Annotated in this window: 47 protein-coding genes, 1 tRNA gene and 1 pseudogene (2 of these 49 cut by a window edge); 20 read left to right on the top strand and 29 right to left on the bottom strand. The window is 72.3% G+C overall.

The features are described from left to right. A protein-coding gene (locus FJ658_RS08005; protein ID WP_370454772.1) for a CDP-glycerol glycerophosphotransferase family protein crosses the window boundary here: on the bottom strand, positions 1–891 show its 5' portion. Its footprint begins 405 nt before the window's first position; 891 of the gene's 1,296 nt are visible here — the first part of the coding sequence; its start codon is at positions 889–891; its stop codon lies off the left edge, out of view. A gap of 141 nt (positions 892–1,032) precedes the next feature. Here FJ658_RS08005 and FJ658_RS08000 point away from each other — a divergent pair, with 141 nt between their 5' ends. Further along, entirely contained in the window at positions 1,033–3,873 is a 2,841-nt protein-coding gene (locus FJ658_RS08000) for a CDP-glycerol glycerophosphotransferase family protein (protein WP_141144823.1), read from the top strand. Between the two features lie 47 nt (positions 3,874–3,920). Here the strand turns inward: FJ658_RS08000 and FJ658_RS07995 are convergent, their stop codons facing one another. The 3 genes from FJ658_RS07995 to FJ658_RS07985 form a co-directional block, all read right to left on the bottom strand. Then, positions 3,921–4,997, bottom strand: a complete 1,077-nt coding sequence (locus FJ658_RS07995) for a glycosyltransferase family 2 protein (protein WP_141144822.1) — start codon at positions 4,995–4,997, stop codon at positions 3,921–3,923. A gap of 160 nt (positions 4,998–5,157) precedes the next feature. Beyond that, a complete protein-coding gene (locus tag FJ658_RS07990) occupies positions 5,158–6,804 on the bottom strand; it encodes a S1C family serine protease (protein WP_141144821.1) in 1,647 nt (548 codons plus the stop codon). 135 nt (positions 6,805–6,939) lie between these two features. Then, positions 6,940–7,500: a hypothetical protein gene (locus tag FJ658_RS07985; protein WP_141144820.1), complete on the bottom strand. Its 561-nt coding sequence runs from the start codon at positions 7,498–7,500 to the stop codon at positions 6,940–6,942. A 231-nt stretch (positions 7,501–7,731) separates the two neighbouring features. Between FJ658_RS07985 and FJ658_RS07980 the strand changes: the two genes are divergently transcribed. Then, complete coding sequence (locus FJ658_RS07980; protein WP_141144819.1) at positions 7,732–8,364, top strand: hypothetical protein; 633 nt, start codon at positions 7,732–7,734, stop codon at positions 8,362–8,364. 45 nt (positions 8,365–8,409) lie between these two features. Here the strand turns inward: FJ658_RS07980 and FJ658_RS07975 are convergent, their stop codons facing one another. From FJ658_RS07975 to FJ658_RS07965, 3 genes are all read right to left on the bottom strand, one after another. After that, on the bottom strand, positions 8,410–9,261 hold the full coding sequence (locus FJ658_RS07975; RefSeq protein ID WP_255447623.1) for a carbon-nitrogen hydrolase family protein: 852 nt from the start codon (positions 9,259–9,261) through the stop codon (positions 8,410–8,412). Positions 9,262–9,364: 103 nt separating this feature from the next. Further along, on the bottom strand, positions 9,365–10,366 hold the full coding sequence (locus tag FJ658_RS07970) for an amidohydrolase family protein (protein ID WP_141144817.1): 1,002 nt from the start codon (positions 10,364–10,366) through the stop codon (positions 9,365–9,367). After that, positions 10,366–11,367, bottom strand: coding sequence for a 4,5-dihydroxyphthalate decarboxylase (locus FJ658_RS07965; RefSeq protein ID WP_141144816.1), 1,002 nt, complete (start codon positions 11,365–11,367; stop codon positions 10,366–10,368). Before FJ658_RS07965 ends, FJ658_RS07970 begins: the two co-directional genes overlap by 1 nt. A gap of 117 nt (positions 11,368–11,484) precedes the next feature. On the opposite strand from FJ658_RS07965, the gene FJ658_RS07960 reads away from it, so the two are divergent. Continuing rightward, a complete protein-coding gene (locus FJ658_RS07960) occupies positions 11,485–12,120 on the top strand; it encodes a TetR/AcrR family transcriptional regulator (RefSeq protein WP_141144815.1) in 636 nt (211 codons plus the stop codon). A 201-nt stretch (positions 12,121–12,321) separates the two neighbouring features. On the opposite strand, the gene FJ658_RS07955 is transcribed toward FJ658_RS07960, so the two are convergent. The 3 genes from FJ658_RS07955 to FJ658_RS07945 form a co-directional block, all read right to left on the bottom strand. Then, positions 12,322–12,398 (bottom strand) — tRNA-Met (locus FJ658_RS07955). A gap of 62 nt (positions 12,399–12,460) precedes the next feature. After that, the gene (locus FJ658_RS07950) at positions 12,461–15,385 is read right to left on the bottom strand and encodes a UPF0182 family protein (protein ID WP_181408377.1); all 2,925 of its coding nucleotides are present in this window, start codon (positions 15,383–15,385) and stop codon (positions 12,461–12,463) included. A 144-nt stretch (positions 15,386–15,529) separates the two neighbouring features. Then, entirely contained in the window at positions 15,530–16,660 is a 1,131-nt protein-coding gene (locus FJ658_RS07945; RefSeq protein WP_141144814.1) for a PDZ domain-containing protein, read from the bottom strand. Between the two features lie 143 nt (positions 16,661–16,803). Here FJ658_RS07945 and FJ658_RS07940 point away from each other — a divergent pair, with 143 nt between their 5' ends. After that, positions 16,804–18,156, top strand: a complete 1,353-nt coding sequence (locus tag FJ658_RS07940; RefSeq protein ID WP_141144813.1) for a zinc-dependent metalloprotease — start codon at positions 16,804–16,806, stop codon at positions 18,154–18,156. A 112-nt stretch (positions 18,157–18,268) separates the two neighbouring features. After that, positions 18,269–19,135: pseudogene (locus FJ658_RS16830) on the top strand (TOMM precursor leader peptide-binding protein); the annotation flags it as partial. On the opposite strand, the gene FJ658_RS07930 reads toward FJ658_RS16830, so the two are convergent. Both FJ658_RS07930 and nudC read right to left on the bottom strand, forming a co-directional pair. Then, a complete protein-coding gene (locus FJ658_RS07930; protein WP_255447622.1) occupies positions 19,062–20,804 on the bottom strand; it encodes an ATP-dependent helicase in 1,743 nt (580 codons plus the stop codon). The pseudogene FJ658_RS16830 and the gene FJ658_RS07930 overlap by 74 nt on opposite strands. Positions 20,805–20,808: 4 nt before the next feature. Then, a complete protein-coding gene (nudC, locus tag FJ658_RS07925) occupies positions 20,809–21,783 on the bottom strand; it encodes an NAD(+) diphosphatase (RefSeq protein WP_181408376.1) in 975 nt (324 codons plus the stop codon). A gap of 127 nt (positions 21,784–21,910) precedes the next feature. Here nudC and FJ658_RS07920 point away from each other — a divergent pair, with 127 nt between their 5' ends. Next, entirely contained in the window at positions 21,911–22,930 is a 1,020-nt protein-coding gene (locus tag FJ658_RS07920; protein ID WP_141144809.1) for a phosphotransferase, read from the top strand. Positions 22,931–22,959: 29 nt separating this feature from the next. On the opposite strand, the gene FJ658_RS07915 is transcribed toward FJ658_RS07920, so the two are convergent. Beyond that, entirely contained in the window at positions 22,960–24,306 is a 1,347-nt protein-coding gene (locus tag FJ658_RS07915) for an MFS transporter (protein WP_255447621.1), read from the bottom strand. Positions 24,307–24,392: 86 nt separating this feature from the next. Between FJ658_RS07915 and FJ658_RS07910 the strand changes: the two genes are divergently transcribed. Then, on the top strand, positions 24,393–25,256 hold the full coding sequence (locus tag FJ658_RS07910; RefSeq protein ID WP_141144807.1) for a LysR substrate-binding domain-containing protein: 864 nt from the start codon (positions 24,393–24,395) through the stop codon (positions 25,254–25,256). Here FJ658_RS07910 and FJ658_RS07905 read toward each other — a convergent pair. Continuing rightward, the gene (locus tag FJ658_RS07905) at positions 25,216–28,599 is read right to left on the bottom strand and encodes an ATP-dependent DNA helicase (protein WP_141144806.1); all 3,384 of its coding nucleotides are present in this window, start codon (positions 28,597–28,599) and stop codon (positions 25,216–25,218) included. The genes FJ658_RS07910 and FJ658_RS07905 overlap by 41 nt on opposite strands. Positions 28,600–28,687: 88 nt before the next feature. Next, positions 28,688–31,852 carry a PD-(D/E)XK nuclease family protein gene (locus tag FJ658_RS07900; RefSeq protein WP_181408375.1) on the bottom strand — a complete coding sequence of 1,055 codons (3,165 nt, stop codon included), beginning with the start codon at positions 31,850–31,852 and terminating at the stop codon, positions 28,688–28,690. 112 nt (positions 31,853–31,964) lie between these two features. On the opposite strand from FJ658_RS07900, the gene FJ658_RS07895 reads away from it, so the two are divergent. Next, the gene (locus FJ658_RS07895; RefSeq protein WP_141144804.1) at positions 31,965–32,186 is read left to right on the top strand and encodes a DUF3107 domain-containing protein; all 222 of its coding nucleotides are present in this window, start codon (positions 31,965–31,967) and stop codon (positions 32,184–32,186) included. Between the two features lie 24 nt (positions 32,187–32,210). Continuing rightward, the gene (locus FJ658_RS07890) at positions 32,211–32,513 is read left to right on the top strand and encodes a hypothetical protein (protein WP_141144803.1); all 303 of its coding nucleotides are present in this window, start codon (positions 32,211–32,213) and stop codon (positions 32,511–32,513) included. 57 nt (positions 32,514–32,570) lie between these two features. On the opposite strand, the gene FJ658_RS07885 is transcribed toward FJ658_RS07890, so the two are convergent. Beyond that, positions 32,571–33,281 carry a ferritin-like fold-containing protein gene (locus FJ658_RS07885; RefSeq protein ID WP_255447620.1) on the bottom strand — a complete coding sequence of 237 codons (711 nt, stop codon included), beginning with the start codon at positions 33,279–33,281 and terminating at the stop codon, positions 32,571–32,573. 103 nt (positions 33,282–33,384) lie between these two features. Here FJ658_RS07885 and FJ658_RS07880 point away from each other — a divergent pair, with 103 nt between their 5' ends. Next, positions 33,385–34,857 (top strand): DEAD/DEAH box helicase, encoded by a 1,473-nt coding sequence (locus tag FJ658_RS07880; protein WP_141144801.1) that lies wholly within the window; start codon positions 33,385–33,387, stop codon positions 34,855–34,857. A 34-nt stretch (positions 34,858–34,891) separates the two neighbouring features. Beyond that, complete coding sequence (locus tag FJ658_RS07875; protein WP_141144800.1) at positions 34,892–35,386, top strand: DUF805 domain-containing protein; 495 nt, start codon at positions 34,892–34,894, stop codon at positions 35,384–35,386. A 60-nt stretch (positions 35,387–35,446) separates the two neighbouring features. On the opposite strand, the gene FJ658_RS07870 is transcribed toward FJ658_RS07875, so the two are convergent. Next, positions 35,447–36,352, bottom strand: coding sequence for a PHP domain-containing protein (locus tag FJ658_RS07870; RefSeq protein ID WP_141144799.1), 906 nt, complete (start codon positions 36,350–36,352; stop codon positions 35,447–35,449). A 104-nt stretch (positions 36,353–36,456) separates the two neighbouring features. Here FJ658_RS07870 and FJ658_RS07865 point away from each other — a divergent pair, with 104 nt between their 5' ends. Both FJ658_RS07865 and FJ658_RS07860 read left to right on the top strand, forming a co-directional pair. After that, entirely contained in the window at positions 36,457–37,464 is a 1,008-nt protein-coding gene (locus tag FJ658_RS07865; protein ID WP_141144798.1) for an endonuclease/exonuclease/phosphatase family protein, read from the top strand. 20 nt (positions 37,465–37,484) lie between these two features. Then, positions 37,485–39,014, top strand: coding sequence for an aminopeptidase P family protein (locus FJ658_RS07860; protein WP_141144797.1), 1,530 nt, complete (start codon positions 37,485–37,487; stop codon positions 39,012–39,014). A gap of 22 nt (positions 39,015–39,036) precedes the next feature. Here the strand turns inward: FJ658_RS07860 and FJ658_RS07855 are convergent, their stop codons facing one another. Continuing rightward, entirely contained in the window at positions 39,037–39,651 is a 615-nt protein-coding gene (locus tag FJ658_RS07855) for a general stress protein (RefSeq protein ID WP_141144796.1), read from the bottom strand. A gap of 99 nt (positions 39,652–39,750) precedes the next feature. On the opposite strand from FJ658_RS07855, the gene FJ658_RS07850 reads away from it, so the two are divergent. The 4 genes from FJ658_RS07850 (at position 39,751) to FJ658_RS07835 (ending at position 44,052) form a co-directional block, all read left to right on the top strand. After that, entirely contained in the window at positions 39,751–41,073 is a 1,323-nt protein-coding gene (locus FJ658_RS07850) for a magnesium transporter MgtE N-terminal domain-containing protein (protein ID WP_141144795.1), read from the top strand. Beyond that, positions 41,051–41,602 (top strand): DUF1003 domain-containing protein, encoded by a 552-nt coding sequence (locus FJ658_RS07845; RefSeq protein ID WP_141144794.1) that lies wholly within the window; start codon positions 41,051–41,053, stop codon positions 41,600–41,602. Before FJ658_RS07850 ends, FJ658_RS07845 begins: the two co-directional genes overlap by 23 nt. A gap of 65 nt (positions 41,603–41,667) precedes the next feature. Next, entirely contained in the window at positions 41,668–42,741 is a 1,074-nt protein-coding gene (locus FJ658_RS07840) for an Mrp/NBP35 family ATP-binding protein (RefSeq protein ID WP_255447635.1), read from the top strand. A gap of 393 nt (positions 42,742–43,134) precedes the next feature. Continuing rightward, the gene (locus FJ658_RS07835; RefSeq protein WP_141144793.1) at positions 43,135–44,052 is read left to right on the top strand and encodes a LysR family transcriptional regulator; all 918 of its coding nucleotides are present in this window, start codon (positions 43,135–43,137) and stop codon (positions 44,050–44,052) included. A 61-nt stretch (positions 44,053–44,113) separates the two neighbouring features. Here the strand turns inward: FJ658_RS07835 and FJ658_RS07830 are convergent, their stop codons facing one another. The 5 genes from FJ658_RS07830 to FJ658_RS07810 are packed head-to-tail and all read right to left on the bottom strand — an operon-like array spanning position 44,114 to position 49,239. Beyond that, positions 44,114–45,013: a carbohydrate ABC transporter permease gene (locus FJ658_RS07830; protein WP_141144792.1), complete on the bottom strand. Its 900-nt coding sequence runs from the start codon at positions 45,011–45,013 to the stop codon at positions 44,114–44,116. Then, on the bottom strand, positions 45,010–46,023 hold the full coding sequence (locus FJ658_RS07825; protein WP_141144791.1) for a carbohydrate ABC transporter permease: 1,014 nt from the start codon (positions 46,021–46,023) through the stop codon (positions 45,010–45,012). Before FJ658_RS07825 ends, FJ658_RS07830 begins: the two co-directional genes overlap by 4 nt. Continuing rightward, positions 46,020–47,417: an N-acetylglucosamine/diacetylchitobiose ABC transporter substrate-binding protein gene (gene ngcE, locus FJ658_RS07820; RefSeq protein WP_141144790.1), complete on the bottom strand. Its 1,398-nt coding sequence runs from the start codon at positions 47,415–47,417 to the stop codon at positions 46,020–46,022. Before ngcE ends, FJ658_RS07825 begins: the two co-directional genes overlap by 4 nt. A 44-nt stretch (positions 47,418–47,461) precedes the next feature. Further along, positions 47,462–48,217 (bottom strand): sugar isomerase domain-containing protein, encoded by a 756-nt coding sequence (locus FJ658_RS07815; protein ID WP_141144789.1) that lies wholly within the window; start codon positions 48,215–48,217, stop codon positions 47,462–47,464. Then, the gene (locus FJ658_RS07810) at positions 48,214–49,239 is read right to left on the bottom strand and encodes a MurR/RpiR family transcriptional regulator (protein ID WP_141144788.1); all 1,026 of its coding nucleotides are present in this window, start codon (positions 49,237–49,239) and stop codon (positions 48,214–48,216) included. The genes FJ658_RS07815 and FJ658_RS07810 overlap by 4 nt, the downstream gene beginning before the upstream one ends. A 79-nt stretch (positions 49,240–49,318) precedes the next feature. Between FJ658_RS07810 and FJ658_RS07805 the strand changes: the two genes are divergently transcribed. After that, positions 49,319–50,323 carry an N-acetylglucosamine kinase gene (locus FJ658_RS07805; RefSeq protein WP_181408374.1) on the top strand — a complete coding sequence of 335 codons (1,005 nt, stop codon included), beginning with the start codon at positions 49,319–49,321 and terminating at the stop codon, positions 50,321–50,323. Between the two features lie 137 nt (positions 50,324–50,460). Here the strand turns inward: FJ658_RS07805 and FJ658_RS16825 are convergent, their stop codons facing one another. Next, positions 50,461–50,892 carry a Sec-independent protein translocase TatB gene (locus FJ658_RS16825; RefSeq protein WP_255447619.1) on the bottom strand — a complete coding sequence of 144 codons (432 nt, stop codon included), beginning with the start codon at positions 50,890–50,892 and terminating at the stop codon, positions 50,461–50,463. Positions 50,893–50,955: 63 nt separating this feature from the next. Between FJ658_RS16825 and FJ658_RS07795 the strand changes: the two genes are divergently transcribed. Continuing rightward, on the top strand, positions 50,956–51,588 hold the full coding sequence (locus FJ658_RS07795; RefSeq protein ID WP_141144786.1) for an O-methyltransferase: 633 nt from the start codon (positions 50,956–50,958) through the stop codon (positions 51,586–51,588). Positions 51,589–51,680: 92 nt separating this feature from the next. Here the strand turns inward: FJ658_RS07795 and FJ658_RS07790 are convergent, their stop codons facing one another. Continuing rightward, complete coding sequence (locus tag FJ658_RS07790) at positions 51,681–51,851, bottom strand: DUF3117 domain-containing protein (RefSeq protein ID WP_141144785.1); 171 nt, start codon at positions 51,849–51,851, stop codon at positions 51,681–51,683. Positions 51,852–51,943: 92 nt separating this feature from the next. Further along, complete coding sequence (gene dapE, locus FJ658_RS07785) at positions 51,944–53,017, bottom strand: succinyl-diaminopimelate desuccinylase (RefSeq protein ID WP_141144784.1); 1,074 nt, start codon at positions 53,015–53,017, stop codon at positions 51,944–51,946. Positions 53,018–53,102: 85 nt separating this feature from the next. On the opposite strand from dapE, the gene dapD reads away from it, so the two are divergent. Then, complete coding sequence (gene dapD, locus FJ658_RS07780; protein ID WP_141144783.1) at positions 53,103–54,062, top strand: 2,3,4,5-tetrahydropyridine-2,6-dicarboxylate N-succinyltransferase; 960 nt, start codon at positions 53,103–53,105, stop codon at positions 54,060–54,062. A gap of 151 nt (positions 54,063–54,213) precedes the next feature. On the opposite strand, the gene FJ658_RS07775 is transcribed toward dapD, so the two are convergent. The 3 genes in view from FJ658_RS07775 to fdxA are tightly spaced (at most 54 nt apart) and all read right to left on the bottom strand, a layout consistent with a single transcriptional unit that may run on beyond the window. Further along, positions 54,214–55,518 (bottom strand): citrate synthase, encoded by a 1,305-nt coding sequence (locus FJ658_RS07775; RefSeq protein ID WP_141144782.1) that lies wholly within the window; start codon positions 55,516–55,518, stop codon positions 54,214–54,216. A 54-nt stretch (positions 55,519–55,572) separates the two neighbouring features. Then, positions 55,573–56,676: a succinyldiaminopimelate transaminase gene (gene dapC / locus FJ658_RS07770; protein WP_141144781.1), complete on the bottom strand. Its 1,104-nt coding sequence runs from the start codon at positions 56,674–56,676 to the stop codon at positions 55,573–55,575. Between the two features lie 19 nt (positions 56,677–56,695). Next, positions 56,696–56,704: the final stretch of a ferredoxin gene (gene fdxA / locus FJ658_RS07765; protein WP_141144780.1), read on the bottom strand. 309 nt of this gene lie beyond the right edge of the window; only the last 9 of its 318 coding nucleotides appear in the window; its start codon lies beyond the right edge, outside the window — the gene reads right to left on this strand; the stop codon is at positions 56,696–56,698.

The following is a 56,704-nucleotide window of genomic DNA, read 5'->3' as shown; positions in this document are numbered from 1 at the left end:
GTCGGCGGCGGCCAGCTGCCAGCCCATCTCGGGGCCGTCGTCGACGACGTGGTGAGCCGACGCATCCCGCTGGTTGGCGGCGGCGATCGCCGCGATGATCTGCTCGTTCGCGGCGCGGTACGCGGGGTCGAGCACGCCGCTGCGCGGATGCGGACGGTAGATGAGCCGGTGGCTGGGCGAGGCGAGCACGGCCTCGGCCAGAGCGACGCCGTGCGAGGCGATGGAGCCGTAGAGCGCGGCGGGGCGGTCGCCCTCCCAGGTCGGCGCGTAGAGCACCACGATGCGGTCGTCGTGCGGGTACGGGGTCGTGCCGGCGAAGTGGTCGGCCTGCGGACGCCCGATCTCGATCGCGCGCTTGTCGACGTCGAAGTCCCAGAGCTTGCGTGAGAGGCGGTCGATCGCGGCCGGGCCGGCGACGAGCGCGTAGTCGTACGACTTGAACTGGTTCGTCGTCATGTACATCTTGTCCGACTCGCCGTGGTTGATGAACGTGTGCCACATGCGGCCGTAGCGGAACATCTGGAAGTTCTTCGTGTTCTGGTTCACGTAGAGCACGATCTTCAGCTTCTGCTGGTCGACGAACTCCTCGAGCTCGGTGACCTTGCGCAGGTAGAGCACCGGCAGCCCCGACTCCTCGTTGATCGTCAGCGCCGCGCCGGGGCTGCGGGTGATGATCGCGACGGGGTGCTCGGCCGACAGCTCGCGCAGCGGCGCGTACCACTGGCGGATCTGGTAGAGGTTCGTGCGCGTGTCGGCGAAGTAGACGGCGACGTCGATCGAGTCGACGCGGGGGCGGGGGAACTCGGCCTGGCGCTGCGCGATCTCGCGCCGCGTGCGGCGGGAGCGGAGGATGTTGCGCAGAACGCGCCGGGCAGAGCGGATGTCGTTCATCAGCGGCACCCGAACATCCCAGCACAGCCCGCGAGAGCCGGGTCGCGATCCGGGGGATCGTGCCAGAATCGTGAACTAGTCGCTCCAGCGGCGGCGCGACGGGCCGTTCCAGCGGCAGAAGGGAACGGACCCGCACCACCCATGGCGAGCTTCACCTTCGGCGCCGGGAATCTGCGCAAGCTGCTGCGCCTCCCGCTCTACGCGCTCGGCGCCGCCGCATCCCTCGTGGTGCCGCGTCGCCGCGACCTCTGGGTCGTGGGTTGCGGAATCGGGCTCGGCGAGGGCGCCGTGCCGTTCTACGAGCTCGCGCGCGAGCGGGCTGCGACGACCGCCGACGGACGCCCGCGACGCGTCGTCTGGCTGGCCTCCGACGACCGCGAACTCGCCGCCGCGCGGGCCCGGGGCTGGGATGCGCAGCTCAAGCACGGCCGTCACGGCTTCGCCCTCACGCTGCGCGCTCGCGTGGCCATCGTCACGCACGGCTTCGGCGACGTGAACCGCTTCGGCACCCGCGGGGCGACCGTCGTGCAGCTCTGGCACGGCATCCCGCTCAAGCGGCTGCATCTCGACACCCCCGCTGCGCTGAAGCTCTCGCCGCTGCCCGACCACCGGCTCGTGCGCGCGGTCATGGCGCGGGCGTACCGCGTCGCGGGGCGGGGCATCTCGCTGTTCCCGGTCGCCTCGGAGCTCGTGGCGGGGCGCATCTCGAGCGCGTTCGGCGTGCCGCTGTCACGCCTGCCGATCACGGGCGACATCCGCGACGACGTGCTGCTGCGCGGTGACGCCGACGCACGCCGGGCCACCGCCCGTGCGCTGGTCGAAGGTGTCGTCGGCGATCTGGGCGGCGGACCGGTGCTGCTCTACGCCCCCACCTGGCGCGATGGCGCACCCGACCCCGCCGCTCCCGACGGCACCGGCTGGGCCGCGATCGCCGACTGGCTGGAGCGGAACGACGCCACGCTCCTGGTGCGCAGCCATCCGCTCGGCGTCGGCGACTACCTGGCCGGGGCGGCTGCGTCGCCGCGCGTGCGGATGCTCGGCTCGGATGCGCTGGGCGACGTGACGCCGGCGCTCAGCGCCGTCGACGTGCTCGTCACGGATTACTCCTCGATCGCCTACGACCACGCGCTGGCCGGCGGCCACGCCGTGTTCCTGGCCCCCGACCTCGAGCAGTACGGCAAGAAGCGCGGACTCTACGAGCCCTACCGCGACTTCAGCGGCGGAGACCACGCCATCGACTGGACGGGCGTTCTGAGTCGTCTGGATCGTCTGCTGGCCGATCCGGCCGACGCCGAGCGGCACCGTCGCCACCTCGTGCGCGAGCACGTGGACCACCTCGACGGCCACGCGGCCGACCGGGTGCTCGCGACGCTGCTGCGGCGGCTCGGCGAGCACGTGCCGGCGGGTCTGGTCGGCGTGGATGCGCGTCCCGTCGCCCGCCCGCGGGTCTCCGGCCTGGCGCTCGGGCTCGACGCGGCCGGCGCACCCGAGCTGACGGTGACGCTCGTGGTCCCGGCGAGCCCCTCCGGTGCCGCCGATCCCCCGGGGACGTCGGCCGCTCCCCCGCGGGTGCGCCTCGAGGGCGCCCGCGCTCGCGTCGACGGCGTGGTCACGGCGACCGCCGACGGGCTCGTGGCGCGCATCCCCCTCACCCTGTCGCGGTGGGGCGCCGACCACCTCGCGCTGCCGTCGGGCGACTACCGCCTGCAGCTGCTGGTCGACGGCGACGAGCCCTCGACCCGGCTCGACGTCGCGACCGGCGTGCGCGCCGGAGCGCCGTATCGCCTCGAGCACGAGTTGGAGCACCTCGCCGCCGAGCCCGTCGACGGCGGGCTGCGACTGCGCGTCGCGCCGCCCCTCGCGGCCGACGAGCGCGGCCGCGCCGCCCAGCGTCGACTGCAGACGGCGTACTTCCGGTCGATCTTCCGCCCCGAGGATGCGGTGTTCCTCGAGAGCTTCTACGGCCGCACGGTCGCCTGCAATCCCGCCGGCGTCGATCGCGCCCTCGCGCGCCTGCGCCCCCAGACCACCCGCTACTGGAGCGTCGCCGACGCCTCCGTGCCGGTGCCGCCCGGCGCCGTGCGCGTGATCGAGGGCTCCCGCGCCTGGTGGCGCGCCCGCGGCGCCGCGCGCGTGCTGATCGTCAACGACTGGCTGCGCAAGCGCTTCCTGCGGCGCCGGCACCAGACCGTGCTGCAGACCTGGCACGGCACCATGATCAAGCGCCTCGCCCTCGATCGCCCGGGCCGCGGACTGCGCACCCGGCTCGCCGTGCGGCGCGAGAGCGACCGGTGGGACGTCATGCTGGCCCAGAACGACTACTCGGCCGCCGTGTTCCGCCGCGCCTACGCCTTCTCGGGCCCGATCTGGGAGCTCGGCTACCCGCGCAACGACGTGCTGCGCGATGGCGACCCGGCCGCGGTGCGACGACGGATCGGCATCCCGGCGCAGGCGCGCGTCGTGCTCTACGCGCCCACCTGGCGCGACGACCGCACCGAGATCGTCGACTACCTCGATCTCGAGGGCTTCGCCGCTCGTCTGCCCGACGACACCGTGCTGCTCGTGCGCGGTCACTCCCGCACGCTCCCCTACGGTCGCGACCTGCGCGGCGATCGGCTCGTCGACGTGACCACCTACCCCGATGTCGCCGACCTGGTGCTGGCCGCCGACATCCTCGTCACCGACTACTCGTCGGTCATGTTCGACTTCGCCGCCACCGAGCGCCCGATCGTGTTCTTCACGCCCGATCTCGCGCACTACAGCGAAGACCTGCGCGGCTTCTACTTCGACCTGCTCGCCGAGGCGCCCGGACCGGTCGTGTCGACGCGCGACGAGCTGCTGCAGCTGCTGAGCGGGGATGCGCGCGCCGGCGAGTTCGCCGAGCGCCGCGCCGAGTGGCGCGCCCGCTACGCGCCGAACGACGACGGGCATGCGGGTGAGCGGGTCGTGCAGCGTCTCCTCGACGAGGGCCGCCTGGGCTGAGGCCGGCGAACCGGCCGGTTCAGGGCCGGCGGTCCACGAGTCGCCGGTCAGGACTCGGTGCGACTCGTGTCGACGGCGTCGCGCGCGCCGCGCAGCAGCCCCACGACGAAGCCCCACGCCCAGCTCAGGTGCATGACGGCGAGCACGCCGGCGAATCGGATGCGGTCGGCGAGCGAGCCGCTCGTCGTCGCCGCCGCCAGCACCAGCAGGGCGAGGTAGGCGAGCGGACCGAGGTAGGCGAGCGCGAGGATCCAGCCGAGAGCGCCGTGGAGCACGCCGGTCGCGTGCAGCGGCAGCAGCACGACCGAGACGACGAGCGACAGCAGCAGCACCGGAGGGGCGAAGAAGCGCACCGGGTTGCTGCCGCCGAGACGGCGGACCAGCTCGCCGCGCCAGATGCCCGTCGCGAGGAACTGCCGCGCCAGACGCGCGAAGGTGCTGCGCGGCCAGTACGTGACCTCGAGCTTCGGGTCGAGCCAGACCAGGTAGCCCGCGCGACGCAGACGGTGGTTGAACTCCCAGTCCTCGCCGCGGCGCAGCGTCTCGTCGAAGCCGCCCACCGCATCCACCGCCTCGCGGCGCATGATGCCCATGTAGGCCGACTCGGCGGGCCCCTCGGGCACGTCGTCGCCGCCGTGGTACGCGCCGCCGCCGAGACCGAAGCGGCTGTTGTAGGCCCGCGCCACAGCCGCCTGCACGCCGGGCCTGCCCGTCGCCTGCATGACGCCGCCCAGGCTCGCCGCTCCCGTGCGGCGCAGCGTCTCGACGCCGCGGAGCGTGTATCCCTCGGCGAGCTCGGTGTGCGCATCCACCCGCACGATCACGGGATGCGAGCTCGCGGCGATCGCGCGGTTGAGGCCGATCGGGATGTCGCTCTGCGGGTTGTCGACGATGCGGATGCGCGGCTCGGCCGCGGCCAGCCGCTGCACGATCGCGTCGGTGCCGTCGGTCGACGGGCCGAGCGCCAGCACGAGCTCGCTCTCGCCCGGATTCCCCTGAGCGAGGATGCTCGCGACGGCCGACTCGATGTAGCCCGCCTCGTTGAGCACCGGCATGACATAGGAGACCCCCGGCTGCTCCGCGAGGGGAGGCAGGGCGGGGGCGTCAGACGGAGTCGGGTCCATCGTGCTCTCCCGGTCCGGGCGGATCGTCGACCGTGCGCCGACTCGTCGCGAGCCTAGCAGTCGGCCGAGAACCCGATCCGTGTCCGTGTCGGCACCAGACATGGCTCGGGGCCGCACGCCAGGGGATGGCGGGCGGCCCCGAGTCGGAGCTGCGTGCGGGTCAGCTGGAGTAGGTGCCCAGCGTGACCTCGACCGTCGTGGCACGACCGTCGCGCACGTAGGTGAGCTTCGCGGTCGAGCCGCCGGCCTCGGCGCGCACCTGCGCTGTCAGGTCGGTCGCGCTCGTGATCGGGTGGCCGTCGAACTCGGTGACGACGTCGCCCTTCTGCAGGCCCGCCTTCTCGGCGGCGCCGCCCGAGACCGGGGTCTCGGCGATGACGGCGCCGACGGTGCTGCTGCTCTTCAGCGTGGCGTCGGAGACCGAGGCGCCGAGCAGGCCGTGCGTGGCGGTGCCGTTCGCGATGATCTCGTCGGCGACGCGCTTGGCGAGGTTCGCCGGGATCGAGAAGCCGACCCCGATGGAGCCGGACTGGCTGCTCGACGAGGAGCTGCCGCCGGCGCTCGCGATCGCCACGTTGATTCCGATGAGCTTGCCCTCGTCATCGACGAGCGCACCGCCCGAGTTGCCGGGGTTGATGGATGCGTCGGTCTGGATGACCGGGATCGAGATCGAGCTGGTGGCGCCGCTCGACGAGCTGCCGCCCTGCTGGTTGTTCCAGAAGTCGAAGGGGCTGCCGTCGTCGCTGCCGCCGTTGCCGCCCTGGTTCTGGTCGCCCGTGTCGGGCGCGGCCGAGGAGGCGATCTGGATGCTGCGGTCGAGTGCGCTGACGATGCCGTCGGTGACCGTGTTCGACAGGCCGAGCGGGGCTCCGATCGCGATCGCCGCATCGCCGACGTTGAGCTTGTCGGAGTCGCCGAAGGTGATCGGAGTGAGGTCATCGGCCTCGATCTTCACGACCGCGAGGTCGACCGTCGGGTCGGTGCCCACGACCTTGCCCGCGAAGATGCGGCCGTCGCTGAGGGTGACCTCGATCGTCGCGTCGCCCGAGGCGCCGTCGAGCGTGACGACGTGCGTGTTGGTGAGGATGTAGCCCTTGTCGTCGAGGATGACGCCCGAGCCGGTGCCGGCGGCGCTCGTCGACGAGGCGGAGATCGTCACGACCGAGGGGGTCGCCTTCGCCGCGACCGCGGTGGTCTGGTTGACCGATGTCGAGTCGTTGACCGTCACCGTGGTGGGTCGGGCGGAGTCCGCGCTCGTCGTGCCGACCAGCGACGACATGGTCGCGGCCGTCACCCCGGCGCCGCTGGCGCCGCCGAGCACGGCGCCGATCGCCAGAGCGGCGATGATCGGCACCGCGGCGGAGCGCTTGCGTGTCTTCGGAGCCGGCGCGCCGCTGCCGGTGACGCCGGGCTGAGCGGTCGCGTAGGCGTAGTCGGGCGCGGCGGCAGCCGGACCGAATGAGGCGCCCGGAGCGGATGCGCCGGCCTCGGCGGGGGCGGCGAAGGTCGGGGCCGCGTGCGGGGCCGGAGCCGGCTGGGTCGCGCCGACGGGCTGCGTCGCCGAGGCGGGCGAGTGCGACGCCGGGGCGCCGAAGGCGGCGGGGGCCGCGTAGGCGCTGTGGTCGCCGCTCTGCTCGGCGCCGTAGCCGAACGCCGGCTGCGCCGGAGTCGGAGCGGGGGCGGCGGGGGCGGAGCTGTCGGCGTCGACCTGCGGCGCGGTCGCCGCGTCGGTCGAGCCGGCTTCCGACGAGCCGGGCGCGGTCGAGCCGGTGGGCTCCTCGTCAGGGGTGCGGGAGTTCTCGGTCATGTCGGTGGTGCTCCTTTCCAGCGGTGCCAGATTCGCGGCGCTGGATGTGCGATCTCTATGTCGACCCTGGGAGCGTACTTCAGCCTTCCTTCGTGAACGTCGCGAGCCACGACCCGCGCCGCGACGCGCCTCGCCTCAGCACTCCTCCCCCGTCTCGCGCAGCGCGACGACGCGCAGCGGCGACGAGGACCGCGCCCGCTGCAGGTCGACCTCGACGATCCGGGCGCTCGGCTCGCTGAGATCGCGCTGCCGTGGATCGTCGTCGGTCAGCCGCACGAGTCGGGCCCCGCTGCCGTCGATGCAGGCCTGGGCCACGACGCGCCCGATGCGACCGTGTCCCGCCGTGAGGGAGAGCACCTCGACCGCCGTGACCACGGTCGGGCCCACCTGCACCCAGCCCTCGGCCCGCATCCGCTCGGCGTCGGCCTGCTCGCGCTCGAATCGATGGGCGCCGACCAGCCCGCGCAGCGACGCGGGGGCGACCCAGCCGAAGGCGCCGACCTCGTCGGCGCGCTCGCGATAGCGCCGCAGCGCGGTGTGGGCCTCCTGCTGCGCCCGCAGCTCGAGCCGGGCGCGCTCGGCTCCTTGTTCCGGCGCGGGCGCGCCCTCGCTCGCCGCGCCGTCGCCGGCCACGCATCCGGTGAGAAGCAGACCGCCGATCACGGCGAGGGCGAGGAGCGGGAGGCGTGCGGGCATGCCGCCGACGGTAGGTCGGCGGCCGCCCCCGGGAGCGCCGGAGCGGACGAACTGTGCACACCGGAGCCGGCGGCGGTCTGGGGAGGAGAGCGCCCGTCGCCGCGGCCGATATCCGACATCCATCGCAGAACGTCCCCCGCACTGGGGAGGATCGGGGGCGAACAGAACGGTTCACCGCCTGCCTAGACTGTCCCAACCCGAAGCCCCGAACTTCACACAGACAGGCCTGCTATGACGCACCTCGACCTGGATGCGGTCATCGACGTCGTCGTCCGGATGATCATCGACGACGGCTTCGACCGTGTCGACCTGCGCTCCATCGCCCGCCACCTCGACTGCTCCGAGGATGAGCTGACCGCCCTCGTGCCGAGCGTCGAGTGGATCGTCGTGCGCACCCTCGAGCGCGAGACGAACCGGATGCTGCACATCGCCCTCGACAACATCAGCCGCGATCCGCGCGGCGGCATGCTCTCGCGCATCTACTACTACGTGCTCATCTCGGTCTACGAGAACCCGTTCATCCGGCAGCTCTATCTCGCCGATCCGCGCTCGCTCGGCCGGATCGTCAGCGCGATCGACGGTTTCGAGTTCCAGCCGCGCACCGCGATCCCCGAGCAGCTGGTCTTCGACCTGCAGGAGGCCGGGATGGTGCGCCACGACAGCCACCCGCCTACCGTCTCGGCCATCCTCACGGCGCTCTCGGCGGGGCTGGCGCTGAGCGCCGCGACGGTCGATTTCGACCGCGCCGCGCGCGGCATCGAGGAGGCGCTGCGCGAGCTGGTCGACACGAATGCCGCCGACACCACGCGGGGCAAGGAGATCTACCACGCCTACGCGCAGGACCTCGCCTCGACGTTCAGCTGACGACGGCGGCTCTCGCCCGCTCACAGCCGGCGAGCCGACCGCACCTCAGTCGCGCGGCTCGACCCGGAACCGCCGCAGCGCGAGCGCCGGATTCACGGTGCGCACCTCGGCGACGCGCGCGCGGCTGATCCGGGCGACCGCGATCTCGGTCTGCTCCCCCAGTCCGGCGAGCTGCACGCCCATGGGGTCGACGATCATGCTGCTGCCGGCGCCGATCGGCGGGGCGTGGTCGGCCGCGGCGACGTAGACGGTGTTCTCGATCGCGCGCGCCGTCACCAGCGTGCGCCAGTGGAACTCCTTGAGCGGCCCGCGCACCCACTCGCTGGGCAGCAGCACGAGCTCGGCGCCGGCGTCGACGAGTCGTCGCGTCACCTCGGGGAAGCGCAGGTCGTAGCAGGTCTGCAGGCCGACCGGCACACCGTCGACGTCGAATACGGCAGGAGCGCCGATCTCCCCCGGCACGATGCGATCGCTCTCGCGGCTGCCGAAGGCGTCGTAGAGGTGGATCTTGCGGTAGGTCGCGAGCACCGCATCCCCGTCGACCGCGACGAGGGTGTTGGCGAAGCGCTCGGTCTCGCCCGGGATGCGCTCCGCCAGCCCGGCGACGACGACCGCGCCCGTCTCGGCCGCGAGCCGCTGCAGGCCGGTGACGAACGGGCCGTCGAGCTCCTCGGCGTTCGCGATCCAGCTGAGGTCGAGCGCAGGCACGAAGTACGACGAGTACTCGGGCGCGACGATCAGACGGGCGCCCGCCGTGGCCGCGCGTCGGCCGAGCCGCTCGATCGTCGCCAGGTTCTCGGCACCGTCGGCTCCCGGAGCGAACTGCAGCACGGCGACGCCCAGCTCGGCGGCGCCGGCGTCGACGACAGGCGACGGGTCGGAGGGGAACTCGCTCACCCCTCCAGAGTAGAGGCCCGTCGCCGAGCCCATCGGACGGGGCTCGCACGACGAAGGGTCCGGATCGTGACGCATCAGACCCCTGTGACGCGGCGGTCTCGCGTCAACGCCGGATCCTCGCTCTCAGCGCCTCCCAGTTGCCGGAGGCAATGGCATCGGCCTCCGGGTCCGACACCGGCGCACGGTCCAGGAAGTCGCGCGCTCCGGCCGTCGACGCCGCCTCGAACGGGTAGTCGGTGGCGAACAGGATCCTGTCAACGCCGATCACCTCGGTCGCCCATCGCAGATACCGTTCGCTGAGCATCCCGCTCGGGGTCACGGAGAGGTGCGTCCGCACATACTCGTCCAGGGTTCGCGGCAGCCGCGCGAGCGCGGCAAGGGGGGCGGCGCGTTCCAGGTAGAACAGCACCGTCTCGCCCCAGTGCCCAACCACGAGTCTGAGTCCGGGATGACGGTCGAAGACCCCGGAGAGCACGAGTCGCAGCACCTGCACGCCGGCGTCGTAGTGCCAGCCGATGGCATGCGTGGCGAACCCTGACGCCACAGCGTCCGGGAGCCCGTCGTAGTACGCCGAGCGCACCGCCGCCGGCGGCGACTGCGGGTGAAGATGGAGGGGCACGCGGAGCTCTTCGGCGGCGGACCAGATCGGCTCGAGCGCCGGGTCGTCGAGACCACGGTCACCAGTGCGCCCGTAGAGCATCGCGCCGTCGAGGCCGAGTCGGCGCACGGCCCGGACGAGCTCATCGGCAGCGTCGTCCGGTGCGGAGGTCGCGAGCGCGGCGAGTCCCTGGAAATGCACGGGGTCATCGCGCACCGCCGCTGCGAGCCGGTCGTTCGCGACGCGCTGGAGGGCGACGGCCTCGTTGACCGGCAGGTTTTGCAGACCCGGCGTGGTCAGCGACAGCACCTGCACGTCGACCCCGGTCGCGGTCATCGCCGCGCGGCGCTCGTCGCCGACCTCAAGCAGACGCCGGCCCGTCTCGCCGTCCGCAGCGGGCCCGAATGCCAGGTCGCGATCAGCGGGATCGAGCCGCGTCCACGCGTCGAGCAGCTCCGGGATCACCACATGCTCCTCCAGCGCGATCACGCGCGTTCCGGTCAGCATCAGGTGTCCAGCAGCGACGGCACCATGATGACCTCGCTCGTGAGCAGAGCACGCGAGAGCCCCTGCTCGTGGTGGTACCGGAGGAAGGTATCGACGGCCTTCCGGTTCCGCTCCACGCCGTAGGGCCACCAGTCGTCGCCGAAGATCCGGCGGTTCTCCGCGAAGTGCGCGCTGAACCACGGGGTGATGACGCCCATGTGCTGCTTCGACGCCTGATCGAGGTACCACGCCTCCGTCGCGTCCTTCGCGGCGAGGTACGCGTCGTAGAGCGCCCGCGGCAGCTCGGGGTACTCGGCGACGAGCTCCTTCCGGATCGCCACGACGTGCATCATCGGGAAGATCCCGGTGCGAGCGTGGTAGTCGCGCTCCACCTCCGGGTAGTCGGGCCAGAGCCGCCGGATGCCGGTCGGCGAGCCGTCGAGCAGCCGCTGCGGCACGTCGACGGAGAGCAGCGCGTCGATCTCGCCGGACTCCAGCAGGTCGGCGAGCGTTGCGCCGTCCGGCGCGTGCTCGACCTGCACACCCTCCGGCACCGGCTGCGGGATCCAGTCGAATGCCGGAACGGGGTGATCCGTGCCGCCGATCATCCACCGGCACTGATCCGGCGTCACGCCGTACTCGTCGGCCAGCAGGCCCTTCATCCACACGCCAGGGTCGCTTCCCCACAGCGCGAACTCGCCGATCGTCCGCCCGGCGAGATCCTCGGGCCGCCGGATGCCGCTCCGCTCGGACACGAACAGCGCCTCGTGACGGAAGTTGCGGTTCGGGAAGATCGGCAGCGCCAGGTACGGCGACGCCTCCGTGTCCCAGCTCCGCAGGAAGTACGTCAGACCGTATTCCGCCACATCCAGCTCGCCTCGAGCCATCTGCTCGAACACGTCCGAGATCAGCGCCGAGGTCGTGAACACCGGGTCCACCCCGGCGATCGGGATCTCCCCGTCGAATACCGCCCGCGTGTGCTCGTACCGGTAGCCGCCGATCTTCAGCGTCACGTCGCTCATCTCGTCGTCCTCCATCCGGCCATCTCAGTGAATGACCATTCGCGGAATACGATGCGCCTCGATGCGGAGTGTGTCAAGATGAATCATCATTCGCTGATGCGAGATCCAGGAGATGAGATGCCGAGGATCACGGACGAGCGACGGGCGCAGCGCCGGGCCGCGATCGTCGCGGCGGCACGACGCTGCTTCTCCCGCAACGGCTTCCACCAGACCTCGATGCCCGACATCGCCGCCGAGGCCGGCGTCTCCACTGGCGCGCCGTATCGATACTTCACCGGCAAGGACGAGCTCATCCTCGAGATCGCCGGCGACGCGTTCCACCTGATCTTCGCCCCGCTCGAACGCGCGGTCGATCGCGGCGAGCCCCTCACCGTCGCCGATCTGATCCGGGCGTCCGTGACGAGCGCGAGCGACGACGTCGCCGTCGACGCCTCCGGAGCGCCCGTGCCCGTCGGGGAGCTGCTGAACTGCGCGGTGCAGGCGTGGGCCGAGCTGCTCCGCGACGAGCACCTGCGCGCACGCGCGACCGCCGGCTTCGAGACGATGCGCGCCGAGATGGCCGCCGCGCTCCGACGGGGACAGGAGTCCGGGCGCGTCGACCGGCACCTCGACCTCGATCACACGACCCGGGTCGTCATGGCTCTGCTGCACGGGTTCGTGCTGCAGCGCACGGCCTTCGGCCTCTCTGACCCGGAGGGATTCCTCGACGATCTCGACGTCGTCGTCGCCCCACTGGGACTCGCGGGTCGCTGAGGGTCGCGGGTGAGCGGGGAACCCCGTGGTGGAAGCATTCCGGCGAGGAACGCGTCACCGCTCCCGCACGAATCCGCGTCGATTCGAGAACGAGACTTGGAGCCTGGGCACGAACCGATCACGCCTCAACGCGCTGTAGCCAGAGTTGTCGTCATTCGCGAAACGAAAGGGCCCCAGTCGACGACTGGGGCCCTTATCTCTTGGTTGCGGGGACAGGATTTGAACCTGCGACCTCTGGGTTATGAGCCCAGCGAGCTACCGAACTGCTCCACCCCGCGGTGCATGAACGAGCCTAACACGGGTCGCGGGGTGCTCATGACCACGGGGTGAACGATGCGGGCTACTCCCCCGACGCGGCGATCGCCCGCTCGACGGCCGACTGCATCTCCTTGTCGGCCTCGGCGGCGGCGACCAGGTCGCCGTCGGCGTAGGCCTGAGTGCGCTTGTCGAGCGCGGCCTGGTAGTCGGCGAGGGCGGCCTTCACCGCGGCCTCGTCGGCGGTTCCGGTTCCCGTGCCGGTTCCGGTGTCGCCGCCCGAGCCCGTGTCGCCGCCGGTGTCGCCGCCGGTGTCGGTTCCGTCCCCGGTATCGGTGCCGTCACCGGGTTGCACGCCGGTGTCGCCGGCCGAGGCTCCCGAGTCGCCGCCGAACAGCGCATCCAGGGCCTGATCGAGGGTGTCCTCGAACGCCACCTGGTCGCCGAAGCCGACGATCACCTTGCGCAGCAGCGGGTACTTCGTGCCGGTCGTCGACTCGACGTACACCGGCTGCACGTAGAGGAGGCCGCCGCCGACCGGCACCGTCAGCAGGTTGCCGAGCCGCACATCCGTGTTGCCGCGCTTCAGGAGGCTGATCTGCGGTGCGACGTCGTCAGAGGTGTTGAAGGTGTTCTGCACCTGACCGGGGCCGGGCACCGTATCCTGCTTCGGCAGCGTGAGCAGGGTGAGCTTGCCGTAGTCCGGTCCGTAGTCGGCGTTCGCCGTCAGATAGCCCTTGAGCACGCTGCGCGACTCGCTGGATGTCGAGGCCGGGATGAACGTGGAGTACAGCGTGAACGCCGACTTGTCAGTTCCCGGCACCTTCATCGTCAGGTAGTAGGGCGGCTGCTTCTTGTCCTCGTCGGAGGTCGGGTCGTTCGGCGTCGTCCACTGATCGTCGCGCGAGAACCAGGTGTTCGGGTTCGTCACGTGATACGTCTCGAGGATCGAGCGCTGCATCTTGAACATGTCCTCGGGGTAGCGGACGTGCTCGAGCAGCTGCTCGCTCATCTTGCTCTGCGAGGTCAGGGTGCCGGGGAAGATCTTGCCCCAGGTCTGCAGCAGCGGGTCCTTGTCGTCCCAGGCGTAGAGCGTCACCTTGCCGCTGTAGGCGTCGACTGTGGCCTTGACGCTGTTGCGGATGTAGTTGACGTCGTCGAGCGCGTACTCGGGCTGAGGCGTGTTCGTGTCGGCGATGGCCGACGAGAGCTGCTCGGTCTGCGAGTAGGGGTAGTCGGCGGTGGTCGTGTAGCCGTCGACGATCCAGAGCACCCGTCCGTCGACGACCGCCGGGTAGGCGTCGCTGTCGAGCGTCAGGTAGGGCGCGACCTGTTTGACACGCTGCAGCGGGTCGCGGTTGTAGAGGATCTGCGAGTCCTTCGTGACGTAGTTCGAGAGCAGGATCTGCTCCGAGCCGAACTTCATCGCGTAGATCAGCTGCTTGAAGGCGTTGTCGAGCTTCGGGCCGCCGTCGCCCTGGTAGGTGTACTTGCGGGCGGCGCTGTCGTCGTCCTTGTCGCTGGCGGGGTAGTCGATCTCGACCGGCTTGGCGTCCTCCGAGGCGCCCACGATCGAGTACGACGGCGACGACTCGCCGAAGTAGATGCGCGGCTCGTACTCGCCCAGCTGTCCGGTGGTCGGGATGCCCGACTCGATGAACTTCGGCTCGCCGCTGTCCTCGCGCTGGTTGCCGTAGGCGGCGACGACACCGTAGCCGTGCGTGTAGACGACCGTGTCGTTGATCCAGCCGCCGGCGCTCTGATTCTTCTGGTCGAGCTCGCGCACCGCGATCACGGTGTCCTGCGTCTTGCCGTCGATCGTGTAGCGGTCGACGTCGAGCTGCGACTGGAACTGGTAGTACTGCTGCACCTGCTCGAGCTGCGAGAAGGTGGGGCTGATCACGTTCGGGTCGATGAGGCGGATGCTCGCGGTGGTGTCGGCGTCTTCTCGCAGCGCGCCCTGAGTCGCATCCGTCGTCGCCTGGTAGGCGACCGTGTCGATGCCCGAGATGTTGTACGCATCCTGCGTCGCTGTGATGTTGCGCTCGATGTACTCCTGCTCGAGCGCCTGCTCGCTCGGCTCGACCTGGAAGCGCTGGATCAGCGCCGGGTAGACGGTGCCGATGACCAGGCTGGCCACGACGAGCAAGCCGGTGCCGATGATCGGCAGACGCCAGCGGCCGATCACCGCGGTGACGATGCAGAGCATGGTGACGATGGCGAAGGCGATCGCCAGGATGAGCTTGCCCGGGATGACCGCGTTGACGTCGGCGAAGGTCGCACCCGTGAACAGGTTGCTGACGCCGCGCGAATCGGTGAGCGTCGAGAACTGGTCGAAGTAGATGCTGACGCCCTGCAGCAGCAGGAACACCGCGGCGGTCACGGCGATCTGCACGCGCGCAGCCCGCGTGATGCGCACCTCGCGGTTGCCGACGCGGATGCCGCCGTAGAGGTAGTGGGTCGCGAGCATCGCGATGCCGGCGACGATCACGGCCGCCGACGCGTAGCCGAGGATGCCGTGGTAGAAGGGCAGCTCGAAGACGTAGAACGAGTTGTCGAGGCCGAACTGCGGATCCTTCACGCCGAAGGAGGTGCGGTTGAGGTACTCGAGCACGGTCTGCCAGCGCATCGAGGTCGAGACGCCCATGAACAGGCCGAGCACGGCCGGCACGCCGAACATGGCGAGACGGCGCAGCGGCTCGATGACCTGCTGGTAGCGGTCGAGCTGGGCGCTGAGCTTGGCGTAGACGGGGCGCGCGCGGAAGGCGATCTGCACGCTGACGAACACCGGGACCGCCATGCCGAGGAAGCCGACGAGGAACATCACGACCGTGGCGATCCACTGGGTCGTGAGCACGTTCTGGTAGCCGAGCTGGTCGAACCAGAGGAAGTCGCTGTAGAGGCTCGCGAACGCGAAGAACGCGACGACGATCACCGCGAGGATGACGGCGGCGATCGCGATCGTGCCGCGCAGTCGAGAGCGAGCAGGCCGGGGTGCAGTGGCGGTCACGAGAGTGCTCCTGTGGGTGTGCGCCGGTGCCGAGACGCCGCGGCGTGCTCCGATCCTAGGCGCGCACGCCGGGCGGTCTCTGCGAGATCGCCGGGGGCGGACAGGCGCGTCGCCGAGCCGACGCCGCCCGGGCCCGGCTGCGGCTCAGCTGCCGCAGGTCGGCAGCGCCGCGCGTCCCTTCCCGCTCGAGATCGCCTCCACGGCGGTCTCGGCCTGCTGGAGGGTCTTCACCGAGTAGACGGTGAGGCCGTCGGGGATGTGGCCGACCACCTCGTCGCAGTTGGAGGCGGGAGCCAGGAACCACGTCGCCCCGGCTCGCTCGGCGCCGTACATCTTCTGACGGATGCCGCCGATCGCGCCGACCTGGCCGTCGGCGTCGATCGTGCCCGTGCCCGCGATGTGCTCGCCGCCCGTCATCGCGCCCGGGGTCAGCTTGTCGACGATGCCGAGGGCGAACATCATGCCCGCGCTCGGGCCCCCGACCTTGTCGAGCTTCAGCTCGACGTCGATCGGGAACGAGTAGTCGATCTTCGTGTAGACGCCGACCGCGACGGTGTCGCTGCCGTCGGCGGCCTTCGCCGCGGCCGGCACGATCTCGACCGTGCGCTCCACGCCCGAGCGGCGGATCACGAGGGTCACGGCCGTGCCGTCGTCGTGCTTCGCGATGATCTCGCGCAGCGCATCCAGGTCGCCGATCTGCTCGCCGTCGGCCGAGATGACGACGTCGCCGTCCTTGACCTTGCCGGCGGCGGGGCTGCCCTCGCTGGTGCCGACGATCTCGACCGAGCCGGTGACCGGGTAGTCGAGGCTGCGCAGGGCGGCCGCGATGGCCTCCTGCTGCGAGTTCTGCATCTCGACCCGGCTCTGCTCATCGACCTCGTCGTCGCTGACGCCCTCGGGGTAGATCGTCTCGAGCGGCACGACGGCCTCGGCCGGGTCGAACCAGGCGAGGGCGACATCCACCCAGTTCAGCTGCTGCTCGCGCGAGCCCAGGATGTTGACGGTCAGCAGATCGAGGCGGCCGTCGGTGTCGTAGGTCGTCGCGCCGTCGATCGAGATCAGGGGCGTCTGCTTGCCGTCGACCTTCTGGCTGCCGAGGGTGTCGTAGACCGGTCCCGGTCGCTCGATCACGTAGGGCGCCGGGGTCATGCCGACCACGAGCGTGCCGATCACGCCGACGATCAGCAGCACCCAGCCCACGACGACCGAGCGGGGGGCGCGACGCCGCGGCGCGGGCTCGATCGGCGGGGCGGGGGTGTCGGTGAGGAAGGTCATGCGCGCCGTCTCGGGGATCTCGTGGCGGGAAGGAGGAGGACCGACGCGCTCACCTCTGCTGTTCGCCAGGGGCGCACGGGAACCGGCCCGGAAAGCCCCGTTCTCCCGGCTCGGCCGGCGAGGCGGAGGCTAGCGTAGTCGGCATGTCTGAGGAACCCCGCCCGAGCGATCCCGGCGATGAGGAGTTCCGCGAGATGCTGCGGCAGTTCCTCGCGGGAGGCGGCGAGCTCGACCCCGCCAAGCTGGCCTCGGCGGCCGGCCTGCCGTCGGACCCGGAGCTGCTGAACCGCCTGATCGGCCAGCTGCAGCAGGCCCTGCAGAACTCGGCCGACGGCATCGACTGGAACGTCGGCGTCGAGCAGGCGACCCAGCTCGCCACCCGCAGCAGCGTGGTGTCGACGCCCGGCGAGCGCTCGGCTCTCGAGCAGGCCCTGCACGTGGCGGCGCTGTGGCTCGACGAGGCCACCGAGATCACGTCGCTGACGGCCGAGCCGGCTCTGCTCAGCCGCACCGAGTGGGTGAAGCGCACGATGCCGGTCTGGTCGCAGCTCGCGGCCCCGGTCGCCGACTCGATCGCGACGGCCCTCACCCAGGTGCTCGACGACGAGGGCATGGGCGACACCCCGGGCATGGAGGGCGTGGCGCAGAGCGCCGGCCGCATCATGCGGAACGTCGGCGGCACGCTCTTCGCGATGCAGCTCGGCCAGGTCGTCGGGCGCCTCTCGACCGAGGTCGTCTCGGGCGGCGACGTCGGCATCCCGCTGCTCGACGGCGAGACCACGCAGGCCGCCCTGGTGACGCAGAACGTGCATGAGTTCGGCCGCGGCCTCGACATCCCCGACGACCAGGTCGCGCTCTACCTCGCGGTGCGCGAGCTGGCGCACGCCCGGCTGTTCCGGCACGCCAAGTGGCTGCGGCTGCATCTGCTGACCCAGATCGCCGAGTTCTCGCGCGGGGTGCGCATCGACACCGAGCGGCTGCAGGAGCTGGCCGCCGACTTCGACCCGGCGAACCCCGAGGAGCTGCGGGATGCGATGACGAGCGGCGCGCTGATCCCGCCGAAGTCGCCTGAGCAGCAGGCCGCGCTCGGCCGGCTCGAGACGATGCTCGCCCTCATCGAGGGCTGGGTCGACGTGGTGACCCTGCAGGCGACCTCGCGCCTCCCCCGCGCCGACGCGCTGGCCGAGACGATGCGCCGCCGCCGCGCGACCGGAGGCCCGGCCGAGTCGGCGTTCTCGACGCTCGTCGGACTCGAGCTGCGCCCGCGCCGGCTGCGTGAGGCGGCCGCGATGTGGCAGTCCGTGACGGATGCGGTGGGATCGGAAGGGCGCGACGCCCTGTGGGCGCACCCCGACATCCTGCCCGGCAGCCAGGACATCGACGACCCGTCGTTCCTCGTGACCCGGCTCACCGGCGGACTCGGCGAGCAGGACGACGACGTCGACCGCGCCCTGGAGGAGCTGCTCGGCGACGAGGGCGAGCGCCCGACCGAGTAGCGCGTGGCCGTCGCCCGGGCGGCTGGGCCGGGCGTAGCCGGGCCGGGCTGTGCCGGGTCCGCCCTGTGGACGGTTCGGCGCACGCGTGCGCCGCTCGGCGCAGGATGGCGCCATGGTGCTGCTGCTCGACCCCGACATCCCGCTGCTGTGGCGCACGCCGCAGTCGGCGCAGCTCGGTGCGCTGCGGGTCGTGGCGCGTCTCGACGCCGTCGGCCGGGTCGAGGAGCGTCTGATCCAGGCCCTGCGCGGCGGCGCGGATCCGGCGGCGCTGGCGGTCGTCGCCGAGCAGGCTGGAGGCTCGGCCGCGGACGCGGACGAGATGCTGCGGCGGCTCGGCCCGGCGGTGCTCTCGACGGCGCCCGGCGGTGCGGCAGCGCCGGGGCCGGGATCGGCGCCGGGCTCGCGATCGGTGCCGGATCGGGACGGATCGCGCCCTGCCCGGCGACGGGAGCGGGCCGCGCTGTTCGGTGAGCTGCCCTTCGGTGCCGAGCTCGCCTCGGCCCTGCACGAGCGCGACCTGCTCGCCCGGCCCGGGCGTGCCGGCGATGCGCGGCTGGCCGTGGTGCTCGCCGCGTGGATCGTGCCCCCGGCCGTCGCGGGGCACTGGCTGCGGCGGGATGTGCCGCACCTGCCGATCGTGCTCGCCGACGACACGCTCGTGATCGGTCCGCTCGTGCAGCCCGGAGCGTCGGCGTGTCTGCACTGCGTGCACCGTCACCGCGTCGACGACGATCCCGCCTGGCCGGCCCTCGCCGCCCAGCTGCTCGATCGACCGGCACCGCGGATGGACGGGCTGTCGCGGGCCCTCGCTCTCGCCCACGCGGGACGGATCGTGGCATCGACGCTCGTCGACGAGAGCCGGATGCGCGGCGTCGAGCTGCGCGTCGACCTCCGCGACGGCGCGATCAGCGAGCGGACCTGGATGCCGCACCCGGAATGCCGCTGCGCAGCTCGTCCAGGAAGCGGCTGGGCGCACGACGACGCCCCGGGCCCGGAGTGTCGTCGGACCCCGGCGATGCCGACCAGCTCAGCCCGAGCTGTCGCCGCGCCCGCGTGATGCCGACGTAGAGCAGCCGCCGCTCCTCGTCGATCGCGTCGAAGCCGCGCGCGTGCACGATCGGCAGCAGTCCTTCGCTCAGGCCGATCAGGTGCACCGCATCCCATTCGAGGCCCTTCGCGCTGTGCAGCGTGGCGAGCGTCACCGCCGCGATCGCGGGCTCGTGCTGCGCCTGCTGGCGCTCGAACAGCTCGTCGACGAAGCCGCGCAGCGTCGTGCCGTCCGGTGCGGCGTCGGCGAGCTCGACGATCGCGTTGAGGAGCTCCCAGCGCTCGCGTTCGGCCGGACCGGCCTTCGGCGGCTCGAGGGTCCACCCCGCGCTCTGCAGCACATCGCTCACCGACTGGAAGAGCGGCTCGCGCCGGGGCGTCTGCGACACGCTGCGCAGCTCGAGCATCGCGCGCTGCACGGCGGGGTGGTCGAAGAAGCGCGACGAGCCGAGCACCCGGGTCGCGATGCCGCGGGCCGAGAACGCCTGCTCGAGGGCCGCGCTCTGCGCGTTGACCCGGTAGAGCACCGCCACGCGGTCGGCCGGGATGCCCGCCGCGAGCTGCTCCGCCACCTCCGCCGCCACGGCGTCGGCCTCGGCGCGGTCGTTCGCGTGCTCGGTGACGACGGGCGGCTCGCCGCGATCGGCGGGCGTCGCCGGGTGCAGCTCGAGCGCGCCCGGGCGACCGCGCATCAGCCGGTTCGCGAGATCGAGCACCGACCCGGTGGAGCGGTGGTTATTCTCGAGGCGCACGACCGTCGCGTCGTCGTAGCGGCCGCCGAAGCCGAGCAGGTACTCGCTCGTCGCCCCGGCGAAGGAGTAGATGGTCTGGCTTGCGTCGCCGACGACGCAGAGATCGGTGCGCGGACCGAGCCAGAGCTCGAGCAGCCGCTGCTGCAGCGGCGAGACGTCCTGATACTCGTCGACGACGAAGAAGCGATACTGCCCGCGCACCTCGTCGGCGACGGCGGGTTCGGCGTCGAGCATCCCGGCCATGACGAGCAGCACGTCTTCGAAGTCGATGCGCCGCTGCTCGTCTTTCAGCGTCTCGTAGGCGTGATGCAGGCTCACCATGGCGCTCGCGCCGAGCCCGCCGGGCAGCGGACGCGAGTGCGCCGACCGCTCGTAGGCGTCGAGGGTGAGGCCCGAGACCTTGCGCCACTCGATCTCGCCGGCGACATCGCGCAGCGCCGCCTTGTCGAGTCGCAGCTTGAGCCGCTCGGAGGCCTGCGCCAGCACGCCGGCCTTGCCCGGCAGCACCCGCGGAGGCAGGCCGCCCGCGATCGTCGGCCAGAAGTAGTTGAGCTGCGAGAGGGCGGCCGCGTGGAAGGTGCGCGCGGCGACGCCCCCGGCGCCGAGCCCGCGCAGCCGGGTGCGCAGCTCGCCGGCGGCGCGCGCCGTGAAGGTCAGCGCGAGGACGCGGTTCGGCGCGTAGGCGCCGGTCTGCACCCCGTGCGCGATGCGGTGCGTGATCGCGCGGGTCTTGCCGGTGCCGGCGCCCGCGAGGATGCAGACGGGGCCCAGCAGGGTCTCGGCGGCGAGACGCTGCTGCTCGTCGAGGCCGGCGAGCAGATCGGGGGCGCCCGGGTCGATCAGGCTCACCGGCTCACCAGCTGTCGTCGCCGAGGTCGCCGCCGTACCACTCCTCGATGATCGCGCGGGCGATCGAGCTGCGACCGGGCAGCCGCAGGGTCGCGTCGGCGACGGCCGCCGCGAGCTCGGCGCGGGTGAACCAGCGCAGGTCGAGGATCTCCTCGCCATCGGGACGCGTCTCGACGCTCGCGCCGTCGGCGACCCGCGCGAGGAAGCCGACCATGAGCGACGCCGGGAACGGCCACGGCTGGCTGCCCAGGTAGCGCGGCTCGACGACGCGCACCCCCGACTCCTCGAACACCTCGCGCTGCACGGCCGCCTCGAGCGACTCGCCCGGCTCGACGAAGCCGGCCAGCAGCGAGAAGCGATCGGCCGGCCAGAGCGCGTTCGAGCCGAGCAGCAGGCGGTCGTCGGCGTCGATGACGCCCACGATGATCGCGGCGTCGGTGCGGGGGAAGAACTCCTTGCCGGTGTCGGCGTCCACCCGCACCCAGCCGCCCTGGCGCAGCTCGGTGGCGCGACCGGATGCGGGAGCGAAGCCGTAGGAGCGGTGCCAGTTGGCCAGGGCGAGGGCCTCGGTGAAGATGCCGGCGTCGCGCGTGGACATCTCCGCGCCGAGGCGACGCAGGTCGCCCCAGGCGAGATCGCGCCCCGACTCGCGGGCGCTGGCCAGCGCGCGCTCGGCGGCGTCGTCGTCGGTGACGACCAGCGCGATCACGGGCGCGTCGAGGTCCGCATCCGGAGCGCCCGCGAGCGTGCGCCCCAGATAGAGCGCGAAGCCGCCCTGCGCCGCGGTCGTCGCGGCCGTCGAGGCCGGCGGCAGCAGCACGAGAGCGGCGCCGTCGACGAGCGCCTGACCGTCGTGCAGCAGCACCGTGCGCGCGCCGGGTGTCGCCAGCAGCTCGTCGATCGGCGTCGCTCGCGTCAGATGATCGCGGTCGAGCTCGGCACGGGCGAGGGTGAGCCGCTCGGCGAACGACGGGGTCACGGGGCCTCCTGGCTCGCCGACGGGATGCGTCGGCGCTTCGCGGATGGATGTCGGCCTGACTGCGGAACGGGCGGGCACGGGCGTGGCGCGGGCTTCGCGCGGGGCTCGCCGACCTACCCTGTGGGGCATGGCCAGAACCCCTCTCACTCTAGCCGCGCTCGCCACCTCGGCTGTGGCCGGGCTCGACGTGGTCGCGGCCTCGCGGATCGGCGCCGCGGGCGGCGACTTCGACACCGCTCTGCTGAGCACGCGCGACGAGCGCTGGTTCGTCGTGCGGGTTCCGCGCACCGAGGCGGCGGAGTCGCGCCAGTCGGCCGACCTGCTGGCGCTCGGCGCGCTGACGGCCGGAACCCGGTCGCGTCTGCCCTTCGAGGTGACTACACCGGCGGGCCAGACCCCGGTCGACGGCACGCGCGCCGTCGTCTACGAGTTCGTCGGCGGATCCAAGACGCCGGTCTCGTCGCTGACCGCCGATCTGGCCGCGTCGATCGGCCAGGCCATCGCCGCCATCCACTCGCTGCCGACCAGCTGCGTCACCGAGGTGGGCCTCCCCTCGCTCGGCCCGGTGCACGCGCACCAGACCTCGGGTGCGCTCGTCGCCAAGGCGATCGAGACCGGTCTGCTGCCGGCCGCGCTGCGCGAGCGCTGGGAGGGCGCCCTCGCCGACGACCGCCTCTGGCAGTACCAGCCCACCGTGATCAACGGCGACCTCGGCGCCGACACCGTGCTCAGCCACGCCGAGCAGGTCGTCGGCGTGCTCGACTGGCACGAGCTGCGCGTCGCCGACCCGGCGCGCGACCTGGCCTGGCTGTTCTCGGGCCGCCGCAGCGAGCTGGCCGAGACGGCCATCGCGGCCTACCTGCAGGCGCGTCCGGCCGCGGACCGCCAGATCGGCGCGCGCGCGAGCTTCTACGCCGAGCTCGAGATCGCGAGCTGGCTGCTGCACGGCACCCAGACGCGCAGCACCGACATCGTCGACGACGCGGTGCGGATGCTGCACGGTCTGGTCGACGACGTGCAGTCCCAGCTCGGCAACCAGCTCGGGCCGCCCACCGCGCCCGTTCTGGCCGTGACCGACGTCGAGCAGCTGCTCGACGGCATCGAGAAGGACCGCGTCGAGAAGGACCGGGTCGAGAAGGCGAGCTGAGGCCCCGGCGCGAGCAGAGGTTCGCGCACTCAGATCGCGCGCGGCACGATCCGCACGAAGCGTCCGCGCCACGGCAGCGCGAAGGTGAGTCCGAGGCGCCCGCGGCGGGCGAGCACGATCGCGACGGTCGTCGCCGTGAGCGCGGGCACTCCCCCGGCGACGACGAAGGCGACGGTCGGCCCGAACGATTCCGCGATCGCGCCCATGAGCACGCCGCCGAGGGCCTGACCGCCGACCACCGTCATGAGGTAGAACGACATGATCCGCCCGCGGATCGCCAGGTTCGTCGACAGCTGGGTGAGCGACTCGGCTCCGGTCGCGAAGGTCACTCGCGTGATGCCGATGCCGACGAGCGCGCCGAGGAACACGAGCACGATGGGCGCGACGCCGGCGAGCATCGTGACCACGCCGTACAGGATGGCGGCGCCGACGATCGCCCGCAGCCGCAGCGCCCGGCGGCGCGTCGAGAGGATCGCGCCGATGAACGCGCCCACCGCGGCGAGCGAGCTGTAGAGCCCGTAGCCGGCGGCGCCCGTGTGGTAGCCCTCGTTCGCCGCCGCCGTGAACAGCACGGGCAGGTTCATCCCGAAGATCGCGACCGAGGCGAGCACGACCATCGGCCACAGGATGGTGGGCTTGCGCACGAGGTAGCGCAGCGCCTCGCGGATCTGGCCCGGCGCCGCGGGCGTGCGTGCCACCGCGATGAGCTCGTGGCGCCGCATCAGCACGAGCGCGAGCACGGCGACGAGCGAGGTGCCGGCGTTGATGGCGATCGAGACGCCCGACCCGACGAGCACGATCAGCACGCCGCTGATCGCGGGGCCGAGCAGTCCGCCGAGGTGGAAGATCGTCGCGTTGATGCTGATCGCGTTGCGCAGGCGGTGGGTGCCGACCATCTCGGCCACGAACGCCGAGCGCGACGGCCCGTCGATCGCCATCGAGACGCCCGTCACCCCCGCGACGACGAAGACGTGCCACGCCGCGATGGCGCCGGTCAGCACGAGCACCGCCAGCACGGCGTTGGCGATCGTGCCGACGCTCTGCGTCGCGATGAGCACGCTGTGCCGTCGGAACCGGTCGGAGATGACGCCGGCCCAGGGCCCGAGCAGTAGTGTGGGGGCGAACTGCAGGGTCACGGCCAGGCCGACCAGCGCGACATTGCCGGTCAGCTCGAGCACGAGCCAGTCGATCGCGATGCGCGCCATCCAGCCGCCCGTGTTGGCGAAGACCTGGCCCAGCAGGTAGAGCCGGTAGTTGTGCGCCCGCAGCGCGCTGACGGTGTCGCGCCAGCGGGGCCTCTGCTCCAGCACCGGGATGGGCTCGGTCACGGTCGGATCGACGATCGGCGCTGCGCTGCGGGCGGGTCGAGAACTCACCCTCCCAGATGACCACATCGGGCATCATTGCTCGACCCGATCACCGCTATTAGTCTCATTGAGTTCATCAATGACGGGAGCCCAGGATGTTCGATCCGCAGCTGCTGCGCACCTTCGCCGCCGTGGCCGAGACCCTGAGCTTCACGCGCGCCGCCGAGCAGCTCGGCCTGAGCCAGCCGACCGTCAGCCAGCACGTGCAGCGCCTCGAAGCCGCCGCCGGCCGGGCGCTGGTGCAGCGCGACACCCGCCAGGTCGCGCTGACCGACAACGGCCGCGCGATGCTGGGATTCGCCCGCGGCATCCTCTCGGCGCACGACGGCGCCGCGGCCTACTTCAGCGGCTCGGCCATGCGCGGCCGTCTGCGCTTCGGATCGGCCGACGACCTCGCCCAGACCGAGCTGCCGCGCATCCTGCGTCGATTCCGCCGCGTGCACCCGCAGATCACGCTCGAGCTGACGGTCGCGCAGAGCGGGATGCTCGCCCGTCGCCTGGCCGCCGGCGCCCTCGATCTCGTGTTCGTGAAGCAGGAGTCCGGGCGCGCCGAGGGCCGGCTCGTCCGCCGCGAGCGGCTCGTCTGGGTCGCGCACCGCGACCTCGAGATCGACCCGGACGCCCCGCTCCCCCTGGTCGCGTACCAGGCGCCGAGTCTCTCGCGGTCGGTCGCGATTCAGGCGCTCGAGGATGTGGGCCGCAGCTGGCGCATCACCTGCACGGTGCGCGAGATCAACGGTGTGCACGCGGCCCTGCGCGCCGGGCTCGGGGTCACGGTGCTGCCGCAGAACCTCGTGCCCGAGAACCTGCGCGACGTCACCGCGCAGCTCGGGCTGCCACTGCTGCGCGAGATCGACTTCACCCTGCTCGACAATCCCCGCGCGCCGCGCGAGCCGGTCGAGGCGCTCATCACCGCCATCACCGGCGGGGATGCACCGCCTCCGCGTCGCCCGGCGTGAGGCGGGTCATCGCAGCCTGCCAGCGGGCGGCGAGCTCCTCGGCGTCGTCGACCCGCTCGGGGCGCAGCACCTCGTCGTCGGCCACGAAGTAGAACGCCGCGTCGATGCGCTCGGGATCGACGCCGCGCCAGCGGGCGTAGGCGAGCCGGTAGAGCGCGAGCTGCAGCTGCTTGAGCTCGCGGTCGCGCGCATCGCGAGGCGCACGGCCGGTCTTCCAGTCGACGATCTCGAAGCGCTCCGAGCCCGGCTCACCGTCGGCGTAGACGGCGTCGATCTTGCACACGACCGTGCGCCCGCCCAGCGGCAGGTGGATCTCGCGCTCGACGTCGACCGGGCGCCGCGCCGCCCAGGGCGAGGCCTCGAAGGTCGCCCGCAGCTGCGCGAAGCGCTCGGCGTCGACCGCCGTGAGCCGATCATCGTCGCCGCCGTCGAGCTCGGTCGCGAGCGCATCCAGCTCGTCGAAGCCGGCCATGGCGGCATCCGGATCGCTGCGGTGCTCGACCCAGGCGTGGAACAGCGTGCCGAGCCGGGTCGCTCGATAGGGACGCTCGGGCATCGGGCGCCGCAGCTCGGCGAGCACGGCGGCGGGGTCGTCGACCCAGTCCTTGAAGCGCGAGGCCGGGATGCGCTCGGGCACGACGGCCGCATCCGCTCCGGCGAGGCGCTGGCGACGCTCTTCGAGCAGCAGCTCCACGTCGCGCGCCCACGCGCCGGCGTGCTCCGGGTCGGCGCGCCGCACGTAGTCGGCGGCGGCCTCCACGCGCGCCCGCCGCGAGCCGAGCGGCTCGCGCGGCCAGGCGACGCGCTCGGGCTCGACCGCCAGCGGATTCGTCTCGTTGACCGGGGCCTCCGGCAGCGCCTGCAGCAGTCCAGCCTCGGCGAGCTCCTGCAGGAACGCTCCGGGCGCGCGGGACTCCTTCTGCGACGACCAGAACGACCCGGTGAGCAGCAGCCGGCGGCGCGCGCGCGTCACCGCGACGTAGGCGAGCCGGCGGTCCTCGGCGAGCTGATCGGCCCTGAACTCGGTCTTGAAGCCCTCGATGCGCCTCTTCAGCTCGGCGCGCGTCTCGACCGTGCGCCAGTCGAGCGGCGCGAGCGCATCGGCGTCGCCGCGGAACTCGTAGGGCAGCTGGCCGAAGGCCAGCCATCCCGAGGCGTCGCGCACCTTCGACGGCATCTCGTCGGTCACCAGGCGCGAGACGGCGACGAGGTCCCACTCGAGACCCTTCGCGCCGTGGATCGTGATGATCTGCACGCAGCCCGGCTCGGGCGGATCCGAGCGCGGCGACAAGCGTTCGCGCGCCTCCGCCTCGCGCAGCCAGCCGAGGAACGCCCGCAGCGAGGCCTGCTGGCCGATCTGCTGGAACCCCGCGAGCGCGTCGAAGAACGCCTCGAGCACCCGCCCCGAGCCGGCGCGCGTCTCGTTGGCGGCGGCCTCGATGTCGAGGCCCAGCTCTTGGATGACGATGGTCACCAGATCGTCGAGGTCGAGGCGCACGCGGCGCCGCAGCCCGGCGAACAGCGTGCCCGCCTCACGGAGTCGCCGCAGCCCCTCGTCGCTGAAGCCGCCGAGCGCGCGGTGATCGTCGCGCGCCGTGGCGACGAAGTCGAGCGCGTCGACCAGCGACGCGCTGTCGTCGTCGGCGAGCGAGCCGCGCAGCGCCCGCACGACCTCCGGATCGAGCGGCTGCTGGGCGAGGTCGCGACGCTCGAGCCAGCGCGCGAGCTCGTGCAGCGCCGCCACGTCGGCGGTGCCGAGCCGCCAGCGCGAGCCCACCAGCAGGCGGATGAGCTCGGAGTTCGCCCGCGGGTCGTCGAGCACGGCGAGCGCGGCGACCAGGTCGGCCACGAGCGGCTCGGCCAGCAGGCCGCCGACGCCGAGCACGTGGTACGGCACTCCCGCCGAGCGGAACGCGCGCAGGAACTGCTCGAGCGTGGCGCGCGCCCGCAGGATGAGCGCGGCCGACGGCGGCGTGGCGACGCCGTCGACGTCCTTCCACTCCCCCGGATCGGCCAGCCGGTCGCGGAACCACGCCGCCACCGCATCCGCCTCGTCGACGACCGTCTCGGGATAGCGCAGCTCGATCGGATGCTCGTCGGCGCCCGGCCGCGCGCCCAGCTCGCGCACCGCGACCGAGGCGCCGCGCCCCGCGCCCCCCGCGAGCGGCGCGATCAGCACGTTGGCGGCGTCGAGGATGCGGCGGCCGTTGCGCCAGCTCGTGCTGAGGTCGAAGCGCGCGGCGGTGGGCGCGGATCCCGGCGTCCGCGGAGTCCCCGTCTCGGTCCGGTCGTCGCGATCGCGGTCGGGGTCGCGGTCGCCGAACCAGGCGCCGAACTGCGCCAGCCCCGCGGCGCTCGCGCCGCGCCAGCCGTAGATCGACTGGTTCGGGTCGCCGACCGCCATGACCGGATGCGCGCGGAACAGCCCCGCGAGCAGCCGGGTCTGCACGACGCTCGTGTCCTGGTACTCGTCCAGGATGACGACGCGGTACCGCGTGCGCAGCTCCTCGACGACGTGCGGGTTGGCCTCGACGATGCGCAGCGCCGTCGCGACCTGGTCGCTGAACTCGATCGCCGCGCGCTCGCGCTTGGCGCGCCGCAGCTCGAGCGCCAGGTCGAGCAGCGCGGGGAGGGCGGCGACCCGCTCGATGATCCCGAGCTCGCCGTCGCCCCTGTAGGCCTTGGTGCCGCCGAGCGGCAGGTCGCGGAGGGTGCCGAAGTCGGCCGACATGGCACGCACCGCCTCGGCATCGGCGACGTTCTCGCCGAGCTGGTTCGAGAGCGTGACGACCGCGGTCGTGAGCACATCCACCGACTTCTCGGTGTCGGCCAGGCGCAGGTCGGCGCTGCGCGCGACGAGCTCGCGCGCCATCAGCCAGGTCGCCGCCTCGCCGAGCAGCACCGCGTCGCCGTCGTAGCCGACGAGCGGCGCGTTGTCGCGGAAGATCGCGCTGGCGAAGGCGTTGTAGGTCGCGATCGTCGGGGTGTCGAGCAGATCGGCGGCGGGGTCGTCGACCGCGTCGGCGCGCTCGGGCACGAGCCCGATCGCCCGCAGCTGCGCGATGCGGCGCCGCATGCGCTCGCCCAGCTCGCCGGCGGCCTTGCGGGTGAAGGTGAGCCCGAGGATCTGCGCGGGGTCGACGAAGCCGTTCGCGACCAGCCACAGCACGCGCGAGGCCATCGTCTCGGTCTTGCCGCTTCCGGCGCCGGCCACGACGAGCGCCGGCGCGAGCGGCGACTCGATCACGGCCACCTGCTCGTCGGTCGGCGGCGGCAGCTCGAGCGCCGCGGCGATCTCGCGCGCCGAGAGCCGGGGCACGAGCTCGCGCGCTCCGTCGCTCACTGCGACGTCCGTCGCCGCCGTCGCGGGGTCAGTCCTCGTGTCCGAGTCCGCCTCCGACAGCGCGCCGGTCGTCTCCACCTCGGTCCTCTCAGTCACCGGTGACCTCCCCCGGCAGGTGCACGGCACGCAGCGCGCCGCCGTGCTCGAAGGGGTCGTCGATCAGCGTCGCGGGATAGGCCGGCCCCGCGATCGTCACAGCCGCGGCGCGCAGCGTGCCCCGGAACTCCTCGAGCTGCTCCGGCGCGAGCGGCGCCTGATCGCGCAGCGTGTAGGGCTTACCCGCGACGCCCTTCTTCGTGAACAGCAGCCGGGCGCCGCCGGCGCTGTTCCCCTCGGGCAGCCCGTCGAGCACCCCGCCGTCGTAGGCGAGCTGATAGGCCGACATCTGCGGATGCGACTCGGCCTCGCGCGCGCTCACGACCGAGCCCGTCTTCAGGTCGACGATGACGATGCGCCCGCCGTGCGACTCGACGCGGTCGATCTTGCCGTTGACGACGGCGGGTGCGACGTCGAGGCGGAACGAGCCCTCCGCGCTGACCAGCACTACCCCCTCGGCCTCGACCGTGCGCAGGTAGGAGGCGAGTGCCGTCACCGCGGTGCGAGCCCGGCGGCGCTCCACCTCCTCGGCCCAGGGCGAGTCGAAGGTCAGCTCCCCCCAGCGCGACTCGACCAGCTGCCAGAGGTGCTCGGGATCCGCATCCACCGCGTGCTCGAGTGCGTGGTGCACGAGCGAGCCGATGTTCGCGCTGAGCGACGAGCTGCTGCCCGCCATCCGCTCGACGAACCACTCCATGGCCGAGCGCTCCAGCGTGCCGAGCGCCGACGGCGACACGGGCACCCGCACCTCCGGGTCGCCGAGGTCGTGCAGCGGCGCATCCGTGGAGGCGGCGAGAAGTCCGTGCCAGGTCGCCGGGTCGGCGCCCGGCACCTCGGCCGCGGCCAGTCGCGCCAGGGCGCCGGCCGCGCTGCGCCGCTGCTCGGGCGCGGCCCCGGGCTGGGTGAGCGCGCGACGCAGCCGGCCCGTCATACCGCGAAGGTCGAGCGGAACCGCATCCCCGTCGGGCTCGACGAGCGCGTCGCCGGCGACCCGCCGGGCGAAGCCGTGGAACGGGCTCGGCACCTCGTCGTCGCCCGCCACGGCGGCGAGCACCACACGTCGCGACGCCCGCGAGACGGCGAGAGCGAACATCCGCAGCTCGTCGGCGAGCACGGCGCGTCGTTCGTCGATCACGCCGGCGGCCGGCACGGCGGTCGCGGCGCTCGACGGCGCCGGCTCGGTCGCTGCCGAGCTCGCCCCGCCGACCTGGCCGAAGGCGTCGAGTCGGGCGATCGCGTCGCCGAGCTCGCCGGCGCGCAGCAGCGAGCCGCGGGGCCGCAGGTTCGGCCACTGGCCGTCCTGCAGCCCGGCGACGACGACCGTGTCGACCTCGATCCCGACCGCACCCGATGGAGTCGTGACCAGCACCGCCTCGCCGGAGGTGCGGGGAGCGAGCGTGTCCTCCGGGATGTCGGCGTCGAGCACCGAGGCGAGGAACGCCTCGGCTTCGCGCTCGGGTTCGCGCTCGACGAAGCGGCGCGCCGCGGCGAACAGCGCGACGACGCCGTCGAGCGCGCGATTCGTCTCCTCGGCCGCGATGCCGGTGCCGAGCGCCGTCGTGCGCCAGTCGTCGGCGACGCCGCTGCGCTCCCACGCCGTCCAGAGCAGCTCCTCCGCGCTCGCCCCGCGCGCGCTCTCGGCACGGAGCCGCGCCAGCAGTCGCGCGGTCCGCGCCGCCCGTCGGCCGACCTGATGATCGATCGTGGCGAATCCGTGCTCGTCGTCGAGCGCCTCGGCCAGCAGCGCGGCGCCCAGCCGCGTGCCGCCGCCGGCCAGCTCCTCGGCGCGCAGAGCCACGCGCAGGCGCCGCAGCGCCACCGGGTCCAGCCCGCCGAAGGGGCCGGTCAGGATGCGCTCCGCCACGAGACCGTCGAGCGCGAGTCGACCGGTTCCCACCGACACGAGCTCGAGCAGCGCCGCCGCCGCGGGGTCGTCGCGCAGCGCGCGACTCCCGGCGGTGGACCGCGTCGGCACCTGAGCGAGCGCGAGCGCTCGCGAGAGCGCCGGGATCGCCGCGCCCGACCGCACCACGACCGCGAGCTGCGACCACGGCACGCCGTCGAGCAGGTGGCGCTCGCGCAGCACGCGCGCGATCGCGCGGTGCTCGGCGGCGGGCGTCGCCGCGGCGATCGCCGACAGGGCCGCCGGATCGTCGTCGCCGCTCGCCGCGGCCGCCCGCTGCGTGCCCGCGCCGGCCGCGCCGATGCGCCCGGTGACCTCGGTCGTCAGCGCGCGCAGCGCCGGCGACTGCCGGTGCACCTGCTGCAGCCGCAGCGACACGACCGGCACCCCCATCCGCTCCGGGAACGCCGCGAGGGCGTCGGCCTCGCCACCGCGGAACGACTCGGTCGCGACGTCGGGATCGCCGAAGGCGACGATCGGCACGCCGCGCGCCGCGATCGCCGCGAGCAGCCGCATCGCGCCCTCCGTCGCCTGCTGCAGGTCGTCGACCACGACGAGACGCGCCCGGGCGAGGCGCTCGCCGGTGTGCCCGGCGCGCACCGCCGCGTCGGCGTAGGCCATGAGCTCGGCGGGGTCGAGCGAGCTGCCGCCGACCGCCGAGACGACGGCGCGGTACTCCTCGGCGAACTCCGCGGCGGCGACCCATTCGGGTCGGCCGGCGATGCCGCCAGCCGCCCTCAGCCGTCGCGTCGGGATGTCGTATTCCGTGAGCCGCATGAGCAGCTCGCGCAGCTCGGTGCGGAACACCGGGAGCCGGCGCACGGCGGGCGAGAGATGCGGCGGCCAGTCGGCGCCGCCGCCGTCGTCGATCGCGCCGTGCAGCAGCTCGGCGATCAGGAGGTCCTGCTCCGGCCCCGAGAGCAGGCGGGGTCGCGGCGCGCCCTCGGCGGCGGCCCGCGCGACGACCGCGTCGAACGCGAGCGACGGGATGGTGCGGGCGAGCGGTCCGGAGGAGACCGGCGCGTCGGGCACGGCCCGCAGGCGCTCGGCCAGCCGATCGCGCAGACGGGTGGCGCTGGCCCGCCCGGCCGCGAGGGCGATGACCTCGTCGGGCGCGAATCCGTCGGCCTCGACCCGGCGGGCGACGAGCTCGATCAGCGTGGAGGTGCGGCCCGAGCCCGGCGCGCCCACGACGACCGCCGACGCCCCGGGCGCCAGGTCGAGGACGGCGAGCTGCGAGGGATCGGGGTGCACGTCAGCCACGGTAGCGACGAGCTCCGACACCCGATCGACGCGCGCCGCGCATCCCGTTCTGCCGTGGGCGGAATCGACGCGCGGGGCCGGATGCTCTCGCTAGCCTGTGCACGTGGACATTCGCATCGGCATCGCCAACTCCGCCCGTGAGATCTCGTTCGAGACCAGCCAGAGCCCCGAGGACATCGAGAAGACCGTGTCGCAGGCCCTCGAGTCGGAGAAGTACCTGAAGCTCACCGACGAGCGCGGCCGCCTCTACATCGTCCCCGTCGCGAGCTTCTCGTACCTCGAGATCGGCGCCGAGGAGACGCGTCGCGTCGGCTTCGTCGCCTGACGCGAGTCCGCTAGGGTTCCCGCCATGGAGATGGTCTACGCCACGGTCGTCGGACTCGGCATCGCGACGGTGATCCGCTACCTCGTCCCCGGGCGACGGTCGTACGGCATCCTGCTGCTGCCGGCGATCGGCGCGGCATGGACCGCGGCCGCGTGGACCGGCCTCACCTGGCTCGGCTGGAAGCCCGACGAGCCGTGGATCTGGCTCGTCGCCCTGGGCGGCGCCGGCGTGATCGCGATCGTCGTGGCGCTGCTGATCGACCGCGCGCGCCACAGCATCGACGCCCAGCGCCTGCACCACCTCTCCGGCGGTCGCACGGCTTCCTGACCCGGCCTCGCGTCCGGCAGCGCTCCGGCTCCGTCCAGCGTGCCGAGAGCAAGCCGCTCAGGCGGTCAGGCCCAGCGCATCCATGCGTCGCGTGTGCGCCGCGACGAGCTCGGTGAACACCGGCTCGATGCGCTCCTCGCCCGGGGCCTCGTCGCCGACGCCCAGCGCCGATCGCGCCACGAGCATCGTGTCGCCCACCAGACGACGGCCCCACATCGCGAGTCGCGAGCCCAGACGCGGGTTCGCGTCGATGCCGTCGCGCAGCTCCTGGATGAGCACGTCCTCGCCGGCCTCGACGTCGAGGAGCGCCTCGACCCGGGCCTTCAGCTCGCTCGGCAGGCCCGCGGCGAGGCCGAGGAAGAAGTCCGTCAGGAATCCGGCCGTCACGTAGCAGGTGGTGAGCGTCTCGAACCAGTCCTGGCCGAGCGTGCGGCGCTGGAAGTCGTCGATGTCGAGCCGGTACGGCTCCATCGCGACGGCGGGATCGACGCCGCGCGACACGAGCTCGGCGACGAGCCCGCGGTGCGCGTCCAGGTGCGGCCCGGCGACGCGCGCCAGCGAGGTCTTCGCGACGGTCGACGGCGCGGCCGAGATCGCGCGCGAGACGTCTTCGAACAGCGCGAGCTGCAGATAGGCGGCGCGCCCGAGATAGGCGTCGACCTCGGGGGTCAGATCGGCGAGCTCGACCTTCGCGGTCACCGTCGACCGCTGGGAGCCGACCACGGGTGCCGGGGTCGCGGAACGCCGCCGTCGGAACCAGTTCGCCACGCCCTCATCGTAGGGCAGGCGAGGCGGGCGCCCGGTCGGGCGGGGCCGGTGGATGCGCGCGGGCCGGTAGAGTGGGCGGATCGACTTCCACGACAGGTGATCAGTGACCTTCTCCGATCTTGACATCGACCAGGACATCGTCGACGCACTCGCTGCCCAAGGCATCGTCGACCCGTTCCCGATCCAGTCTCAGACCATCCCGCTCGGGCTCGCCGGCCAGGACATCATCGGCCAGGCGAAGACCGGAACCGGCAAGACCTTCGGCTTCGGCCTCCCGGTGATCCAGGCTCTCGGCCTCGAACCCGAGCCGGGCGTGCAGGCCCTCGTGGTCGTGCCGACCCGCGAGCTCTGCGTGCAGGTCGCCGAAGACCTCGAGCTCGCCACCTCGAACCGCTCGACGAGCGTCGTCGCGATCTACGGCGGCAAGGCCTACGAGGGCCAGATCGAGCAGATCAAGGCGGGGGCGCAGATCGTCGTCGGCACCCCGGGCCGTCTGCTCGACCTCGCCGGCCAGCGCCTGCTGAGCCTCGCCAACGTCAAGGTGATGGTGCTCGACGAGGCCGACAAGATGCTCGACCTGGGCTTCCTGCCCGACGTCGAGAAGCTGTTCGCGCAGACGCCGCCGACGCGCCACACGATGCTGTTCTCGGCCACCATGCCGGGACCGGTCGTCACGCTCGCGCGCCGTTTCATGAACCGGCCGATCCACATCCGCGCCAGCGACCCCGACGAGGGCCAGCTGCAGGCGAACATCAAGCACCTCGTCTACCGCGCGCACAGCCTCGACAAGGACGAGGTGGTCGCGCGCATCCTGCAGGCCGAGGGCCGCGGCAAGACCGTCGTCTTCACCCGCACCAAGCGGGCCGCCTCGAAGCTCGTCGAGGAGCTCAACGACCGCGGCTTCAACGCCGCGGCCGTGCACGGCGACATGACGCAGGAGGCGCGCGAGCGCTCGATGGCGTCGTTCAAGGCCGGCAAGAAGGATGTGCTGATCGCGACCGACGTGGCCGCCCGCGGCATCGACGTCGACGACGTCACGCACGTGATCAACCACACGATCCCCGACGACGAGAAGACCTACCTGCACCGCGCCGGTCGCACCGGCCGCGCCGGCAAGACCGGCACCGCGGTGACCTTCGTCGACTGGGACGACCTGCACAAGTGGGCGCTCATCAACCGCGCCCTCGAGTTCGGGCAGCCCGAGCCGACCGAGACCTACTCGTCGTCGCCGCACCTCTACAGCGACCTGAACATCCCCGAGGGCTCGAAGGGCCGCCTCAAGCCGTCGCCGGCCGCTCCGCACGCGGAGCGCCGACCCGGTGGCGACCGCGGCGAGCGCGGTGGCGACCGCAGCGGCTCGGGCCGTTCGCGCAGCCGTCGACGCGGCTCGGGTTCCGGCGGAGGATCGACGGAGGGCGGCTCGTCCGCCTCTGCCGCGACCGGCACCGCGACCGAGGAGGCCCGCAGCGAGGGCGGCGGCACGCACGACGGCGCCGCTCCCGAGCGCCGTCGCCGCACGCGTCGCCGTCGCGGCGGCAGCGGCAGCGGGGCTCCGACGCCCCCGCCCGCGAGCTGAGCCGCGCATCCTGAGCCGCTGACCGCCGAAGCCGATGACGTTCGAGGCGCCTGACCCCGACCTGGGTCCGATCGAGGACCCGCACGACGATCGGGGTCGGCCCCGCCTCGACCGGCCGCTGCCCGGCGCCGGTCCGGTCGAGGCCGTCTCGCGGCTCTACCGCAACTACGCCGGCTTCTCGGGCCGCGCCAGCCGCGGCGAGTTCTGGTGGGTCGCGTTCTTCGCGGTCGCCGTGACGATCGTGATCGGCGGCGTCGGGGTGATCGTCGGCGTCGCGACCGGAACGCCCTCGCCGAGCGGCGACGGCATCCAGCCCGGCGGGGCGATGTTCGTCTTCCTCATCGCGCTGAGCGTGTGGTATCTCGGCAGCGTCATCCCCTTCATCGCGCTGTGGGTGCGCCGCCTGCACGACGCCGACTACAGCGGCTGGCTGTACCTGCTGCACGCGATCCCCTACGTGGGCCCGCTGATCGCCCTGGTCTTCGCGGCGATGCCGTCGCGGCCCAACGGCGCGCGCTTCGACCGCTGACGTCGGTCCGTCGATTTGTCGCGGTCGCCGTCGACGCGTCGCGGTCGCCGTCGCGTTGTCTCAGCCGGTGAACGGCGCCGAGCCCGTGCCGAGCTCGACGATGCGCGCGTAGGCCTCGAGCGAGGTGCTGTTCTCGCCGAGCAGATTCGGCTTGCCGGCGCCGTGGTAGTCGCTCGATCCGGTGACGACCAGCCCGTACTCGGCCGCGCGCCGCAGCCACAGCTCCCGCGCCTCGGGCGGGTTGTCGCGGTGGTGCACCTCGACGCCCATCAGCCCCGCGTCGACGAGCGATCGCACGCGCGAGCCGGCGAACAGCCGCTCGGGGCCGCGGGCTCCGGGATGCGCGATCACGGGCACTCCCCCGGCCTCGGCGATGAGGCGGATGCCGACCGTCGGCTCCGGCGCCCGGTGCGGCCGGTAGTACCCGCCGCGCCAGTGCAGGATGCTGCCGAACGCCGCCGTGCGGTCGGGCACGAAGCCCTTGGCGACGAGGGCGTCGGCGATGTGCGGCCGCCCGACGGTCGCGCCCGGCGCGGTCTGCGCGAGCACGTCATCCCAGCTGAGGTCGTAGTCCTTCGCGATGCGGGCGACCATCGTCTCGGCGCGGTGCAGCCGCTCCTCGCGGGTGCGCTCGGACTCGGCGAGCAGCGCGGGATCCGCGGGATCGATCAGGTAGCCCAGGATGTGCACGCTCGCGTAGTCGAGCTGGGTGCTGAGTTCCAGGCCGGGGAGCACGGTGAGGCCGGTGCCGCGGGCGGCGTCGAAGGCCTCGGCCCAGCCGGCGGTCGAGTCGTGATCGGTGATGCCGAGCACGGCGAGGCCCGCATCCACTCCGGCGGCGACGAGCTCGGCGGGGGTCTGCGTTCCGTCGGAGACGCGACTGTGCGTATGCAGGTCGATGAGACCGGATGCGCGCCGCCCGTCGGCGGCGTGGCCGGAGGATACGGCGTGGTCTCCGGCGGGCATCCCCTCATCGTAGGCGTGCGGCAGGCCGCCGCGCCGAGCCGCCGCCGCCGCGGCGGCCGCCGATCGTCAGGGTCCTCTCCGGGGTGACGCCTAGGGTCGGGGACGTGTTCCGCCGTGTGATCGCCGCCCTGGCGCTGCTCCTGCTGGCCGCGGCCCTGCTGGTCGCCGGCTGGCCCCAGCTGCTCGGCCTGCAGACGCAGACCGGAGTCGCGCAGCTCGTGTCGCTGCGCGCGCTGGCCGGCGGGATGGCGGCGGTGGCCGTCGTCGTGCTGCTCGTGATCGCGCTGGCCTCGCGGAGCGCTCGCCGGTTCTGCGCCTCGGCGGCGGTACTGCTGCTCGTGTTCGTCGGCCTGTCGGCGGCCGTGCTCGCGTCGCGCGGCTGGGGTTCCGAGCACTTCGCCGCGAAGGGCGAGGGCGGCGTGACGGTGCTGAGCTGGAACACGCTCGGCGACGCGCCCGGCGCCGATCGCATCGCGACGCTCGCACTCGACAATGACGCCGACATCGTCGTGCTGCCCGAGACCAGCGTGGAGCTCGCGCAGCAGATCGCCGACCGCATGGGCGCCGAGGGTCGCACGATGGCCGTGCACAACATCACCTTCGACCAGATCGCCAAGGCCCGCACGACCTCACTGCTGATCAGCTCGAGCCTCGGCCGCTACGTGCCCGACAGCGAGGCCGGCTCGACCCGGGTCATCCCGAGCGGGCTGTGGCGCCCGGCCGACGGCGACGGGCCCGCGATCGTCGCCGGGCATCCCGTCGCCCCGGTTCCCGGCGAGATGCCGGCCTGGCGCGAGGGACTCGAGTGGCTGGCCGCGCGGTGCCAGGAACCCGACCTGATCATGGCCGGCGACCTGAACAGCACGATCGACCACTGGTCGCACCTCGCCGGCGAGGGCGAGCTGGGCGACTGCCACGACGGCGCGAAGGCGACCGGGGATGCGGCGGTCGGCACCTGGCCGACGCGCATCCCCGCCGAGGCGGGGGCGCCGATCGATCACGTTCTGGCCGGCTCCGACTGGCGGTTCACGGGCTTCCGCGTCGTGCGCGATCAGGACCACGCGGGCAGCGACCACCGGCCGGTGATCGCCCAGCTCGAGCGCGTGTCGTGAGCCGGTGGGAGGATGGAGGCATGGCCGACTCCCCCCGCACCGCATCCGGAACCGCCTCGTCGCGCGAGCAGAGCGCCCCGCCGCGCGCCACGCAGAACCGTTCGACGACGCCCTCGTCCGACGCGTTCGCGGCCTACATCTCCTCGGAGTGGGCCGACCGGGTCGAGGCGCCCGTGGCCCCGCGCGACGCGGCGGCGCACGCCGCCGAGCAGCGCCGACGCATCTCGGCGCTGCACCCGGGCGAGCGCCTGATCGTGCCCGCGGGTCCGGCCAAGGTGCGCTCGAACGACACCGACTATCCCTACCGCGCGCACTCGGCGTTCTCGCACCTCACCGGCTGGGGCTCCGACACGGTGCCCGGCAGCGTGCTCGTGCTCGAGCCCACCGGCGCCGGCGACGACGCCGGCCATGATGCCGTGCTCTACTTCCGGGCTCCGGCCGGCCGCGGCACCGACGAGTTCTACGCCAACCCCGACATCGGCGAGTTCTGGATCGGCGCGCGCCCCTCGCTCGACGCCGTCGCCGCCGAGCTCGGCCTCGCGACCCGCGACCTGACCGAGCTGCCCGGCGTGATCGACGCCGTGGATGCCACCACCCGCCTGGTGCGCGGCGCCGATCGTGACCTGACCGACCAGATCGACGGCCGTCGGCTGCTGGCCGCCGAGGGCGTGACCGAGGTCGACGACGACGCGGATGCGGTGCTCGCCCGCGATCTGAGCGAGCTGCGCCTGGTCAAGGACGCCTGGGAGATCGAGCAGCTCGCCGCGGCCGTCGCCGCGACCAAGCAGGGCTTCGACGACGTGATCGCCGACCTGCCGCAGATCATCGCCCACCCGCGCGGCGAGCGCCTCGTCGAGGGCACCTTCAACCGGCGCGCCCGCGCCGACGGCAACGCGGTCGGCTACGACACGATCGCGGCGAGCGGCCCGCACGCCTGCATCCTGCACTGGACCCGCAACGACGGCCCGGTCGTGCCGGGCGACCTGATCCTGCTCGACGCCGGCATCGAGCTCGACAGCCTCTACACCGCCGACATCACGCGCACCCTGCCGATCAGCGGCAGCTTCACCGAGGTGCAGCGCCGCGTCTACGACGCCGTGCTCGAGGCGGCGGATGCGGCCTTCGCGATCGTGAAGCCGGGCATCCGCTTCCGCGAGGTGCACGCCGCCGCGATGCAGGTCATCGCGCAGAAGACCGCCGAGTGGGGTCTGCTGCCGGGCACGGCGGAGGAGTCGCTGGCGCCGGAGCGTCAGTTCCACCGCCGCTACATGGTGCACGGCACCTCGCACCACCTCGGCCTCGACGTGCACGACTGCGCGCAGGCGCGCCGCGACATGTACCTCGACGGGATCGTCGAGCCGGGCATGGTCTTCACGATCGAGCCGGGGCTCTACTTCCAGCCCGACGACCTGACGGTGCCCGAGGAGCTGCGCGGCATCGGCGTGCGCATCGAAGACGACATCCTCGTGACCGAGAGCGGCGCCGTGAACCTGTCGGCGGGCATCCCGCGCACGGCCGACGAGGTCGAGGGGTGGCTCGCCGGGCGCTGACCGCGGCTCAGGCGGGCGGGGCTCAGGCGCGCGGAGGCTCCGGTGTGCCGTCGGCCGGAGGCACCGGAGCGGCCGGCCCGGCCGGCTGATCCGCCGGCGGAACGGGCGGCGCCGGATCCTCGACCACGGGCGGGACGTAGCCCCCGACCGGCTGCTCGGCCACGCCGAGCGCGTTGCGCGCGCGGTTGATGAGCTCGGGGTCGACGATCACCTGGTAGTTCGACGCCATCACGGCCGACGACGAGGTGAAGTCCTTGCTGCGGCGACTGATGGCGTAGGTCGCGATGCCGAAGAGCATGCCGCCCGCGGCGCCGATGAGCACGGCGGCGAACAGCGAGGTCAGCGCCAACTGGGGCGACAGCAGGGTGAAGAGGAAGCCGATCAGCAGACCGAACCAGAGACCGCTCAGCGCGCCGCCGAGGGCTGCGCGGCCGTAGCTCATGCGGCCGGTGACGCGCTCGACCGTCTTGAGGTCGTTGCCGACGATCGAGACCTTGTCGACCGGGAACTCCGCCTTCGCGAGGGCGTCGACCGCGTGGGCGGCCTCGGGGTAGGTCTCGTACGTGCCGAGCACCTCGCCCCGCGGGAGAGTGGGGACGACCTGGCCTCGACGGCCGAACATGCCGGGGGTGCTCATACCGGACATTATCCCCACGACCGGCGACACCTGCCTGGATGCCCGCCGAGCGCGGGCTGGACAGCCGGATCGCCCCGCGGCGGCGAGTAGGCTCGGGGCGTGAGCGCCACGAGAGTCTTCGTCGCCCGACTGGCCGGGTGCTCCGTCTTCGACCCCGCGGGCGACAAGGTCGGCCGCGTGCGCGACGTCATCGTCGTCTATCGCGCCAGCGACTCCCCCACCGTCGTCGGACTGATCGTCGAGATCCCGGGCAAGCGCCGCGTGTTCCTCTCGATCGGACGCGTCACGAGCATCGGCTCGGGTCAGATCATCACGACCGGTCTGATCAACCTGCGCCGCTTCGAGCAGCGCGGCGGCGAGGTGCGTGTGATCGCCGAGCTCCTCGGCCGCAAGGTCACGCTGCGCGACGGCTCGGGCGAGGCCACGATCGAGGATGTCGCGATCAGCGAGACCGGCCCCGGCGAGTGGGAGGTCGAGGATCTCTTCCTGCGGCGCCCGCGCACGAGCGCGTCGCCGTTCGGCCGCGGCAAGACGACCTTCGCGCGCTGGGAGCGCGTGACCGAGAAGACCACGGCCGGCGAGCCGCAGTCGGCCGAGCAGCTCATCGCGACCTACAGCGACCTGCTCCCCGCCGACCTCGCCTCGACCCTGCTCGACCTGCCCGAGGAGCGTCGCCTCGAGGTGGCCGAGGAGCTGCCCGACGAGCGTCTCGCCGACGCGCTCGAGGAGATGCCCGAGACCGAGCAGGTAGAGCTCATCACGCACCTCGACGACGCCCGCGCCGCCGACGTGCTCGACCAGATGCAGCCCGACGACGCCGCCGACCTGATCGCGCAGCTGCCCGAGGCCAAGGGCGAGGCGCTGCTGCAGCTCATGCAGCCCGAAGAGGCCGACGACGTGCGGTTCCTGCTGAACTACGCGCCCGAGACCGCGGGCGGGCTCATGACGACCGAGCCGATCATCGTCTCGGCCGACGCGACCGTCGCCGAGGGACTCGCGCTGATCCGCCGCCACGAGCTCGCGCCGGCGCTCGGCGCCATGGTCTGCGTGACGCTGCCGCCCTACGAGCCGCCGACCGGGCGCTTCCTCGGCGTCGTGCACTTCCAGCGCATGCTGCGCTACCCGCCGCACGAGCGGCTCGGCACCCTGCTCGACCCCAACCTCGAGCCCGTGTCGCCCGAGTCGAGCGCGGCCGAGGTGTCGCGCATCCTCGCCAGCTACAACCTGGTCTCGCTTCCCGTCGTGGATGAGAGCCACCGTCTCGTCGGGGTGGTGACCATCGACGACGTCCTCGACTATCTGCTGCCGGACGACTGGCGAAGTACCGCCGGCGACGCGGAACCCGAACCGGTTCCGCTGACGACAGGAACGATCCCCACCCGCGGAAGGAGGCCGAGCGATGGCCCGCGACGAGCGCGATGACAGCCGGCTGACCGAACCCAAGGGGTCGCGTGCGTCGTTCCGACCGCGCCGCTTCGAGAGCCGCGACCGCTTCGGCCGCTTCACCGAGGGCATCGCCCGCGCGATGGGCACGCCGTGGTTCCTGCTGATCCTGACGATCTTCGTGATCCTCTGGATGGGCTACAACACGCTCGCACCCGAGGGCATCCGCTTCGACTCGGCCGCGATCGGGTTCACGGCGCTGACGCTGATCCTGTCGCTGCAGGCATCGTATGCGGCGCCCCTGCTGCTGCTCGCGCAGAACCGTCAGGACGACCGCGACCGCGTGCAGATCGAGCAGGATCGGCAGCGCGCCGAGCGCAACCTCGCCGACACCGAGTACCTCGCCCGCGAGGTCGTGGCGCTGCGGCTCGCGATCAAGGACGTGGCGACGAAGGACTTCATCCGCGCCGAGCTGCGGTCGATCCTCGAGGAGCTCGACCGCGACCGCGAGGAGGAGCGCGCTCGCGAGCTCGCCGAGCGCGGCGACGGCGTCGAGACCGAGCGCTGAACGGCGTGCCCGACACGGCATCCGGCACCACCGCATCCGGCGACGCGGCGCCCGACGACCCTCGCCTGCTCGCGGCGCTGGCCCGCGTCGACGACCCCGAGATCCGCCGGCCGATCACCGAGCTCGACATGGTGCGCGGCGCGACGATCGACGACGGGGTGGCGCGCATCCGGCTCGCCCTGACGATCGTCGGCTGCCCGGCGGCCGACACGATCGAGCGCGACGTGCGCGCCGCGGCGTCCGCGGTCGAGGGCGTGGATGCGGTGGACCTCGAGGTCGGCGTGATGACGGTGCCCGAGCGCGAGGCCCTGGTCGAGCGCCTGCGCGGCACGCGGCGCCGCCAGTTCACGCCCGACACGCTGACGAAGGTCTACGCCGTGACGAGCGGCAAGGGCGGGGTCGGCAAGTCGACCGTGACCGCGAACCTGGCCGTCGCCCTCGCCGCCCGTGGCCTGCGCGTCGGTCTCGTGGATGCGGACGTCTTCGGCTACTCCATCCCGGCGATCCTCGGCATCGCCGGCGAGAAGCCGACCCAGGTCGCCGACATGATCCTTCCGCCCGTGGCGCACGGCGTGAAGGTCATCTCGATCGGCATGTTCGTCGACGGCTCCGCCGCCGTGTCGTGGCGTGGCCCGCTGCTACACCGCACGATGGAGCAGTTCCTGACCGACGTCTTCTTCGGCGACCTCGACGTGCTGCTGCTCGACCTGCCGCCCGGCACCGGCGACATCGCGATCTCGCTCGGCCAGCTGCTGCCGCACGCCGAGGTGCTCGTCGTGACGACGCCGCAGGAGGCGGCGGCCGACGTCGCCGAGCGCAGCGGGCTCGTCGCCCGCCAGACCGGTCAGACGGTCGTCGGCGTCGTCGAGAACATGGCCGGGCTCCCCCAGCCTGACGGCTCGGTGCTCGAGCTGTTCGGCTCGGGAGGCGGCGACGAGGTCGCGCGCCGGCTCGAGGTGCCGGTGCTCGCCCGCCTGCCCCTCAGTGTCGCGCTGCGGCAGGGCGGGGATGCGGGCGCTCCGGTCGTGCTGACCGCCCCGGCCGACCCGGCCGCCGCCGCGGTGCTCGCCTTGGCCGAGCACCTCGCGGGCCGCGGGCGCGGGCTCGCCGGACGCTCGCTGCCGTTCTCGACGAGCTGAGCACCGAGCACACCGGACTCCGCCGACGGCGCCCGCCGTCAGCGGCGACGTTTGCGCCCGGACATGAGAAAGGCCCTCACGAGGAGGGCCTTTCAGGGGGGTCCGACGCGGACGTCGTTCGAAGGTCGGGATGGTTCCGGTTCCCTGCACGGCCCGGATGACATCCCGGCCCCCGAACGACGTCCGCGGGCGGAGGAGCGACTCAGCGCGCCAGGAAGCGGCGGGTCGGGAGGGCGCGGTAGCCGTCGCGGGCGATCGTGACGATGGTGCCGGCGATGGCGAGCGCGCCCAGGGCGGAGAAGAGGACGGTCGCGGTAAGCATGGGACAAGTAGACCGCGCAAGCTTCTGAAGAACAAGCGAACGTTTCTGCATGCGAGTTGTAGCCTGACTACATGGATGTGCGCCGCCTCGATCTGCTCCGCGAGCTCGCCGACCGGGGCTCCGTGACCGCCGTGGCGCGCGCCACGCACCGCACCCCCTCGGCCGTCTCGCAGCAGCTCAAGGCGCTCGAGCGCGAGGTCGGCGTGCCGCTCACGGAACGCTCGGGACGCGGCCTCGCCCTGACTGGAGCGGGCCGCGTGCTCGCCGACACCGCGAAGGATCTCGCCGCCGCGATCCAGCGCGCCGAGGCCGTCTGGGCCGAGTTCCTCGAGCAGCCGCGCGGTGAAGTGACGCTCGTGACCTTCCCGACCGGCGGCGAGATGCTGCTCCCCGGGCTGCTGCATCGCATCGCCGGCGTGCCGGGCCTGACGCTCACCTGCCGCGACCTCGACCCGCTGCTGCCCGACTTCGCCGATCTCACGCCCGACTTCGACATCGTGCTCGCCGACGCGCCCGGCGTCGCGCCGAGCTGGCGCGAGCGCGGCCTCACGATCGTCGAGCTGTTCCGCGAACCGCTCGACATCGTGCTGCCCGAGGGGCATCCGCTCGCCGAGCGCACGTCCCTCTCCCCCGCCGACGTCGTCGGCGAGACCTGGATCGGCGTGCCGGAGGGCTTCCCCTACGACCGCATCCTCGACCGCATCCAGGCCATCACCGGGCAGGAGGCGCGCGTCGCCCAGCGCTTCATCGACAACGACATCGTCGAGGCCGTGATCGCCGCCGGGCACGGCATCGGCATCCTGCCGCGCTTCACGACCCGCGACCGCGAGAACGGGCTCGTGACGCGGCCGCTCGAGGGCGTGCGCTCCGAGCGGGTGATCTGGGCGATCCTGCGCTCCGACACGGCCGAACGGCCGTCGGTGCGCCTCGTGCTCAGCGCGCTGCAGGCCGAGGCGGCCGACGTCGCGGCCAAGCACCGCGCCGCCTGAGCGGATCCGAGACGGCGTGGCGCCGCCGAGGTGGATGCGCCGCGCATCCACCTCGCTCGACCTACTTCATCGTCCCCTGCGACACCGACCCCTGCAGCTGACGCTGGAAGATCAGGTACACCACGAGCACCGGGGCGATCGTGATGATCACGCCCGCGAACAGGGCGCCGAAGTTCACCTCGTAGCCGGCCGTCGAGTTGAAGCTCGCCATGGCCTGCGAGAGCACCGGCACGTTCGCGGGGTTCAGCGCCTGCGGCAGCAGGAACTGGTTCCACAGCCCGAGGAAGTTGAAGATCGCGACCGAGGCCAGCCCGGGGCGCGCCATCGGCAGCATGACCGAGAAGAAGATGCGCCATTCGCTCGCTCCGTCGACCGCGGCCGCCTCGGCGATCTCGTCGGGCAGGGTCTTGAAGAAGGAGTAGAGGAAGAACACCGTGAACGGCAGCGCGAACGCGACATAGGTCAGGATCAGGCCCGGCGTCGTGTTGAGCAGCCCGAAGCCCTGCAGGGTGAAGAAGAGCGGCACGATCGCCAGGAAGATCGGGAAGGTCAGCCCTGCCATCATCAGGTAGTAGATGATCTTGTTCCCCGGGAACTCGAACCGAGCCAGAATGTAGGCGCACATCGCCCCGAGCAGCATGACGAGCACGAGCGCCGAGCCGACCACGAGGATCGTCTGCAGGAACGCCGCCCCGATGCCCGCCGAGGTCCAGGCGCTCACGTAGTTGTCGAAGCTGAACTCCGCCGGCAGCGAGAACGGCGAGGCGAAGATCTCCTTCGTCGTCTTGAACGACGTCATGAGCGTCCACAGCAGCGGCAGCACGACGATCGCCGACCAGATGATCAGCAGGATGTGCCAGATCACGGCGGGAACGCGGTCGGCCGGGGCCACGCGGGCCCGGCGCGGTGCGGTCGGCGCCGTCGAGGTCGTCGACGCCCGGGATGCGGAGACGGCGGTCATCGGGGGTCGTCCTTTCCGCGGGCGATGCGGGCGATCGCGAACACGACCACCGCGAACAGCAGCGTCACGAGCGATAGGGCGACGCCCATCGCACTCGCGTACGACGCCTGCCCGTTCGTGAACAGGTTCTGCAGGATCTTCTGCGGCACGACGAGAGTCGTGTTGCTCGGCCCGCCGCCGGGCGTCAGCCCGGTGGCGTAGACGTAGCCGTCGAGCGCCGTGATGCCGAGGTAGATGTAGGCGGTCTGCACGTTGTCGCGGATCGCGGGGAGCGTGATCGACATGGTCATGCGGAACCGGCCCGCGCCATCCAGTCGGGCCGCCTCGTAGGTCTCCGAGGGCACGCTCTTGATCGCGGCAACGAACAGCACCATGTAGAAGCCGACGAAGCTCCACACCATGAGGAAGATCAGGCACCAGCGGGCGGTCGACTCCTCGCCCAGCCAGGCGAAGGACTCGAAGGGCAGGCCGAGCACGCTGAGCAGCGCGTTGAGGATGCCGTGCGAGGGATCGAAGACGCCCGCCCACACGATGCCGATCACGATCGCCGGGATGACGTAGGGGAAGAACGAGACGACGCGGTAGAAGCTCGAGCCGCGGATGCCGCGGATCGGTCCCAGGCTCGGCCCGCCCACCGTGATCGCGCTCGCGAACGCCAGGGCGATCACGATCGTCGCGAGCGGCACGACGAGCGCCAGGATGACGTTGTTGAGGAACGCCGTCATGACGATGTCGTCGCCGAACAGCTTCACGAAGTTGCCGAAGCCGATGATCTGGAAGTCGGACGAGAAGCCGTTCCAGTTGGTGAACGCGTAGAAGATCGCCTGCACGAAGGGCGAGATCACGAAGACGAGGAAGATCGCCAGCGGGATCCCGAGGAAGACGACGAAGAGACTGATGCGGTCGAAGGTCCAGCGTCGTCCACCGCGGCGCCGGCGGGGACTCTTCAGGCCCCCGCCGGGCGCGGCTGCGAGTGCGCCGGCGACATCGCTGCTGCCGGCGAGACTCACGTGACCTTGATCTTCTTGATCGAGTCGTCGTCGCGCACCTTGTCCGAGATCTTCTGCAGACCGTCGGTGAGCTCGTTCACGCTCGACTTGCCGTCGAGGAACGCGTTCCACAGCACCAGCTGGTCCTGGTTGGTGCCGTAGTTGTCGACGAAGGTGAAGGTGAAGGTGTCGGATCCGGCGCCGTTGAGCATCTCGATCTGGGATGCCAGGGCGGTCGAGCCGAAGGCGTCATCCGGAACCGTGTCCTTGACGATGGTGGGCGCGAGACGCGTCTTGGCGAAGTTGGTCGCGGCCTCCTTCGACAGCATGATGCGCAGCACCTCCTTGCCGCCGGCGACGCTCTTCGCCTTCGACGGCACGATGAACGGCTCGCCCGCGGTGGAGCGCAGCGCGGTCTGCGGCAGCGACGACGAGGTCGAGACGGTGAACTCCGGCACGCCCTTCATGTCGAAGCCGTCGACCGTCTGGCTCTTCATCTCGTTCTCGATCCACGACCCCGAGGGGTAGAGCAGCGCCGACTGGTCGTTCGACCACTGCGCCTGCGCCGCCGTGAACTGCGTTCCCGAGCCGCCCGGCTTGAAGTAGCCCGCGTCGATGATCTTCTTCAGCGACGTCAGCACCTTCTGCATCGGGTCGGACGACCAGCAGCCCTCTTCGAGGTTGTCGAGGGCGAGGCGTACGTCGTCGCCGCCCTCCTTGATCGCCGAGTCGATCGCGAGGGTCTGGTAGTAGGTCGCCGCCTCCTTGCCCCAGACGAAGAGGTACTTGCCCGCGGCCTTGGCCTGGCCGCCGAGCTCGTAGGCCTCATCCCAGGTGGTCGGCGGGGTCCAGCCGTTCTTCTCGAACAGCGAGCCCGAGTACCAGACCGCGTAGAGCGTCAGCACGTAGTTGAGGGCCTTGAGCTCGCCGTCGAACTCGCCCGGGGTCAGCACGCCCGGATACAGCGTGTCGCTGATCTTGGTGCCCTCGAGGTTGTTGGCGTCGAGCACGTCCTGCAGGTCCTCGAGCTGATCGAGGATCGAGTTGAAGCCGATCGACTGGGCACCGGAGTTGTCGACGAGATCCGGCGGGTTGCCGCCGACGAAGCGGGGCTGCAGCTGGCTCGCGATGGTCGTCGAGGCGGTGACCTTGACGCTCGAGCCCGCGTGCTCCTTGCTGAGCAGCTTGCCGGCGAAGTCGACGTAGTCGGTGCCGTAGCCGCCCTTGAAGATCACGGCATCCACCGTGGTGTTGTCGGCCAGGCCGAAGGGGTTCTTGGCGGTGACCTTGCCGGTCGCTCCGCCGCCTCCGGTGGAGCACGACGCGAGGCTGACGCCGAGCGGGATGGCCACCGCGCCGGCGAATGCCGCGCGGAGGAAGTTGCGCCGATCGAGCGGCGCGGTCTGCAGTGACATGCGGTGGTGCCTACCTTCCAGGTGTGGTGGGGGATGTGGAACGGTCAGGCCGAACGGCGGATGCGGCCGCGGTAGCGGTCCTCCAGCGCTCGGTTGTGCTCATCACCTCCGGGGATGTTGGCGGAGATGTACACAGGGGGCGTCGTGCCGGTGGCGGCGATGCGCTCGGCGACGGCGATGGTCAGCAGCTGGGCGACGAGGGCCGCGGTGATCGACGAGACGGCGCCGACGCCGATGCCGCCCTCGATCTCCATGGTCGTGTCGCCGTAGGGGGCGAGGTTGTCGATCACGACGTCCGCGATCTCGCTGAGGCGCTGGCCGCTGGGGTGCTTGGGCTCGACGGCGTTGGTGTGCTCGAGGCTCGTGACGGCGATCACGGGGTGACCGCGGCGCTTCGCCTCGAGGGCGACGCCGACGATCGAGCCGTTGACGCCGGAGTTCGAGGCGATCACGAAGACGTCGTCGGGCCCGATGGTCGAGACCGAGAACAGGTCGTCGACGACGCTCGGGTCGCGCTCGAGCTCGCCGCCGGTGAGCTGCGAGCGGTCGCGGTCGCCGACCGTGAGCACGTCGCGCAGGTAGATGCCGCTGGTCGGGATGAGGCCGCCGGCGCGTCCGGAGAGCTCCATCACGAAGGCCTGCGAGTGCCCGGTGCCGAACGACTGTACGACCGCGCCCTTCTCGACGGCCGCGACCAGCAGGTCGACGGCCGCGTCGAGTCCGCCCGAGGAGGCCAGCTCGGTCAGCTTCTGCAGCCGAGGGACGACCTGATCGAGGTAGGCGTGGGCGCTGTCGGTCATGCGGGGGTCCTTCCGGAGGTGACGGTCGCGGCGGGGGCCGCGGTGGTGGTCGTGGGCGCCGTCGCCGAGGCCGTGGTCGCGGCCGTCGCGCCGCCGCCGATCCGAGCCGTGCGGGCCCCGCGCGGGCCGGACGCGGCACGTCGGTGCCCCGAGACGGCCAGACGCGAGCGGGTGAGCCGGGTCGCGGTCGCGGTGAAGTCCTGCTGGGCGACGAGCAGGTAGATCAGGTCGAGAACGAGCAGCTGCGAGGGCCGCGCCGACAGATCGGTGGGCTGCAGGTAGGCCTCGGGGCTCGCGGTCGTGATGCAGGCGTCGGCGACGCGCGCGAGGGGCGAGTCGCGGTCGCTCGTGATGGCGACCGTGCGGGCGCCGCTCGCGGCGGCGAGGGCGAGCATGTCGACGGTCTCGCCCGTGCGGCCGCTGGTCGAGATGCCGATCGCGACGCAGTCGTCGTCCTGGAACTCGGCGCTGACCAGGCCGCTGTGCGGCTCGCCCCACGCATGGCAGGCGATGCCGATGCGGTAGAGCCGGCTCTGCAGCTCATTGGCGACGGCCCAGCTGCCGCCGACGCCGTAGATGTCGAGGTGGCGCGAGGCCCAGATGCTCTGCGCGATCGAGTGCACGAGCTCGAGGTCGATGAGGGATGCGGTGGCCTCGAGCGCGCGGGTCTGCACCGAGAGCAGCGTGCGCAGCACGTCCGTCGGCGAGTCCTCGGGGGCGAACTGGCGGCCGATGTCGACCTTCCAGGTCTCGTGCGCCTCCTCGCCGGCGCCGTCGGCGGCCAGCCCGAGGCGGAACTGCGCGAAGCCCGGATAGCCGAGCAGCCGGCAGAAGCGGGTGACGGTCGCGGCGGAGGTGCCGGCGCGCTCGGCGAGCTCGGTGATCGAGAGCTCGAGCGAGCCCTGCGGGTCGGCGAGCACGAGATCGCCGATCTTCGCCATGGCGGCGGACATCTGTGGCAGATTGGCCCGGATCCGGGCGGCCGCGCGGAAGCCGTTCTCCAGCGTCTCCGCACGTGCCATCAAAAATCCCTTACATGGTGTCGGGTTCCGGGTTGAAAGACATTTTCAGCACCCCGAGGGTCGGAGTCCAGACGCCGTTATGAAAACGAGACATTCCGAGATCGTCGTCGGCGTCGACGGCGGCGGCTCCTCGACGCGGGCCGTCGTGCTCGACGCGCACGGCGCGTGCCTCGGCTACGCCGTCGCGGGCAGCGGCAATCGCACCGCCGTCGGCGCCGACCACGCCGCCCTCGCGATCACCGAGGCCGTGGTGCGCGCGCTCGACACCGCCGGCGTGCCCCGGGATGCGCCGCGCACGCTCGCCGTCGCGCTCGCCGGCGCGAGCGGGGCCGATGCCACATGGCTGTCCCGCCCGCTGGCCGAGGCGGGCGTCGGCGGCACCGTCGTGATCGAAGCGGACCTGGTCGCCGGCTACCTGTCGGGCACGCTCGCCGAGGTCGGCTACGCCGTCGTCGCCGGCACGGGCGCGATCGCGGCGCAGGTGCGCGATCGGCGCATCGCCGCCGTCGCCGACGGGCTCGGCTGGCTTCTCGGCGACGACGGCAGCGGATTCCAGCTCGGCCTCGCGGGCGCCCGCGCCGCCGCCGCGCAGCTCGACGGACGCGGCCCCGCGACGGCGATCACTCCGGGCATCCTGGCCGAGCTCGACGTGCCCGTGCCGCCCGAACCCGACGACCGCGACGGGCACCGGAGACCGCGCCTGCTCGCGAGCCTGCTCGACCGGGTCTACGCCGAGCGGCCGGTCGCGCTCGCGCGCTGCGCCCGCGTCGTGTCCGACGCCGCGACCGCGGGCGACCCGGTCGCGCGCGAGATCGTCACGTCCGCGGCCGCGGGGCTCGCGCGGTCGCTCGTGGCCGTGCTCGATGTCGAGCATCCGGGGCCGATCGTGCTCGGCGGCAGCGTGCTCGCGCACCAGCCGATCGTCGCCGACGCGCTGCGCGCCGCACTGCCCGAGGGCGCCGAGTTCGTGTCCGTTCCCGACGGCGCGGTCGGCTCGGGCGTTCTCGCGCTCGCGCACGCCGGGCTGCCCGTCGACACCGAGGTGTGGGGTCGCATCCACTCGACGCTCGCCGCTCTGCGCTGAACGGCCGACACCTGATCTGACCGTCTCAAGGAGTTGCTGTCACTCCTGTGGCAGACGAGCAACACCAGCCTCAGGGGTTACAGCAACTCCTTGAGATGGTTCGGTGATCGGCGACTTCGCCGAGGCGGACGCCGCGCTCAGGTCGCTTCGCTGTCGAAGGGCGCCGGGCGCCCCTTGCCCTGCTTGCGCAGGCGCTGGTCGTAGGCCGACTCGATGTAGCGCGGCCGCTCGCCGGCCGGGGCGGACGCCGTGCCCGCTGCCGCCGCCGCTCCCGCTCCCGCACCCGCCGCGGCCGTCGCGGCGCCGCCGGGCGCATCCTCGGTCAGCGCGTCGCGGATGATGCGCCGGGGGTCGTACTGCCGCGGGTCGAGCTTCGACCACTCGATGTCGTCGAACTCGGGGCCCATCTCCTCGCGCATGCGATCCCGGGCGCCGTTGGCCATGTCGCGCACGCCGCGCGCGAGTCGGGCGAGCTGGGCGGCGTAGTGCGGCAGGCGCTCGGGACCGATGAGGAAGACCGCGATCACGAGGATGATCAGCAGCTTGTCGAAGGTCAACCCGAGGGACACCCCGACAGGATACGTCGCCTGCCACGGGATGCCCCGTAGTGTTGCGGCGGAAAGGGGCGCACCATGGCCGATCGAGATCTCTCCTGGAAGTTCGCGGAGGAGTTCGTCGACGAGCCGGAAGCCGCCCAGGCGGCCCGCCGCAGCTCGCTCGAGCACGGCGTCGAGGCCGTCTCCCCCGCCGTCGGAGCGCAGCTCTCGGTGCTCGCCGCCGCCGTCGGCGCGCAGTCGATCGTCGAGATCGGCACCGGATTCGGCGTCAGCGGTCTGTGGATGCTGCGCGGGGCCCCGAACGCGGCCCTCACCTCGATCGACACCGAGGCCGAGTACCACGAGGCGGCCCGCACGGTCTTCGCCGACGCCGGCCACCCGGCCACGCAGGTGCGTCTGATCGGCGGCCGCGCGCTCGACGTGCTGCCGCGCATGAACGACCGCGCCTACGACCTCGTGCTCGTCGACGCCGACCCGGCCAATGTGCTGGCCTACGTCGAGCACGGCCTGCGACTCGTCCGCCCGGGCGGGATCGTCGCCGTGCCGCACGCACTGTGGCGTGGGCGCGTCGCCGATCCCGCTCAGCGTGACGGAGCCGTCGCCGACTACCGTGCGCTTCTCTCGACGGTCGCGGAGTCCCCCGCGGTCACCGCGGCGCTGAGCACCGCGGGTGACGGGCTTCTGCAGCTGGTTCCGACCGGCGCCTGAGCGCCGGGCGGTCGACCGTCTGCGTCGGCCTGCTCGGTATCCGGGGCACCGAGCGAAGCCCGGCGGACGCGCCGCCGGGCCGTGAGCTGGAGCTAGGCCGACACGACCGCCGCGAGGGCGTCGTGCAGCTCCTTGGCCTCCTCGTCATTGACGGAGACGACGAGTCGTCCGCCGCCCTCGAGAGGAACGCGCACGATGATCAGGCGACCCTCCTTAACAGCCTCCATCGGCCCGTCTCCGGTCCTCGGCTTCATGGCTGCCATGGGTAGTCCCCTTTCCGTGGATGCGATCCCATTATCCCGTATGCGACGGGCGAGAGAAAATCAGGGCGTCGCGGAGGGACACCCGGCACGCCTCAGCTCGACGCGAGCCAGGCCCGCAGACCGGCCTCGCAGCGCTTGATCTGCTCGACCGGCACCCGCTCGTCGTCGGCGTGCGCGAGCGAGGGGTCGCCGGGGCCGTAGTTGACCGCCGGGATGCCGAGGGCCGAGAAGCGGGCGACGTCGGTCCAGCCGTACTTCGGCCGGGGCTCGCCGCCGACGCCGGCCAGGAAGTCCTGCGCGAGCGGCGCATCCAGTCCGGGCCGGGCGCCCTCGGAGAGATCGGTCACGACCAGCTCGACGCCGGGGAACAGCTCCCGCAGGTGCGCCTCGGCCTCCGCACCCGAGCGGCTGGGGGCGAAGCGGTAGTTGACGGTGACGACGCACGCGTCGGGGATGACGTTGCCGGCGACGCCGCCGTCGATCTTCACGGCGCTGAGGCTCTCGCGGTAGACCAGGCCGTCGACCTCGACCTCGCCGGGCACGTAGGCGGCGAGGGTCGCGAGGGCGGGTGCGGCGGCGTGGATCGCGTTGACGCCCATCCACGCGCGCGCGGAGTGGGCGCGACGCCCGGGGAACCGCAGCTCGACCCGGATGGTGCCGTTGCATCCGCCCTCGACCTCGCCGTTCGAGGGCTCGCCGAGCACGGCGAAGTCGGCCTCGAGCAGCTCCGGGCGCGTGCGGGCGAGCCGGCCGAGTCCGTTGCGGGTCGCCTCGACCTCCTCGTTGTCGTACCAGACCCAGGTCACGTCGACCGCGGGCTCGGTGAGCTCGACCGCGAGCTTCAGCTGCACGGCGCAGCCGCCCTTCATGTCGACCGTGCCGCGGCCCCAGAGCACGCCGTCCTCGAGCCGGGTGGGCAGGTTGTCGTTGATCGGCACGGTGTCGATATGACCGGCGATGACGGCGCGACGGGCGCGACCGAGATTCGTACGGGCGACGATCGCGTCGCCGTCGCGCACGACCTCGAGGTGCGGAGCGGCCCGCAGCACCTGCTCGATCGCATCGGCGAGGGGCGTCTCGTCGCCCGACACCGAGGGGATGTCGCAGAGGTCGCGGGTCAGCTGGACGCTGTCGACGGTCGGATCGAGAGAGGGCGCGGCGGACACCCGTCGAGTCTAGGGAGGCTCGCCCGTGACGGCGGACGGCGGACGGCTGCGCTCGGCCGCATCCCGCCCCGGTAGCGTTGAGGTCATGACTTCCGCCTGGGGCCATGCCCTCGTCACCTACACCGCCGCGGGCTCGCCCCTCGACGCCTGGTTCCCCTCCCCCGCTCTGGGCGACGTGCCCGCCGACGTCGACCGCGTGCTGCCGCCGACAGAGCTGGCCGAGTGGATCGGCGAGGATGCGGCGCGCGCGACCCGCCGCGACTGGCAGCTGGTCGAGATCGACATCGATGCGGCCCCCGCATCCACCCCCGACGCCTACCTGCGCCTGCACCTGCTGAGCCACACGCTCGTGCGCCCCAACGAGATCAACCTCGACGGCGTCTTCGCCCAGCTGCCCAACGTCGCCTGGACGAGCGGCGGCCCCGTCGACCCCGACGAGCTCACCCGACTGCGCCCCGCGCTGCAGAAGGCCGGCTACACGGTGCTCGGCGTCGACAAGTTCCCGAAGCTGCTCGACTACGTCACGCCCGAGCGCGTGCGCATCGCCGACGCCTCCCGCGTGCGCCTCGGCGCGCACCTCGCGCCCGGAACCGTCGTCATGCACGAGGGCTTCGTCAACTTCAACGCCGGCACCCTGGGCGCCTCGATGGTCGAGGGCCGCATCTCGCAGGGCGTCGTGGTCGGCGACGGCTCCGACGTGGGCGGCGGCGCCTCGATCATGGGAACGCTCTCGGGCGGCGGCACGCAGCGCGTGCGCATCGGCGAGCGGGCGCTGCTCGGCGCCAACGCCGGCGTCGGCATCTCGATCGGCGACGACACGGTCGTCGAGGCCGGGCTCTACGTCACCGCCGGCACCAAGGTCATGCTGATCGACCCGGATGCGGGGGCCCACGCCGCCGGCGAGGCCGCGCCCCGCACGGTCAAGGCCGTCGAGCTCTCGGGTGTGCCGAACCTGCTGTTCCGGCGCAACTCGCTGACCGGCGCCGTCGAGGTGCTCGCGCGCAGCGGCGCCGGCATCCAGCTCAACGCCGCCCTCCACGGCTGATCTCTGCGGGAGGGGTTTTCCGCGACACGCCGGTCCGAGCCCGGCTCACGGCGGCGTGTCGCCCGAAGCCCCTCCCGCAGAGTCCCTGAAGGCGAAGAACCCCATCGCGCCGAGATCGGTGCGAGGGGGTTCTTCGTGTCGGCGTCGGCGCTCAGCGCCCCGACGGCCAGGCGCGGGTGTCCGGGCCGATGTAGAGCTGCTGCGGGCGGCCGATCTTGGTCTTCGGGTCGGTGTTCGACTCGCGCCAGTGGGCGATCCAGCCGGGCAGGCGGCCGATCGCGAACAGCACGGTGAACATCCGCGTCGGGAAGCCCATCGCCTTGTAGATGACGCCGGTGTAGAAGTCGACGTTCGGATAGAGCTTGCGCTCGACGAAGTAGTCGTCGGCCAGCGCGACCTCTTCGAGCTGCTTCGCGATGTCGAGCAGCGGGTCGTTCACGCCGAGGTCGGCGAGCACGGCGTCGGCGCTCTCTTTGACCAGGCGGGCGCGCGGGTCGAAGTTCTTGTAGACGCGATGCCCGAAGCCCATGAGGCGGATGCCGTCCTCCTTGGCCTTCACCCGCTCGACGAACTTCTCCACGCTCTCGCCCGAGTCGCGGATCTTGGCGAGCATCGTGAGCACGGCCTCGTTCGCGCCGCCGTGCAGCGGGCCCGAGAGCGCCTGGATGCCGGCCGAGATGGAGGCGAACATGTTCGCCTCGGTCGACCCGACGAGCCGCACGGTCGAGGTCGACGCGTTCTGCTCGTGGTCTTCGTGCAGGATCAGCAGGCGATCGAGCGCTCGCACCAGCACGGGGTTGATCTCGTAGGGCTCGGCGAGGGTGCCGAAGTTCAGCTTGAGGAAGTTCTCGACGAAGCTGAGCGAGTTGTCGGGGTAGAGGAACGCCTGGCCGAGCGCCTTCTTGTGGGCGTAGGCCGCGATGACCGGCAGCTTCGCCAGCAGGCGCACCGTGTTCATCTCGACCTGCTCGGGGTCGTGCGGGTCGAGCGAGTCCTCGTAGTAGGTCGAGAGGGCCGCGACCGCGCTCGAGAGCACCGACATCGGGTGCGCCGTGTGCGGCAGAGCCGAGAAAAAGCGCTTCAGGTCCTCGTGCAGCAGCGTGTGGCGGCGCACCTTCTCATCGAACTCGCCCAGCTGATCGGCCGTCGGCAGCTCGCCGTAGATCAGCAGCCACGCCACCTCGAGGTAGGTCGCGTTGGCCGCGATGTCCTCGATCGAGTACCCGCGGTAGCGCAGGATGCCCGCGTCGCCGTCGATGTAGGTGATCTCGCTCTTGGTGGATGCCGTGTTGACGAATCCCTGGTCGAGGGTCGTCAGCCCGGTCTGCTTGGTCAGCGTCGAGATGTCGATGCTGCTCTTCCCATCCACGGCGTTCAGGATGGGGAACTCAGCGGTGCCGCCCGGGTAGGACAGCGTGACCTTCTCGGAGGCGTCGTCGGTTCCAGAATCGCTCACGAATACAGCCTAGGCGGTCGGCGGGACCACTGATGATCGCGCCAACACCTCGCGTCAGCGGTTGGCGATACCCGACAAGCGCTCGGCGGCGGCCGCGATGCGCTCGTCGGTCGCGGTCAGCGCCAGACGCACGTGACGCTCGCCGTCGGCGCCGTAGAAGGCGCCGGGCGCGGCCAGGATGCCGATGTCGGCGAGTGCCGAGATCGTCGCCCAGCAGTCCTCGTCGCGCGAGGCCCAGAGGTAGAGCCCCGCCTCGCTGCGGTCGATGCGGAAGCCCGCGGCCTCGAGCGCCGGGCGCAGCACGTCGCGACGGGCGCGGTAGAGCTCGCGCTGCGCATCCACGTGCTCGTCGTCGCCGAGCGCGGCGATCATGGCGTGCTGCACGGGCGCCGGCGGGATGAGCCCGGCGTGCTTGCGCACCTCGAGCAGCTGCCCGACCAGCTCGCTGCAGCCGCCGACGAAGGCGGCGCGGTAGCCGGCGAGGTTCGATTGCTTGCTGAGCGAGTAGACGGCGAGCGTGAGGCGCCGCGATCCACGGGTCACGCGCGGGTCGAGGATGCTCGGCGCGGGCTCGTCGCCCGCCCAGTTCAGCTCGGCGTAGCACTCGTCGTTCGCGATGACCGCGCCGATCTCGCGGGCGCGGTCGACCGCGCGGGCGAGGAACTCGATCGGGTCGACGTGCCCGTCGGGGTTGCCGGGGCTGTTCAGCCACACCAGCTTCGTGCCCTCGGGCCAGTCGTCGGGGTCGTCGACGGCGACAGCCGTGGCACCGGCGATGGCGGCGCCGATCGCGTAGGTCGGGTAGGCGACGCGAGGATGCACGACCACGTCGCCCTCCCCCAGCCCGAGCAGGGTGGGCAGCAGCGCCACGAGCTCCTTCGAGCCGATGGTCGGGATGACGTTCGCCGGCGTCAGGTCGGGCACACCGCGGCGCCGGGCGAACCAGTCGACGAGGGCCTCACGCAGCGGCGGCGATCCCGCTGTGGCCGGATAGGCGTGCGCGTCGGTCGCCTCGGCGAGGGCGCGGCGCACGACCTCGGGCGTCGGGTCGACGGGCGAGCCGACCGAGAGGTCGACGATGCCGTCGTCGTGCTGTCGGGCGCGCTCGGCGAAGGGGACGAGCGAGTCCCAGGGGAAGTCGGGGAGCTGCAGAGCCACGATGGGTCGACTCCCGCGATCAGGCCTG

The organism is Schumannella sp. 10F1B-5-1, from assembly GCF_006517535.1.
GTDB lineage: Bacteria > Actinomycetota > Actinomycetes > Actinomycetales > Microbacteriaceae > Schumannella.
This window is presented reverse-complemented; position numbering and strand designations above follow the sequence as displayed.

What these genes read in the sequence shown, in the direction of transcription:
- FJ658_RS07845 (WP_141144794.1), top strand. Translation starts at nt 41,051, where the DNA reads ATGGCCCGCGACGAGCGCGATGACAGCCGGCTGACCGAACCCAAGGGG.
- FJ658_RS07965 (WP_141144816.1), bottom strand. Translation starts at nt 11,367, where the DNA reads ATGAGCGACGTGACGCTGAAGATCGGCGGCTACCGGTACGAGCACACG.
- FJ658_RS07805 (WP_181408374.1), top strand. Translation starts at nt 49,319, where the DNA reads ATGAAAACGAGACATTCCGAGATCGTCGTCGGCGTCGACGGCGGCGGC.
- FJ658_RS07970 (WP_141144817.1), bottom strand. Translation starts at nt 10,366, where the DNA reads ATGCTGACCGGAACGCGCGTGATCGCGCTGGAGGAGCATGTGGTGATC.
- FJ658_RS08000 (WP_141144823.1), top strand. Translation starts at nt 1,033, where the DNA reads ATGGCGAGCTTCACCTTCGGCGCCGGGAATCTGCGCAAGCTGCTGCGC.
- FJ658_RS07815 (WP_141144789.1), bottom strand. Translation starts at nt 48,217, where the DNA reads ATGACCGACAGCGCCCACGCCTACCTCGATCAGGTCGTCCCTCGGCTG.
- FJ658_RS07870 (WP_141144799.1), bottom strand. Translation starts at nt 36,352, where the DNA reads ATGCCCGCCGGAGACCACGCCGTATCCTCCGGCCACGCCGCCGACGGG.
- FJ658_RS07835 (WP_141144793.1), top strand. Translation starts at nt 43,135, where the DNA reads ATGGATGTGCGCCGCCTCGATCTGCTCCGCGAGCTCGCCGACCGGGGC.
- FJ658_RS07960 (WP_141144815.1), top strand. Translation starts at nt 11,485, where the DNA reads ATGCCGAGGATCACGGACGAGCGACGGGCGCAGCGCCGGGCCGCGATC.
- FJ658_RS07860 (WP_141144797.1), top strand. Translation starts at nt 37,485, where the DNA reads ATGGCCGACTCCCCCCGCACCGCATCCGGAACCGCCTCGTCGCGCGAG.
- FJ658_RS07995 (WP_141144822.1), bottom strand. Translation starts at nt 4,997, where the DNA reads ATGGACCCGACTCCGTCTGACGCCCCCGCCCTGCCTCCCCTCGCGGAG.
- FJ658_RS07990 (WP_141144821.1), bottom strand. Translation starts at nt 6,804, where the DNA reads ATGACCGAGAACTCCCGCACCCCTGACGAGGAGCCCACCGGCTCGACC.
- ngcE (WP_141144790.1), bottom strand. Translation starts at nt 47,417, where the DNA reads ATGTCACTGCAGACCGCGCCGCTCGATCGGCGCAACTTCCTCCGCGCG.
- FJ658_RS07920 (WP_141144809.1), top strand. Translation starts at nt 21,911, where the DNA reads ATGGCCAGAACCCCTCTCACTCTAGCCGCGCTCGCCACCTCGGCTGTG.
- dapD (WP_141144783.1), top strand. Translation starts at nt 53,103, where the DNA reads ATGACTTCCGCCTGGGGCCATGCCCTCGTCACCTACACCGCCGCGGGC.
- FJ658_RS07875 (WP_141144800.1), top strand. Translation starts at nt 34,892, where the DNA reads ATGACGTTCGAGGCGCCTGACCCCGACCTGGGTCCGATCGAGGACCCG.
- FJ658_RS07890 (WP_141144803.1), top strand. Translation starts at nt 32,211, where the DNA reads ATGGAGATGGTCTACGCCACGGTCGTCGGACTCGGCATCGCGACGGTG.
- FJ658_RS07910 (WP_141144807.1), top strand. Translation starts at nt 24,393, where the DNA reads ATGTTCGATCCGCAGCTGCTGCGCACCTTCGCCGCCGTGGCCGAGACC.
- FJ658_RS07790 (WP_141144785.1), bottom strand. Translation starts at nt 51,851, where the DNA reads ATGGCAGCCATGAAGCCGAGGACCGGAGACGGGCCGATGGAGGCTGTT.
- FJ658_RS07940 (WP_141144813.1), top strand. Translation starts at nt 16,804, where the DNA reads ATGTCTGAGGAACCCCGCCCGAGCGATCCCGGCGATGAGGAGTTCCGC.
- FJ658_RS07985 (WP_141144820.1), bottom strand. Translation starts at nt 7,500, where the DNA reads ATGCCCGCACGCCTCCCGCTCCTCGCCCTCGCCGTGATCGGCGGTCTG.
- FJ658_RS07945 (WP_141144814.1), bottom strand. Translation starts at nt 16,660, where the DNA reads ATGACCTTCCTCACCGACACCCCCGCCCCGCCGATCGAGCCCGCGCCG.
- FJ658_RS07980 (WP_141144819.1), top strand. Translation starts at nt 7,732, where the DNA reads ATGACGCACCTCGACCTGGATGCGGTCATCGACGTCGTCGTCCGGATG.
- FJ658_RS07795 (WP_141144786.1), top strand. Translation starts at nt 50,956, where the DNA reads ATGGCCGATCGAGATCTCTCCTGGAAGTTCGCGGAGGAGTTCGTCGAC.
- FJ658_RS07810 (WP_141144788.1), bottom strand. Translation starts at nt 49,239, where the DNA reads ATGGCACGTGCGGAGACGCTGGAGAACGGCTTCCGCGCGGCCGCCCGG.
- FJ658_RS07855 (WP_141144796.1), bottom strand. Translation starts at nt 39,651, where the DNA reads ATGAGCACCCCCGGCATGTTCGGCCGTCGAGGCCAGGTCGTCCCCACT.
- FJ658_RS07830 (WP_141144792.1), bottom strand. Translation starts at nt 45,013, where the DNA reads ATGACCGCCGTCTCCGCATCCCGGGCGTCGACGACCTCGACGGCGCCG.